The sequence below is a fragment of the Kribbella sp. NPDC031520 genome (assembly GCF_055580825.1).
In genome coordinates, this window is record NZ_JBVIKS010000003.1 from 1062593 (window position 1) to 1112836 (window position 50244).

Sequence of the window (50244 nt, forward strand, 5' to 3'; positions counted from 1 at the left end):
TACAAGCGCGTCACCGGCTGGATCGAGTCGTCCCGCGCCCGAATCCAGACCGATTTCGGTCGCCGCCTCGCCGAAGCAGCTCTTCAAACCTCACCACTCGCCTGGCGAGATCGCTGACGCTCCTCAATTTCTCGGCGCGTAGCCGCAAATCTGACAGCCCACCTCGCTCACCGACCGGCCGTCGAACAGCACCGCGAGTACCGCCCGGTACTTCTGCTCCTGCACGCTCAACTGCTGCTCAGCCACACTCATCTCCCGCATACCGGGAGTGTCAACAATCAGCCGAAGCCACCGTCAAGCATCAGCCGAAAACATGTAAAGCCTCAGCCGAGGACGATCTGTCGTCCATCAACCGAGGCCATACAAAGAAACTTGTAGGCCCCGTGGGACTCGAACCCACAACCCGCGGATTAAAAGTCCGCTGCTCTGCCAGTTGAGCTAGAGGCCCTCAGTTGGTGAGGGGAACAGTGTGTCAGGTTTGGGTGGGGATTGCTTGGTCGGGGGCGGGGGTGAGGGGTTGCAGGCGGTGACCGGTGGTGGTACAGCTCGGAATTCGCCCGGGGATGCCGGGTGCTGACAATCCTGCCGCGGGGGGAACCGACGGCGGGTTGGGGGGATGGATCGTGTTGTTGCTACGTGGTGCGTTGGGGTCGGTGGCGGTGGTCGTGATCGCCGCGGGATGTGGTGCGGGTCAGGGCTCGTCGGCGGGCGGTGAGCCGGCAGGGCCGGTCAGTACGCGGGTCGCCGTCTCGCCGCCGGTCAGCAGCGGGCGGTCGGTGGGTACGCCGACGGTGGTTGTCTCACCGAAGCCGTTCGTGAAGCCGAGGACCACGACGACGGAGGTCGTGGAACTTCGGGTGATTCCGTTCAAGAAGAAGACCGTGACGGACGACTCGTTGCCGAAGGGCGAGAAGAGTGTGCGTACGGCGGGCGTGGACGGGACGCGGCGGTTGACGTACCGGGTGACGTACGTGAACGGCGTACAGACCGCCAAGCGGCTGGTCCGGCAGGAAGTGGCGAAGGAGCCGCGGACGCAGGTAACGGTGGTGGGGACGAAGGTGGATGAGCCGACGCAGTCCAACGACTGCGATCCGAACTACTCCGGCTGCGTCCCGATCGCCAGCGACGTCGACTGCGCAGGGGGTAGCGGAAATGGACCCGAGTACGTACAGGGGCCGATCGACGTCATCGGTACTGACATCTACCGCCTGGACGCCGACCACGACGGGATCGCCTGCGAGTAGCTAGCGGCGGGTGGCGGTCACCTTCAGGTCGACTATGACATCCGGCTGGACGAGGGCCTTGGTGAAGGTGTTCCAGTTGGCGTTCCAGGTGTGGCGGTTGAGGGTGGTGCGGGCGGTGAAGTGGAGGGCGTCGTCTGATTCGGTGAGCGTGAAAGGGATTGTCAGCGGTTGTGTCGTGCCTCGGACGGTCAGGTCGCCGGTGACGTTGTAGAGGGAGTCGGAGACCCGCTCGACGCCGGTCGTCTCGAAGGTCATCGCCGGGTGCTTCTGTGTGTCGAAGAAGTCCTTGCGGAGTTGGGCGTCGCGGCGGGCGTTGCCCGTGTCTATGCTGTTCAGTTCGACAGTCAGCCAGGCGTGGTCCGCGCGGGCGCCGCCCTCGAAGGAGGCGAAGCGGCCGTGGACACGGCCGCCCACCCGGTGGGCGGCGATGAAGCCGATCCGGGTGCGATCCGGGTCGAGGACGTACTCGTCAGCAGCGATCATGCGTGTACGACGGAACAGCCCGGCGAAGTGTCAGCTGATGACTCCGGTGGTGATTCGGCGTGGGGTGATGTCGAACATCGCGTCCTCGGGTGGGTTGGCCAGGTAGGCCTCGCGCTGCTCGGGCTGGAGGTACTTCTCGACCATCGCCTGCAGCAACCCACGGTCGAGCGGCAGCAGCTCGGCAACCCCCTGCATGTTGACGTACGACGCCGTCGGCCCGTCGGCAGTCTGAACGGAGAGCGACAGCTGCCCCGACCCGGACCGGAACAGCCTGGTCTTCTTGGAAGCAGAAGGTGTCATCACCTGGAACCGGTTGCCGTCGGCCAGGTGGTGGAACCAGACCGGTGTCACGTGCGGCGACCATCCCGGATCGTCGATCGCGAACACCGCTACCAGCGGGCGCGCCAGGAACTCGGCCATTTCGTCGTTGTCCATCGTTCGAAAACCCATGCCGACAGGCTCTCACCGGCCACCGACATACTTTATGCATGCTGACGTACGTCCTGAACTCGGAGGACCTGGCCGACGTACGGTTCGCGGTGTCGCCGGTCGCGGAGATGGTCCTGTCGCTGCGGGCGTTGCGCGATCCCGGGCGGTTCCCGTTGCAGCTCGGGTGGGTGCGCGCCGTACAGCCGCGGGTCGCCGGGCTCGACTGGGACGTACTGCGGTGGCTCGTCAACGACACCATGGGCAGCCCGGACTTCCTCACACCCCGGCCGACCTCGCCGCTCACCCAGTTGGCCGACGAGCTCGACCTGATCGCCAACACCAGCCACACCACGTTCAACCGGCAACTCACCGCAGTCAACGGCGAGCTCCCGGACGACCTGACCATCGAAAAGGTCGTCCAAGCGCTCAAGGACTACTGGAACACCATGATGGCGCCGTACTGGAACCGCATGCGCACGCTGCTCTCCGCAGACATCAGCTACCGCGGCCACGTCCTCACCCAGCACGGCACCGGCGCAATGCTCAATGGACTAGGCCCTGCCATCACGTACGCAGACGGCCTCCTCAAGGTGGACCGCGTGGCCGCCGTAAGCCGCAGCGAGGAGATCAACGGCCGCGGACTGGTTCTCCAGCCGACGCTCTTCGGACCACACGCGGTCATCCCGTTCGACCCCGGCGCCGAGCCGATCCTCGGCTACCCACCACGCGGTCAGGCGAACCTGTGGTCCGTGGCCGAGCCCCCGTCCCACCAAGACCTCGCTCAACTGATCGGAACGCCGAGAGCACGCATCCTCGACCTGCTGACACACCCACGCACCACAACGGACCTGGCCGGCGAGCTACAGGTGACCCCGTCCGCCGTGAGCCAGCACCTCCAGCTACTGCGTCGCACTGGCCTCGTAGAGCCGCAACGCACCGGCAAGCAGGTGCTCTACCGCCCAACGGAGCTGGCTGCACTCCTGACCGGCGCCGAGCCGTTGACACCGCTCCAATGACGCGGCGATAGTAGCGAAAGCGATTTCGCATCACCGTCGAGGCAGCCGACGTCCAGCCACTTCACCACGCCCTGAAACAGGAGTCGGCATGCGACGTACCCTTGCGCTCGCTCTTGCGGCGCTACTCATCACCATCGGCACCGTCACCCCGGCCCATGCCGCGACGCTCGCCCTCACCCCGATCACCCTCGGCAACGTGTTCACCGACGGCCAGCCGGTCAAGATCGGTCTGAACACCGACGCCTCGTCCGTCACCTGGTCGGCCGCCGACGTCAACGGAACGGTGGTCGCCACCGGCAGCCAGGCCGCCGCCAGCACGCTACAGGTGTCCGTCACCACCCGCGGCTGGTACCAGCTCACCGTCCAGGCCGGTACGGCGACCGCGCGGACGACGTTCGCCATCCTCAGCCCGCTCAGTACGGCGGCAGTCGCCGGCCTCAGCACCAGCCGCGTCGGCGACTTCGAGAACACCGCCGAAGGCTGGACCTTCTACCCTGGCAGCGAATACCCCGGCGCCACCGGAAGCTTTGCGCTCGACACCACCGACAATCACGAGGGCAGCAGTTCCGGCAAGCTGTCCGGCAACTTCAGCGCGGGCGGTGCGTACGTGAGCGTCAACCGCCCACTCCCCTCGGTCGCCGCGACCAGCGTCAGCTTCTGGGCGAAGACGCCGAACCTGTCGTTCCTCACGTTCCGCATCACCGACTTCACCGGTCAGGTCCACCAGCAACGGCTGACGTTGTCGGGGGCAACTGATTGGCAGCCGTTGAGCGTCACAAAGTTCGACGGCGGCAAGCAGTACGTGCACTTCGGCGGCACGAACGACGGCGTCTGGCACGGGCCGGCGAAGGCGATCGAGATCGTGCTGGACAAGGGCGCGATCAGCGGCGCGACGAGCGGCAGCGTCAACCTCGACGACCTGACGCTCAACACGCTCGCGTCCACGCCGACGACGCCGCTCGGCGACTACGAGAGCGCCGCGGAAGGCTGGTCGTTCTACCCGGGCAGCGAGTTCCCCGGCGCGACCGGCAGCCTTGCTTACGACACCGTTTCCCCGCACGCCGGAGCCCAGTCCGCCAAGCTCAGCGGCGACTTCACCGGCGGCGGAAACTACGTCGCGTTGCAGCGTAATTTCGTACCGATCGACGCCAAATCCCTTGTTCTGTGGGCGAAATCGAGCCAGGTCTCGTCACTCGGACTGCGGGTGACGGATGCGACCGGCCAGGTCCACCAGCAGCGCCTCACCATCTCCGGAACCGCCTGGCAACAGTTCAGCGTCACGAGGTTCGACGCCGGCAGCGGCTACCTGCACTTCGGCGGCGCCGACGACGGCATCTGGCACGGTCCCGCGAAGGCGATCATGCTGACGCTGGACAAGAGCTCGATCATCGGCGGCGGTACGACGGCAGCCGTCAACGTCGACGCGGTCGCCGCCACCACGGCCCCGACGTACCAAGGAGCCGGTACGCACTTCGCGCAGTCGTGGAGCACGGATCTGGTGCCCCTGCTCACACTGTCCGGGGCGCGGACGGGTCGCGACGAGGCGTACTGGAGCGATGCCGAGACCACGCAGGGCACGATCTCCTTCCCGGCGAAGATCACGGCGTACCAGCAGGCGTTCCAGACCAACGGGATCGATCCGCTGATGATCGCCGACCGCGGGAACAGGTTCTACGACAGCGGCAATCCCCCGACCACGGACGCCGGTCGGGCCGGCTTCGCGAACTACGCCGACAAGCTCGTCACGCAGTACCCGCAGGTCAAGAACCTGGCGGTCTGGAACGAGTGGGACATCAACGGCGAGGGGGCGGCGTACCAGACTCCCGAGGCGTACGTCTCGTTGCTGCAGGCAACTTATACGAAACTCAAGGCGAACCACCCCGGTCTGACGATCGTCGGCGGGAGTGACACCGACGTGACGCAGCAGGCGTGGTTCCAGCAGTTCTGCCAGCTCGGCGGGCTGAAGTACCTCGACGTGGTGTCGATCCATCCGTACAACTACCTGCACGCACCCGAGCCCGTCGGCGCCTTCGTCGACCAGGTGCGGGCGACGATCCGGCAGTACAACGGCGGTGTCGACAAACCGATCTGGATCACCGAGGCCGGGTGGTACACCGGCGCCGGGAGTGCCGTACCGGTCGCCGAACCGACCCAGGCGATGTACCTGGCCCGGGAAATGCTCGACGTCCCAGGACACGACGTAGACCGGTTCTACATGTACGACCTCAAGAACGACGGCGTCGACCCGGCCGTCGACCAGCAGAACTACGGCATGGTGCACAACGAGTCCGACGCGCTCGGGCAGTACACCCCGAAGCCGGCGTACGTCGCCTACTCCACCGCGGCCCGGCAACTCCGCGGCGCGACGTTCCTGGGCAAGGAGTTCCCCGGCAACGGCTTGATCGACCAGGTCTACGCGGCCAACGACGGCACACCGTTCCGCTCGATCTGGGCCGCGAGCGGCTCCAACACCACGGTGACGGTGAACGCGACCGGCCCGGTCCAGGTCACCAGCCTGTACGGCCTGACCAGCACCCAGACACCGAACGCGAACGGCCAGATCACCGTCACCGTGGGTGTCTGGCCGACGTACATCTCCGGAGCGACAGTCACCTCGATCACCGCACCGTAGCTGTCCACGCCACCCTCCCGGTCATGAAAAGGCCGGGAGGGTGAGCTAAAGTCGAAGACGTCCGCGGGAGCTTGCAGGGAGTGGGCTGAGAGGGTGGCTGAACCGCCACCGACCGCTGGAGGGCGACTGAGGACCGTGCGCCGTAGCGAGCAGGTGCTCGGCGGAGTGCCTCGGCGCGCTGGAGGGGAGGGGTCGATGTGGTTTCATCGTTCCCTTCCCTCCAGCGCGGCGAGGCGCCCGCCGAGTGCCGCGCAGTAGGCGCACGGTCCTCAGTCGCCCTCCGGACCTGACTCGGGTAATTCCGGCGTAGGGAGGAAGCGATGGAGTCGGTGTGGGTGAACGGTACGGCCGTCGACGTGCCGGCCGGTCAGTCGGTGGCCGAGTTGATCTCGGAGTACTCCGACCGCAGCACCGGAATCGCGGTCGCGGTGAACCAGAGCGTGCTGACCAAGGCCGAGTGGGCGCGGACCACGCTGCGTCCAGGCGACCGGGTCGAGATCGTCAGCGCGACGCAGGGAGGCTGAGATGGACGATCCACTGGAGCTCGGCGGGCGGACGTACACCTCCCGGCTGATCATGGGCACGGGCGGTTCCGCCAACCTGGAAGTGATGGAGGAGGCATTGATTGCCTCCGGCACCCAACTGACCACGGTCGCGATGCGTCGCCTCGGTACCGGACACGAGGGCTCGGTGCTCGACGTACTCAAGAAGCACAACATCGACGTACTGCCGAACACGGCCGGTTGTCACACCGCCGCCGAGGCCGTACTGACCGCGAAGCTGGCCCGCGAGGCGCTGGAGACCGACCTGATCAAGGTCGAGGTGGTCGCCGACGACCACCTGCTGCTGCCCGATCCGATCGAGCTCCTGGACGCCGTGGACGCCTTGGTGGCGGACGGTTTCACCGTTCTCCCGTACACGAACGACGACCCGATCCTGGCCCGCCGTCTGGAGCAGGCGGGCTGCGCGGCGGTGATGCCGTTGGCCGCACCCATCGGTTCGGCACTCGGCATCCGCAACCCGCACAACCTCGCACTGATCGTCGAGGCGGCCGGCGTCCCGGTGATCGTGGACGCGGGTATCGGTACGGCGAGCGACGCCGCGCTGGCGATGGAGCTCGGCTGCGACGCGGTGATGCTCGCGACCCCGGTGACCCGCGCGGAGAAGCCCGCTCTGATGGCCGCCGCGATGCGCGACGCGGTCTCCGCGGGCCGCAACGCCCGGCTCGCCGGCCGCGTCCCGCGCCGCTGGCAGTCCGCGCTCGCGTCGTCCCCTACAACCGGCCTGCCAACGTTTTAGCTTCACCTGCATCCAGTGGGCGATCCAGCAGTACGGCGGTCAACGACAACTCGAGCTCCTGGTTCGGTTGGAGCGCCAACGGTTCGTCCCACGCGAGCGCCGGACACGCACCGACGTACTGCGACGTCCGCAGGAACCACGGCCACACGCGATCGGGCTGCACCAGCAGCAGGCTGACATCGCCCTGTACGAACGCAAGCCACGGGCTCGACGACCCGAACGCCGCCTCGAGACCGTCGCCGTCCGCGCTCAGGACGGTCGTCTCCACGAGCGGCAGCCGCCAGAAGATCCCGCCGTACCCGGCTCCTTCGCGGCCGGTCGTTGCCGGGCTGTCGATGCGGACAGGGCCGTAGCGGGCGGTGAGTACGCTGCGCCAGTCGAGTCGCCAGCCGCCGAAAGCGAGCGCCCCGGTGAGACGACGACGCTCGACGAGCTGGGGCCGGCCCTGCTCGTCGTACCAGGTGACGTCGTCGGTCAGCTCGCGATCGTTGAGCGTCACGCCGCGGCTCCGTTGCTGGCCGTGGTTCGTCAGCAGGGTCGGACCTTGGCCGCGTACGTACGTCCGCCCGCCCCAGTGCGACGTTCCGTTGACCTGCGCGACGGCGAGTGAGACGCCGTAGTGGTGCCGGTGGTCGACGGGGCTGACATCGGTCAATGGGTGCCCGCCGAGCGTCCGCACGGGATGCAGGTACGGCCGCGGCGCGTGTACCTGCGGCATCCGGCGGCCGAACTCGTACCGCGCGAGCAGGCCCGCGGAGCTCCCGAGTTCGAAGATGTCGCCCTGCTGCTGCCAGCCGATCCGATCATCTGACGCCGAAGACCGCGGCGCCTGCGGCACCGGACCCGTACTCGCTCGCACCGCCAGCCGCAGCTCCGGTACGCCGTCGGCCTCGCCCGCACGCCGCAGCTCCGGTACGCCGTTCGCCTCGCCCGTGGGGCCCGCGATCGAGGCGAGCAACCGCTGCCATGCCAGCTCACCGAGATCCTTCTGCGGTACCCGGACGGTGGTCAGCGACGGTACGGCGAACCGCGCCAGCCCGATGTCGTCCATCCCGGTCACGGACAGATCGGCCGGTACGGCGACCCCGACCTCGTTCAGCCGCGCGAGCAGCCCGAACGCGACCAGATCGTTGAACGCGACGACCGCCGTCACCTGCGCGTCGAGCACCCGCTCCACCGCGGCGTACCCGTCCTCGATCGACCAGCCGCACTCCAGCCGGACCAGGTCCAGCCCCGGGATCTCCCGCTCGGCGACCTCGAGCGCCTGCAGCCGCAGCCGGTTCGACGCGCTCGCGGCCGGCCCGGACAGGAACGCGAGCCGCCGATGCCCGAGGCCGACCAGGTGATCCACGACGATCCGGACGGCGCGGCCGTAGTCGACGACCACCGACGACACCTCGGCCGGGCCTTGCCGGTTGACCAGGATCACCGGCTGCACCTGCGGCAGCAGTTCGACCAGGCGCTCCTCGTCCATCCGCGGCGAGACCATGATCAGCGCGTCGCAACGCCTGCGCGCCTCGATCGCGATCGCCGCCTCGGCGTCCGGGTCTTCGTCGGTCTCGGCGACCAGTACCTTGTACCCGGCCGCCGCGGACGCGTTCGTGATCCCGCGCAGGATCTGCTGGAACAGCGGGTTGCCGAGGTCCGGTACGACCAGCGCCACCATGTTCGTACGGCCCAGCGACAGGCTCCGGGCCAGGTCGCTCGGCCGGTAGTTGAGCTGCTCCGCCGCGGCCCGTACCCGGGCGACGATCTCGGGTGCGACACTGAGCCGGCCGTTCATCACCCGGGACACGGTCGCGCGTGACACCTCCGCGACGCGCGCGACGTCGGTGATCGTGATGGTGTCCTTCGGTGTCCGGCCCACCTCCGTATCCTCTCCCAATGGAAACCGGTTTCTCAACCCTGGGTGTGATCGGATAGGGATACCCGCCGAACGGAGGACATGGTGAGTGAACTGGAGTATCCGCAGGTCCAGGGTGTTGCCCCCGGCAACGGTTACAGCCATGTGGTGACCGGAACCGGCCAGTGGGTGGCGGTGTCCGGGCAGCTGGCACTGGACGCGGAGGGCAAGCTGGTCGGCGCCGGTGAGCCGGGCGCGCAGGCCGAGCAGGTGTTCGCGAACCTCGAGCGCTGCCTGGCCGCCGCCGGCGCCACATTCGAGAACGTGGTCAAGCTGACGTTCTTCCTGACCGACGTCGGCCAGCTGCCCGCGATCCGCGTCGTCCGCGACAAGTACATCCCCGGCACGAAACCCGCGAGCACGGCGGTGCAGGTCGCGGCCCTCGCCGTCCCCGGCGCCCTGCTCGAGGTCGAGGCCTACGCGATCATCTGACCGCTCGACAGGACGTATACGTCCAGCACACGTCTCCCGCACACTGGGGCGACGGCTGGATCAGGCGCAGTGGGCGTATACGTCCTGTCGAGCTGCAGGTCGTCAGCGGAGGAGGTCGACGGCGAGGCGGGCGGCTTCGCCGATGGCGGCGTCCACTCGAGGTTGGCGGAAGTCGCCGCGGGCGGCCAGGGTGAAGACGGCGATGGCGAACGCGGCGCCGTCGGGCAGTGTGACGACCCCGACCTCGTGGCGGAGTGCCCCGAAGGTGCCGGTTTTCCCGGCGACCCGGACTTCGTCGTGCGGGAAACCCGAGGCGAGCCGGTGCAGGAAGATCTGCCGGTGCATCGTCGCCTTCATGAACTCGGTCTGCTCCGGGGACAGCAGTTCGCCCGCCCACAACCGGCGCAGCAGCAACGTCAGATCGCGTGCCGTACTCGCCGAAGCGTTCGCGGCCTCGTACACGCCGGACGGGTCGGTACGGTCGTTGTCCGCGAGTACGGCGAGAGCCGCGTCCGGGTCGTCGGTACCGGTACGGCGTTGCAGGTCGCGCAGGTTGCCCGCAGTACCTCGGCGTACCCAGGTTCTGTGCAGGCCGAACTCCGTGAGCATCGCGGCCAGGCGTTGCAGACCGACGAGGTCCAGCAAGGCGTCCGCGGACGCGTTGTCGGAGACCGTCATCATCGAGAGGGCGAGGTCGCGCAGCGATGCCGTGACCGGGTCGGCGAACACCGACAGCCCGGTCGGCCCGCTGGTCTTCGTCGACGGGTCGACGGTGAGTTGTTGCCGCGGATCGAGTTCGCCGCGGTCCACCAGGCGGCAGAAGCCCGCGAGCAACGGCAGCTTGTAGACCGAAGCGAGCGGCACGATCCCGTCCGCGTCGACCTCGACGGTCGCGTCGGGATCGTCCAGCGCGACCGCGTGCAGCCAGCCGCGTACGCCGGCGTCCTCGAAGACCCCGCGGATCCGGGCGTTCACGAGGTGAGCGCTTCGGTGAGTTGGGCCATCACGTCGTTCGGACGGAGGAACGGCGTACGTGTCCTCGACCAGACGAGCCGCAACCGCAACGGCAGCGGATCCCCCGTCAACCGGTAGCGCCGGACGCCGGGCGCGGTCAGCGACGGGTCGGCCGTCACCACGATCGCCTGCCCGGCCGCCACCATCGCCAGCCCGGCGCGCTCGTCCGTCACCACCACGGTCCCGCCGTCCGGCCGATGCAACGCCAACGTATCCAGAAACAAATCCCGAGCCGCCGGCGCCTCACCCCGAGGCCGCACCGCAACCGGCAACCCCTTCAACTCCCGCAACGCCACCACCCCCTCGCCCCCACCCCACCCAGCAACCGCACGCCCGTCCCCCACATACCCGCCACCGGCATACCCCTCGCCAGCCCTGCCGCTCGCCGCACGCCCGTCGCCCGTACGCCTGTCCACCGCGGGACCGTCCTCGGCACGCACGACGATGCCGCGCCCGTCCACCCCGCGCCCGTCGAGCGTGCGCCCAGTGCGGGCGCGGCCCGTCTGCTCGCGGTCGGCCGGGCCGCGCCTGGGTGTCGTCGGGTGCGGCACCAGGGCCCAGGTTGGGAGGAGCGTCACCGGGCCCGCCTCCAGGCCGTCGAGTACTGCGGGGTGTTGTACGGCGGCCAGGGTCAGGCGGCCTGTGCTGACCTGGTTCACCAGCGAGGTGGTCGGTGCGCTGACCACCGTGACCCCGCTGCCCGGGATCACCGCGGCGCAAGCGGCGGCGAGCTTCCCGCCGGCCGACGGTGGGACCTCCGGTGCGAGGCCGAGCCGGATCTCGGGGCCCTCCGGATCGCGGGCGACGGCGGCCTGGTGGAAGTCCTCCATCGACGAGAGTGCGCGGCGCGCGTACGGGAGGAGGGCGACGCCGGCCGGGGTGAGCTCGACGCGGCCGGCTCCGCGTTCGAAGAGCTTGGCGCCGATCAGCGCTTCCAGACGGCGCAGGCCCTGGGATAGGGGCGGCTGGGTGATGCCGACGACGCGTGCGGCGTCGCCGAAATGCTGCTCCTCGGCTAGCGCGACGAAGATCTGCAGATGCCGTTCAGTCAGCATCAGGACCCCGATGACCTACGGTGATATCTCCAGCCAATCGGCGCATGCGCAAGGGCATATTCGACAGGAGCTGTCGGCCTCGCCTTGACTGCAGGTCCAGGGACGGCGAGAGGAGACAGCGTGAAGGTGAGTCGCAGAGGCATGCTGGCCGGCGCGGCAGCAGCCGGGGCCGCGGGCGTCGCGGGGGCGATCGGCCTCGAGAACCGGAGCCAGGCGGCAACGGCCGGGCGCAAAGCCGGCGCGGCAACGAGCGGGGGCGGAGGTGGCGCGGCAACGAGCGGGGGCGGAGGTGGCGCGGCGACGGCCGGCGGCAAAGGCCAGTCGACTCCCGGGCGCGAAGGCGGGGGGACAACAGCCGGGCGCGAAGCCGGGACGGCGACGGCCGGGGGCGAAGGCCAGGCGACGGTCGGCGGCACAGGCGGGGGGACGGCTGACGGCGCGGCTGACGGAGCCGCATGGGCCGGAGGGGGTCGGGTTGGGCGGGAACCGGTTGAGTTGACCTGGTTTGGGACGCATGCGTGGCAGGTCCGGTGTGGGAAGAGTGTTGTGCTGACTGATCCGTGGCTGACGCGGTTCAAGACCGGGACGTTCACCCCGGAGGGCGCCGATCCTAAGACCAAGCTGGTGATCGAGCCGGAGGTCATCGACAAGCACTTGAGCACCGCGGATGCGATCCTGGTGCACCACGGGCACTACGACCACATGGCCGACGTGCCGTACGTCGCTCAGAAGACCCAGGCGACCGTGCTCTGCACCGAGACGCACGCGAACCTCCTGCGCGCGATGAAGACGCCGAACGACCCGCTCTCACCGGTCCGCGGCGGCGAGTACCTCCCGTTCGAGGGCTTCGCGATCGAGGTGTTCCCGTCGCTGCACTCCTGCGGCGGCAAGCGGCATACGTACGCGTACCCGGGCTACCGGTACGACGTCCCGCCGCGCCCGCGGGTGATCGAGGACCTGGTCGAAGGCGGCACGCTCGCGTACGTGATCACGATCGGCGGCCTGCGGATCCTCAGCCTGAGTACGGCGAACTTCGACCCGAACGCGCTTCGCGACCTCCAGGTGGACGTCGTACTCGCGGCGCCGGGCGGCGAACCCGGCATCACCGACCGCCTGCTGCGGACGATCAAGCCGGTCCACAAGGTGATCGCGACCCACTGGGACGACTTCGACAAGCCTCTCGACGAACCCGGCGTCCCGTGGACCGACCTGACTCCCCTGCGCACCTCGGTTCAGAAAACGGGTGCCGAGTTCGTCGTCCTCGACCACCTGCAGAAGGTCACGCTCTAGGCAGGAACTCGTCCAGCACAGCCGCGATCAGTTCGGGACGCTCCAGCGTCTGCATATGCGGTACGCCGGGCAGTTCGCGGAACGTCGCACCGGCGATCCCGTCCGCGAGCTCTCGCAGTACGGCGGTCGGGCCGGATACGTCCGCTCCGCCGGCCACCACGAGGGCCGGCGCGGCGAAGTCCCGGAGCTTGCCCTGGGCATCGAGTTCCTTCATCGAACGCCACGCCGCGGCCCAGTCCGCGGGCTGCATCGCGACCAGGCAGTCCCGTGCGTACCGCACCCCCGCGGTCTCGGCAGCGAGGGCGGCCGGAGTGAACCACCGGCTCAGCGTCTCGTCCACCTGCGCCGCCATCCCGTCCGTCTCCGCGCCGGCCGCCCGCCGCTCGAATACCTCGGGGAACGCCCGGTCGGTCGTCGCCAGCAGTGCCAGGGAGGCGATCCGGCCGGGCGATTCGATCGCCGCGATCTGCGCGATCGCGCCGCCGTACGACAGCCCGACGACGTGTGCGGTGTCCAGGGCGAGCTCGTCGAGTACGGCGATCAGGTCCGCGGCCGAGTCGCGCAGTGTGAACGGACGCGGCGACCCAGCCGCTGTACCGTGACCGCGAAGGTCGTACGCGAACACCCGACGCCCGACGGCGAGCTGGTCGGCGATCGGGTCCCACATGCGCTTGTCGAGGCCGAGCGAGTGCAGAAGGACGACGGGCGGACCGCCGGTGCCGTGACGCAAGAGACCTGTTCGGTGATCGGCGAGAGTCAGCACAGCCCCATTCTCTTCGACAACAGGGTCTACTCAGGCAGCGGTACGGACGCGGTAGTGGTAGCGCGAGACGGTCCGGAAGCCGAGGCGGTCGTAGAGGGCGCGGGCCGGTGCGTTGCTCTCGACCACCTGGAGCCAGACCCAGTCGGCACCCAGGGTCGTTGCCTGGTGCAACAGGCCGTGGATGACTGCCTGAGCGAGACCCTGGCGGCGGTGGTCCGGATCGACGGCGAGGCAGTAGAGGCCGGCCCAGTCGTCGACCAGGGCGAGCCGGCCGATCGCCTTGACCGGTCGGCCGGACGGGATCACGGCGTACAAAGCCCGGGCCCGGTTCAGGATCTGCCGGGCGGCGGCCTGCGCGGCGGATCCGCCGCGGCCGTCGACGGCCCACCAGAAATCCATCCAGGCGTCGTCGGGTGCGGCGGAAATATTCACCGGTACCGACGGCTCGCCGAGGTTCGCGAGGACGTCGGAGACCTCGGCGCACATCACCAGCGTCGGGTTGCGGAGCTCGTAACCGCGGGCCGCGAGCCGGTCGTCGAGGTCACCGGGCTGAGCCGCCGGGCCGACCTGGAAGGACGGCGCGATGTCGTGCGCGGCGTACAGGTTCTCCACGTAATCCAAGGCTTTGCCGAGGTCGAACGGGGTGCTCTTGGGCAGCACCGAGTTGGCTCGCAGGGTGACTCCGGCGTTGCGTCGGACGACCCAGCCGTCCAGCTCGGTGCTGTGCGCGGCGGGCCAGCCTTGGTTCATCAGAGAGTCGATGCGAGCTGCGGCGATCACTCGGTCAAGAGTAGAACCAGTCGGATCGATTTGCAACGAATTGGATAATTATTCACTAGGGGCCGAGCGGGTGTCCGCGACTGCCTCAGCCAGCAGGTCGATGCCCTCGACAACATCTTTGCGGCTCAGCGATCCGTACCCGAACACCAGCCCGGCCGGACCGTCGCCGCCCACCCAGTACGGCTGCAGTCCGTACACCCCGAGCCCGCGCGCCAACGCCGCCTCCCGCAACGCCTCTTCGGACAGGTCCGGCGGCAGCCACGTCATCACGTGCAACCCCGCCGACACCCCGACCGGCTCCAGCTCCGGCAGCCGCGCCGCCAGCCGCTCGACCAGCGTGTCCCGCAGCTCCCGGTACCGCGGCCGCATCCGCCGCAGGTGCCGGTCGAATTCGCCCCGCGCGACGAAGTCCGCGAACGCCAATTGGTCGAACACCGGCGACCCGCGATCGTCCATCAGCTTCGCCTGTGACATAGGCTCGACCAGCCATGACGGCAGGATCAGCCACCCCAGCCGCAGACCGGGCGCCAACGTCTTCGAAGCGGTCCCGGCGTACGCGACCCGGTCCGGCGCCAACCCCTGCATCGCGCCCACCGGCTCCCGGTCGTACCGGTACTCCGCGTCGTAGTCGTCCTCGATCACCAACCGGTCACCACGACCCGCCCACGCGACGAGCGCCGCCCGAGTCTCGGCCGACGTCACCGCGCCGGTCGGGAACTGATGTGCCGCGGTCACCAGCACCACATCCGCTCCGGATCGCTCCAGCGCGTTCACATCGATCCCGGACGTCAGCACCGGTATGCCGACCGTCTCCAGGCCGGCTGTCGCAGCAACCTCCCGCAGGTCGTTGTCGGACGGATCCTCGACCGCCAGCCGCCGGCGCCCCGACGCGGCCAGCACCTGCAGCAACAGGCGCGACCCCTGCGCGAACCCGTTGCAGATCAGCATGTTCTCCGGACGTGCCGCCGTACCGCGAACCCGGTTCAGGTAGTCGGACAGCGCCGTACGCAGCTCGACCGTCCCGCGCCCGTCGAGGTAGGCCAGGCTGCGGTACGGCGTCTCGTTCAGCACCCGGCGTACCGATCGGAGCCACGCGGCGCGCGGGAACTGCGACACGTCCGGACGGCTGTACCGGAAGTCGATCCGCGGCGGGCCGGCCGCGGGCTTTGCCGCGACGGCCGGCGAGATCACGGCGATGTCCGCGACCTGGGTGTAGCCGCCGCCCCGGCTGATCAGGTACCCCTCGGCGACGAGCTGCTGGTACGCCTCGACGACCACGCCGCGGGACAGGCCGAGGTCCTGCGCGAGCGCCCGCGTCGACGGCATCACGGTCTCGGCACGCAGCAGGCCGGCCCGGATCCGGGTCCGGATCGCGCTCTCGAGCTGCTGGTGCAACGGCACGCCGTTGTCCCGCCGGAGCTCGACCAGCAGTTCGCCCGCTCCGGAACTGGTCCTCATTCGGCTCACAGAACTGGACCTTATCGGCGGACCGCCGCGCTGTCAGGGTTGTGGACAGTACCGATTCACAGAGGAGCTGAGAGCGATGACCGAAATGCTGCGGAGCGGGGACACCGGGTACGACGAGGCGCGGACCGTCTGGAACGCGATGGTCGACCGGCGGCCGGCTGTTGTCGCGCGCTGCTCATCCACCGCAGAGGTTGCTGAGGCGGTTCGGTACGGCCGGGCGCACGGCCTGGAGATCGCGGTCCGCTGCGGCGGGCACAACATCGCCGGCCTCGCCGTACCCGACGGCGGGCTGATGATCAACCTGACCCCGATGAACGCGGTTCACGTCGACGCTGAGCAGAAGCGCGCCTGGGTCCAGGGCGGGGCGCTGCTGGGCGAGCTGGACAAGGCGGCGCAGGAGTACGGGCTGGCGACGACGGCGGGCAACGTCTCGCACACCGGGGTCGGCGGGCTGACGCTCGGCGGCGGGATGGGATGGCTGGCGCGGCAGTTCGGGCTCGCCTGCGACAACGTCGTCTCGTACGAGGTCGTCACCGCGGACGGCTTCGTCGTGACCGCGAGCGCGGACGAGAACGCCGAGCTGTTCTGGGGCCTGCGGGGTGGCGGCGGAAACTTCGGGATCGTCACGTCGTTCGAGTTCCGGCTGCACGAGATCGGGACGCGGGCGCTGATCGTTGAGCTCACGTACCCGGCGTCGGCCGGGTTCGAAGCACTGCGTGGCTGGCGGGAGCTGAACGCCCAGGCGCCGCGGGAGGCGACGTTCACGGCGAGCATCGCCGGCGATTCGGTGACGCTGGGGTACGTGTGGGTCGGCTCCGGAGGCGAGGAGCTGCTGCCGGCGTTCCGCGCGCTCGGGCCGGTGACCGACGAGCTCGTCGAGGAGACGACGTACCTGAAGCTGCAGACGCGGGACGACAGCGTCCAGGGCCACCGGTACCGGCGGTACTGGAAGGGGCACTACTTCAAGTCGCTGCCCGACGAGGCGTTGCGCGCGCTGCTGGACAACCCCGGCGTCGGCGCGAGCCTGCAGGCGTACGGCGGCGCGATCGCCGACGTACCGGATGCCGACGCCGCGTTCAGCCACCGCGACACGCTGTTCGAGTTCGTCACCGCCACCCGCTGGGAGGACCCGGCCGAGGACGAGACCCGGATCGGCATGCTGCGCTCGTACGCCGCGACGCTGGCGCCGTACGCGAACGGCGCGTACGTGAACACCCTCAACGAGGACCCGATCCAGCGCGCGTTCCCACCGGCGAAGCTCGAGCGCCTGGTCGCCCTGAAGACGGCGTACGACCCAGAAAACGTGTTCCACCTGAACCAGAACATCAGGCCGGCAGAGCAGGACGACGAAGCCGGCGCGGCATGATGGTGGTGTGACTACTGAGTTGACGCCGGAGCTGGCCGCGACGATCGAGGAAGCGTTCTCGCGGCGGGATCGGGCGAACATGGGGCCGACGATCGCGTTCTTCGAGAAGCTGCTGGCCGAGCACCCGGACAACCCGTACGTGCTGTACGAGGTCGGTGGGTCGTACGACACCGCCGGGCAGGAGGAGACCGCCGTCGGGTACTACGAGCGCGCCCTGCCCGGGCTGACCGGGGAGACGCGGCGGAGGTGCCTCCTGCAGTACGGGAGCACGCTGCGGAACCTCGACCGCTTCGACGAGTCGCTGGCGATCTTCAAGCAGGCGTGCGCGGAGTACCCGGAATCGGACTCGCTCCGCGTGTTCAAAGCCCTCACGCTGCACGCGGCCGGTCACCAGGACAAGGCGCTCGCCACGCTGCTGCTGGTGATCGCGGACAAGGTCGACACCGCGGACATCAAACGCTACGAGGCCGCGATCCGCGGGAACGCGGAGTACCTCTCGGGACTTTAGCCCTTGCGCGCGACGCCGCCGTAGATGGCGTCGCGGACGCCGGGCTCCGGCTCCTCCTCGACCCGCCCGCCCGGCACGTGCCAGTCGACCAGCCGGACCACGCCCGGTTCGAGGATCTCCAGCTCGCCGAACAGCGACGAGATCTGCTCGACCGACCGGAACGCCAGCGTCGGGAACGCGTGCTTGACCTTCTCCATCAGCTCGGTCACCAGTACGTCGACCGCACCGCCGTCGCCCGGGTTGCACGCGTGTGTGATCGCCAGGTACGACCCCGGCGGCAGCGCGTCGATGTACTGCTCCGCGACCCGCAGCGTCTCGTCGTAGTCCGCGATGTGGTGCAGCATCAGCGCCATCACCAGCGCGACCGGCTCACCCGGCGCCAGCAGACCGGCGATCGCCTCGTCCGCCAGCACCTCGTCCGGCTTCGTCAGGTCCGCCGCGACGAACTGCGTCCGGTCGTTGTCGAGCAGCAGCGCCCGCCCGTGGGCGACCACGGACGGGTCGTTGTCGACGTACACCACCGAGCACCGCGGGTTCGCCCGCTGGGCGATCTGGTGGGTGTTCTCCGCGGTCGGCAGGCCGGAGCCGGCGTCGATGAAGCGCCGCACGCCGCGCTCCTCGGCCAGCCAGGTGACGACCTCCTTGAGCCAGCGCCGGTTCGCCCGCGCCCACTCCGGCGCCTCCGGCGCCACCTTCATGATCTGCCGGTACAGCTCACGGTCGGACTCGTAGTTGTCCTTGCCGCCGAGGAAGTAGTCGTACACCCGCGCGACACTCGGCCGGGTGGTGTCGATCCCGTGCGCCATCAGCCCACCCTCGTACATCGGCTGATCGGTCACACTGTCTCCTCGCGTCGGGGCTACTACGAGCCTAACGCACAGAGAGTCAGCGTTTCACCACGGCGTGTTCAATGCATGTAAAACCTCAACGTGCACAGGAGTTTCAGCACGCACACGCGATGCCGCGCGGTGCGGTGAGCGGGTCGGACTCGCGGCGTTCGATCCCGTCCGCGGTCTCGATCGGACCACCTTCGCGCACCCAGTACTCGTACCCGCCGATCATCTCCTTCACCGGGTACCCGAGCTTCGCGAACTCCAGCGCCGCCCGCGTCGCCCCGTTGCAGCCGGGTCCCCAGCAGTACGTCACGACCGCGACGCCCTCCGGTACGACGGCCGCGGCCCGGGCCGCGATCTCCCGCGTCGGCAGATGAACGGCACCCGGTACGTGCCCCTGGTCCCAGCTCTCCTGGCTCCGGCTGTCGATCAGCACCCAGCCGGTGACACCGGCGCCGATGTCCGCGGCGACATCGGACGCGTCCGTTTCGTAGGCCAGCCGTCCGGCGAAGTGCGCGACGGCGGCCTCATCGATCTGCTTGGTCATGACGCCAAGCCTCGGCGATCCCGCCGGACGCCAACAGTGGCAGAAATGCCCTAGTACATCAAGATTCAGCCACGGTTGATCTTGGCCCGCGCCCGGGCGACCTTGATCGCCTGCTTCAGCGTCTCGACGTCGTACGCCCCGTAGTGCCGCTGCCCGTTGACGAAGAACGTCGGCGTACCGGACACGCCGCTGGTGTCCGCGGACTCGACGTCCTGCGCGACCCGCGCCGCCGCCACATGCCGCTTCACGTCGTCGTGCAACCGGTCGGCGTCCAGACCGAGCTGTTCGGCGTACCCGATCAGGTCCTTCGGCTGCAGGTTCTCCTGGTTCGCGAGCAGCAGGTCGTGCATCTCCCAGAACGCGCCCTGTGCGGCCGCGGCCTCCGCCACCTCCGCCGCGATCTGCGCCCTCGGGTGTACGTCGGACAGCGGCAGGTGGCGCCAGACGAAGCGCAGGTCGTCGTCCTGCAGGACGTCGCGGACGATCGGCTCCGCGCGGCCGCAGTACGGGCACTCGAAGTCGCCGTACTCGACCAGCGTCACGGACGCGTTCTCGGGCCCGCGGATGTGATCCCGCTCCGGGTCGACCGGGTCCGTCAGGTCCTGCAGCTGCTCCGCGTTGCCGAGCAGCGCGAGCGCCTTCTTCGGCGGGGACAGCAGTTTGGCGGCCCGGAACACCGCCCAGGTGAGCCCGGACGCCACCACCACCGCGGACAGCAGCCCGACCTTCGCCTCGGCCAGCCGCGGCCCGTCGAACGCGATGGTTGCGATCAGCAACGAGACGGTGAAGCCGATGCCGGCGATCGTGCCGCTGCCGAGGACGGCCGCCCAGCCGACGCCCGGGCGGATCCGGCCGCCGCTGACCCGTTCGAGCAGCCAGGACACCGTGGTCACCGCGACCGGTTTGCCGACGACGTACCCGAGCAGGATGCCGAGCGTGATCGGCGACGTGAACGCGCGGCCGAGGAACGCCATGTCGATCGTGACGCCAGCGTTCGCGAGCCCGAACAGCGGGACGATCAGGTAGCTGGTCCACGGGTGGTACAGGTACTGCAGGCGCTCGTTCGGCGAGATCGTGGTCGTCAGGCCGACGGTCGCGGAGCGTGCCAGCTCCGGCGTCGGCTGCTCGCGGAACAGCCGGAAAAGGCCTGTCGCCTCCTCGAGTTCCTCACGTCCGGGCGAGTACGCCGGCGCGGTCAGGCCGATCGCCAGCCCGGCGACCACCGGGTCGACGCCGCTCTTCAGGAGGGCGGCCCACATGAGTACGCCGAGTAGGCCGTACATCCAGGGCTTGCGTACCTTGAACACCGCCAGCGCGAGCACGATCGCGAACGCGACCACCGCCAGTACGAGCGGCATCAGCTTGACGTCTTCGCTGTACATGACCGCGATCACGACGAGCGCGAGCAGGTCGTCGACGACGAACACGGTCAGCAGGAACACCCGCACCCGATCCGGTACGCCCCGCCCGACCAGCGCGAGCAGACCCAGCGCGAGCGCGGTGTCGGTGGACATCGCCACACCCCAGCCGTGCGCCCCGTCGCCGCCCGCGTTGAACGCCAGGTAGATCAGAACCGGGGCCACCATCCCCGCGATCCCCGCCAGCATCGGCAACACGAACCGCGACCGGTCCCGCAGATCGCCCAGGTCGAACTCCCGCCGCGCCTCCAGCCCCACCACGAGAAAGAACAGCGTCATCAACCCGCTGTTGATCCAGTCCCGCAGATCCAGCCCGAGCTCGCGATGGCCCACCCCGATCGACAACTCGGTCCGCCAGAACTCGTCGTACGTCCCCGGCGCCACGTTGGCCCACACCAACGCCACCACGATCGCCGCCGCGAGAACCCCCGAACTCCCCGCCTCGGTCCGCAGGAACGCCCGCAACGGCGCGGCGACCTCCCGCCGCCAGTCGGTCCGCCCGCCCAACAGACCAGCCACGTCCGCCATACGCACACTGTAAGGGGAGAGACCTGATTCGCGGGCCGGCTAACACTCTGGAGGAGTTGGGCTGCATCATGTCGTTGCCCGATGTGCAGTCCATGCCCTGGAGATTCCAGTGACCGAGCCCGATCTCCCCAACTCCGCGGACACGTTCGCCCGGTTGGCGGTCGAGCTGCACGAGGCGCCCGGGGTGGAGGAGACGATCGAGGCGGTGGTGCAGTTCGCGCAGCAGGCGTTGAACTGTACGTACGCCGGCGTCGCGCTCTACACCCGTGGTTCGCGGGCGGAGATCGCCGCGGTGACCGACCCGGTCGTGACGCAGTACTACGAACTACAGCTCGCCACCGAGAGTGGTCCGCTCATCACCGCACTCCGGGACCGCAGCACCGTCCTGATCCGCGACACCAGCACCGACGAGCGCTGGCCGGACGTCGGTGCCCCCGGCATCCGGAGCGTTCTCGACGTACCGCTGGCCACCGGTGACGAGGCCCGCCGTACGGTCGGCGTCCTCGGGCTGTACAGCGATCAGCCCGACGCGTTCACCGCCGACGACGACGCGATCGCGCACATCCTGGCGCAGCACGCGTCCGTGGCGGTGGCGTCGGCGCGGCACGAGGCGGCGATGGCGCAGGCGGTCGACGCGCGGAAGCTGGTCGGGCAGGCGATGGGGATCCTGATGGAACGGTTCGACGTGGACGGCGACCGGGCGTTCGCGATCCTCAAGCGGTACTCGCAGGACACCAACACCAAACTGCGCGACGTCGCGCAGCAACTCATCGATACGCGCAGACTCCCGCACTGAGCCCGATCTGACACCGTTGTCCGCGCTCCGGCCGGCGCAAACCGTTGCATACTGCGAGGTGAGCCTGACGCCGGGACTTGTGCGGCCAGTACCGCGGACCGGGTCACGTCCCGGCGTCTGAAGCCCGGGCGGTGCTAGGTCCTGTCTGGTAATCCAGCGCCGTAGCGAGGAGGTGCTCGGTGCGGCGAGGTGCCGTGCCGAGTGCCCCGCAGTAGGCGATGGATTGCCAGACAGGGCCTAGTCTGGCGGGATGGGTGAGTGGCGGCCGTTGGCGGGACCGTCGCGGCAGGTGGCGCTGGAGATCCTGCTGGACGGGCCGTTGTCGCGCGCCGAGCTGTCCCGTCGCGTCGGCCTGTCCCCGGGCAGCCTGACCCGGCTGACGAAGCCGATGGTCGAGTCCGGCCTGCTCGTCGAGGTCGAGACCGGTCCCACCGACGCCCGCGTCGGCCGCCCGTCGCAGCCGCTGGACCTGGACGCGAACGCGCACCACTTCGTCGGAGTCAAGCTCACCGGCGACTCCGCGATCGGCGTACTGACGACGCTGCGTGCGGACGTCCTGGCCACCGTCGAGCGGCCGATCACCGACGCGACACCGTCGGCGGTCGCCGAGCTGGTCCTCGAGATCATGGACGAGCTGCAGGTCCAGGTGCCGGGCGGCCGGTCGCTCACCGGACTCGGCGTCACGATCGGCGGCCGGGTCGCGAACCGGTCCGAGGTCCGCTGGGGCCCGTACCTGAACTGGGTCGACGTACCGTTCGGCGAGATCCTCGCCGCGCACACCAGGGTCCCGATCGTGCTCGCGAACGACCTGACCTCGCTGACCGAGGCCACGCACTGGTTCGGCGCCGGGCGGAACTCGGACCGCTTCGTGCTGATCACGATCGGCGCCGGCGTCGGGTACGGGCTGGTCGTCCACAACAAGGTCGTCGATAGCCCCGACGTCACCATCGGCCTGATCGGCCACCACCCGCTGCTCCCCGACGGCCCACTGTGCGACCGCGGCCACCGCGGCTGCGCCCTCAGCCTGCTGACGGTGAGCGCCGTCACCAGCCAGTTGGGTACGGCGCTGGGCCGGCCGGTCGGCTACGAAGAAGCGCTCGATCTCGCGGCGAAGGGTGATCCCGCCGCGCGCGAGATCGTCGGCCGGGCCGGCCGTGCCCTGGGCAAGCTGATCGCCGCCGCGGCGAACTTCACCATGCCGGAGCTGGTCGTCCTCGGCGGCGAGGGCGTCCGGCTCGCGGAGGTCGCTCGCGAGGAGCTGCTCGCCGCGCTGCACGCCGACCGGCATCCGTCGGCCGCCGAGCTGCCGATGGTGATGCAGCCCGCGGACTTCAGCGAGTGGGCCCGTGGCGCGGCCGTCGTCGCGATCCAGACGTTCGTCCTCGGCACCGAGTAACTGCCTGTCGCGTGACCGGCCGCACACCGGCCGCCGGGCGGGGCCGGGTCGACAACCGGAAGCTGGTTGGAGAGGGTTGGGGTGTGGAGGACAGGCCCGGGGTGACGCGCGCGCACCGGCATCGCGACGCGGTCGAGTGGGACGTGGCTCGACGGCTGGCGCATGCGGTGGCGCGACCGGGCCAGGTCGTCTCCAAACCCCTCGAGGACGCGGACGGGTGTGTGCTGGGTACGCCGCTCGTCGCGCCGGTCGCCGTACCGCCCGTGGACCGGTCGGCGATGGACGGGTACGCCGTCCGCGGGAACGGGCCGTGGCGGATCATCGGCCACGTCGAGGCAGGCGCCGCGGACCCCGGAACACTGGACGAGGGCGAGGCGACGGGGATCGTCACCGGTGCGACAGTTCCCGCCGGCGCGACGTCGGTCGTACGGTCCGAGGACGCGATCGTCACCGGCGACCGCCTGGAGGGACCGGCCAAGGAAGGCCGTCACATTCGCCGCGCCGGCGAGGAATGCCGTCCCGGCGACCAGCTCCTCCCCGCCGGCATCGTCGTCGACCCGGCCGTCCTCGGGCTGGCCGCGACCGTCGGCCTCAACCGGCTCACCGTCATCCCGAAACCGGTCGTCGCCGCGGTGATCACCGGCGACGAGCTCGTCCACCGCGGCCCCTCCGCCCCCGGCCGGGTCCGCGACGCGATCGGCCCGATGCTGCCCGGCCTGATCACCCGTGCCGGAGCGCTGAACGGCGGACTCACGCACCTCCGCGACGACCCGGACGAACTGGTGAAGGCGATCGAGGAAAGCTCGGCCAGCGTTGTCCTTGTTTCCGGATCGTCGGCTTCAGGACCTGCCGACCACCTGCGCGCGGTCCTCGGCGACCTGGAAGCAGAGCTGATCGTCGACGGCGTCGCCTGCCGCCCGGGTCACCCGCAGGCGCTTGCCCAACTCCCCGACGGCCGCCTCGTTCTCGGACTCCCCGGCAACCCGCACGCCGCGCTCGTCGCCTTCCTGACGCTCGGCGTCGCGGCCATCACCCGCCTGCGCGGCCTCCCGCTCCCTCAGCTCGCGAACGTCGCCGTACCGGGCGGCATCACCTGCCACCCCACGAACACCCGCCTGGTACCGGTCCGGCTGACCCCGCAGGGCGCCGTACCGGTCGGCCACGGTGGCGCCGCCATGCTCCGCGGCCCCGCGATCGCCGACGCCCTCGCCGTCGTCGCCCCCGGCCCGTCCGAGGCGATCGCCGCCCGCCTGCTCCCGATCGACCCCGGCGCCCGACCCTGGATCTAGATCGAAATGTCGAGGTGATCAGGTTGCCTACGATGTCCCGGGTATGAACGACAACGGAGTGACCGGTGCGACCACCGGCGTCGAGGTCCTGATGAGCCTGCCGATCCACGAGCTGTGGTCCGGCATCACCGCGATCGAGCGGTACGGCGAGTGGAGCCCCGAGTGCTACTACGGCGCCTGGCTCGAGCCGCAGACCCGCTTCGAGGCGCGCAACCGGTTCGCGGACGGGTTCGAGACGTACGTGACCTGCACGGTCACCGTTTTCGAGGAGCCGAAGCGGTTCGGCTGGGACGTGTACGGCGACGAGGACGTCCCGCTGGCGCACTGGGAGTACGAGCTGACGGACCGGGGCGCGCAGACGCTCGTCCAGCAGACGTTCACGCACGGTCCGGGAGTCAGCGGGCTGCGGCTGGGCGTCGAGGAGCACCCGGAGCGCGCCGCCGAGATCATCCGGGGACGCCTCGACGAGCTTGCGGCGAACATGCGCAGCACGCTCGCCGCGATGGAGACCGCGCTCAGCTGATCAGGACGCCTCGCTGGCTGCCTGCTCCGACGGAGCCGTCCAGAGGCAGTCGGCGGTGCCGGCGTCGACGTGCTGCTGGTAGATGTCGACCTTCCAGGTGATCACGTTCAGGCACTCGTTCAGCGCTGCGATCTGCTCGGCCACGTAGTCCTGGTGGCTCTTCAGCAGCGCCAGCCGGTCCGCCTCGTTCCCGGGACCCTGCCGGACCAGGTCCGTGTACTTGCGGATCGTGTCCAGCGGCATGCCGGACGAGCGGAACTTGATGCACATGTTCAGCCAGTCGACATCCTCCTCGGTGTAGACACGCCGCCCGTTCGACTCCCGCCGTACGGCGTCCGCCAGCAGCCCCTCGCGCTCGTAGAACCGCAGCGCGTGCACACTCAACCCGGTCCGCTCCGCCACCTGCCCGATACTCAAGCCAGCCATATCGGCAGCTTAGAGGGTGTCTGAGAATCCTGCGCCGTCGCGAGCAGGTGCTCGGTGCGGTGCATCGGCGTGCGGGGGCGAAGGACTCGATGCGGAGCATCGTGGCCTTTGCACCCGTGCGGCGAGGTGCCGTGCCGAGTGCCGCGCAGTAGGCGCAGGATTCTCAGACACCCTCTAAAGCAAGGGCTTCAGGGCTGAGAGGGCTTGATGTACGTCGGCCTGCGTCGTGTAGATGTGGAACGACGCGCGGAGCTTGCCGTCGCGGACCGCCGCGCGGATGCCGGCTTCGGCGAACGCCTCCTGTGCGCCGGGGAGGTTCGTGCTGACGATCGCGCTGTTGGACGGTTCGAGGCCGAGGCCCGCGCGGAACTCGTTGGCGAGTTCCAGGTTGTGCCGGTTGATGGTTTCGACGCCGAGCTGCTCGACCAGTTCGAGCGCCGGCGCCGCGCCGACGAAGCTGAACCACGCCGGCGACTGGTCGAACCTTCGCGCTCCCGGATCGAGCTCCATCGCCGGGCCGTAGTACGAGCCGTGCACGTCGCGGGCGGCGTACCAACCGGCGGCCGACGGGCGGCACCGCTCCTGCAACCGCGGCGACAGGTACCCGAACGTCGCGCCGCGTGGCGACATCAACCACTTGTAGCTGTGCGCGATCAGCGCGTCGACCCCGTCGACCATGATCGGATGCCAGCCGACCGCCTGGGTCGCGTCGAGGACCACGAGCGCGTCGATCTGCTTGCTCGCGGCAACTACCGCGGGCAGGTCGAGGACGGCGCCGGTCGACGACTGTACCGAGCTCACCGCGACCACGTCGATGCCCGGCGTGATGGACGCGACCAGCTCGTCCGACGGTACGGCGACCACCTGGACGCCGCGGTCCGCGTGCACCTGCCACGGGAAGACGTTCGACGTGAACTCCACGTCGTCGGTCAGCACCTTCGCGCCGTCCGGCAACGCGTTCGCGATCGGAGCCACCGCCGCGGACACCGTGCTCCCGACGAACACGTCGACGGCGTCCGCGCCGATCAGCCGGGCGAACGACTCCCGCGACCGCGTCGTCGACTCGTCCCACGGCTCCCAGCTGGTCGCACCGACCCGCCAGTCCGCCAGCGCCGCCTGCAACGCCTCCCAGGCGGGCCGCGGCGGCAGCCCGTACGACGCGGTGTTCAACCAGCCCGGCTCCGGATCCCACAGACCTGCAATGTCCATGCTCGCCACTGTAGGCACGACTTGACCTAGACAGCGCTCTAGCTCTTAGCGTTCGGGACACCGACACGAAGGAGCTGGGAAGATGCGCTATCGCACCTTGGGTGGGACCGGGATCGAGGTCAGTGAGTACTGTCTCGGAGCGATGATGTTCGGTGCCGCCGGGAACCCGGACCACGAGGACTGCATCCGGATCGTCAACACCGCGCTGGACCGGGGGATCAACTTCGTCGACACCGCGGACATGTACTCCGCGGGCGAGTCCGAGGAGATCGTCGGCAAGGCGATCAAGTCGCGCCGCGACGACGTCGTACTCGCGAGCAAGGTGCACTTCCCGCTCGGCGAGGGCCGGAACCGGAGCGGCAACTCGCGGCGCTGGATCACCCGGGCGATCGACGACAGCCTGCGCCGGCTCGGCACCGACTGGATCGACCTGTACCAGATCCACCGGCCGGATCACACCACGGACATCGAGGAAACCCTGTGGGTGTTGAGTGATCTCGTCACTGCCGGGAAGATCCGCGCGTTCGGCTGCTCGGCGTTCCCGGCCGAGGAGATCATGGACGCGTACCACGTCGCCGGGCAGCGCGGGTACGGACGGTTCCGGACGAACCAGCCGGTGTACTCGTTGCTTGCCCGCGGCATCGAGCGCTCGATCCTGCCGATGTGCCGGCGGCTGGGGATGGGCGTACTGACCTACAGTCCGCTCGCCTTCGGCTTCCTGTCCGGGAAGATCCGCAAGAACCAGCCCATCGACCTCACGTCCGGCCGCGCGGCGATGGCACCCCAGCGCTTCGATCCGGCGCTGCCCGCCAACGCGGCGAAGTACGACGCCCTCGAGCAGCTGATAGAAGTTGCCGACAGCATCGGCATGACACTGCCCGAGCTGGCGATGGCCTTCGTCACCACCCACCCGGCCGTCACGTCGGTGATCTCGGGTCCCCGCACGATGGATCAACTCGAAGGCCTGCTCAAGGCGTCCGACCTGACGCTGGACGAGAAGACCCTCGACCGCATCGACGAGATCGTCCCACCGGGGACAGACCTCTACGTCGTCGACGGCGCCTGGCAACCCGAGTCCCTCACCGATCCGACCCAACGCCGCCGTACCCTCGCCGGCCGCTGAATTGCCGGTGCGCGACGACGTGGACCCGATCGGCGGATAGCTTGGCGCCCATGTTGATGGCTCGATCGGCGCAAGAGGCTTGGTTGTACATGGACCTGCGAGTCTGCGACTGCGGAGCGAAGGAGTTCGAGCGGGCGCATCGGCTCGAGGGGCGAGCGGGCGCGCTGGTGTCGGTGTACGAGGGCACGTGTGGCAGCTGTGGACGCGAACGCGCGTACAAGTTCGAGATGACTGACGAACTGCCGCCGGCGCCGCCCGCCTTCGGTGGCGACGAGCCGTCGGAAATCATCGATCCAGGGGAGTTCCTCTGGGTCAGCGACACGGTCGGCGAGGACACCGGGCTGCGGTTGCTGAACGCGCCGCCGGCCGAACAGCGCCAGTGCCGTGCGGCGTGGGAGTACTCGCTGGCGGCACTGCAGGAGGTCTTCAAGTTCCTCCCGGCCACCGCGGACCAGGTGCCTGCGGAACGGTTCACGTCCGAGCGCGGCCGGGAGCTCTACCGCACGAGTCCGGACCGCTTCGAGCGCCGGTGGCTGATCGACGACTTGGCCCGGAAGCGCCGTATCCTCGCCGGCATCGACACGTTCAGCCCGCCCCTCGCCTGAACCCACGTCGTGGCCGGCAGGTCGTATCGTGGTGTCACAGCCATCAGGGAGGGTGTCATGAGCTTCGACAGGCCCGGTCTGCCACACCCCGGTCACGAAATGGATCCCGCGGTCGACGAGACACTCCGCGAGGAAGGTGTCGAGCTGACCGACGACGACGAGCCGGACATCCCGGAGCACCCGGGTGGCCGGTCCGCCGGTCCGCAGCCGAACCCGCCCCGCCGTCCACCGCACGACACTCCCGAGGACACCGAGGGCGCCGCCGGCACCGAGGACTGACCCACGCGATCGGTCGTGCACTACGGTGGCGTCCCATGACGGGGAATCAGCCATGGCGGTGACGATGCGCGATGTCGCGCGCGAGGCCGGTGTGTCCCCGAAGACCGTCTCGAACGTGATGAACGGGTATCCGTACATCCGCGACGAGACCCGGACCAAGGTGCTCGCCGCGATCGACGCGCTCGGCTACCGGATGAACCTCTCCGCCCGGAACCTGAAGTCCGGGCGGACCGGCGTGATCGGCCTAGCCGTGCCCGAGCTGAGCCTGCCGTACTTCGGTGAGCTGGCCGACCAGGTGATCGTGGCCGCCGACGAACACGGCCTGACCGTGATGATCGAACAGACCGGCGCGGATCGCGAGCGGGAACTGACCGTCCTGAGCCGGCCCCGGGGCCACCTGGTCGACGGCCTGCTCTACAGCCCGCTCGGCCTCGGCCAGGAGGACATCGACCAGCTGAAGCCGAACACGCCGATGGTGCTGCTCGGCGAGCGGATCTTCCACAGCCCGGTCGACCACGTGATGATCGACAACGTCCCGGCCACGAAGGCCGCGGTCGAACACCTGCTGGCCATCGGCCGCCGGCGGATCGCGGTCCTCGGCGTGCACCCCGGCGAGAAGGTCGGCACGGCCGCCCTCCGGTACGGCGCGTACGCCGAAACCCTGGCCGAACACGGCCTGGAGGTACCGGCCGAGCTCGCCTTCCCGGCCGGTCGCTGGCACCGCTCGACCGGTGCCGAGGCGACCGAGCGGCTGCTCGCGTCCGGCCTCGAGTTCGACGCGATCCTCGGGTTGAACGACACCCTCGCGCTGGGCGCGCTGCGGGTCCTCAGCCGGCACGGCATCCGGGTCCCCGACGACGTCGCGCTGGCCGGGTTCGACAACATCGACGAGGCCAGCTACAGCACCCCCAGCCTGACCACAGTCGATCCGGGCCGTGCGGAGATCGCGCGTACGGCGGTCGACCTGCTGGTCCGGCGGATGGCCGGCGACGACTCCGAACACCAGGAGATCGCCGTCCGGCACGAGCTGCACATCCGCGAATCCACGCTCGGTACCTACTGACGTCTTGACGCCCCCGAAGGGTCCGTGCCATCTTTCTACACCGATGTACTACATCGGTGTAGAAGCGTGCTCCACTCCGCCTGGAGGACAGATGCCCCCTTACTCTCCTGGGCGTCGAGCAGCACTTGGTGGCCTGCTCGGCGCACTCACTCTCACCGGCTGCGGCAGCCTCAGCTCCAAACCCAAGGTCCGGGAATGGAACCTGTTCGGCGGCGGGGACGGCGCCCGCCTGCTGCAGATCCATCAGCAGTACGTCGCCGAACACCCGAACGTCGCATTCCAGGCGCACACGCTGGCCTGGGGACCGCCGTTCTACACCAAGCTGGCGATGTCAGCGGCCGGCGGCCGCGCCCCGGAAGTCGCGACGATGCACATGTCCCGGCTGAAGGGATTCAGTCCGGCGACGATGCTCGACCCGATCCCGGTCGACCTGCTGAACGCCGCGGGTGTGCAGCAGTCCGACTTCCTGCCCGCCACCTGGGACCGCTGTGTGATCGACGGCAAGTTGTACGCCGTACCGCTCGACCAGCACCCGTTCGTGCTCTACTACAACACCGAGATCTGCAAGAAGGCCGGGCTGCTCGGCCCGGACGGCAAGATCAAGCCGGTCAAGGGCGTGACCGCGTTCCTCGACATGCTCCGGGCGGTCAAGTCCGTCACCGGCAAGTACGCCGTCTCCGTCGACACCACCAGCCCGTGGCGGCTGTGGTACACGCTGTACGGCCAGCTCGAAGGCAAGTTCTTCAACGAGGACGGCACCCAGCTGGTGCTCGACGACGCCAAGGCGCTCGAAGCCCTGGACCTGATCGCGAAGCTCGCCAGTGAGGGGCTCACGCCGCGATCGGCGAACTACGCGGCCCTGGTCGCCATGTTCAGCAACGGCGACGCGGGCATGAGCTTCAACGGCGAGTGGGAGGTCACCACGTACCAAACCGCGAAGCTGCCGTTCAGCATGGCGCCGTTCCCGGTCGTGTACGACGTGCCGAAGTTCCAGGGCGACTCGCACACCTTCGTGCTGCCACACCAGGCGCACCGCAACGCCGACGACACCAAGGCGACGATCGGGTACATCGCCTGGATGCTGAAGCACAGCGCCGAATGGGCGGCCGGCGGTCACATCCCGGCGTACCAGCCGGTGGTGAAGAGCCCGGAGTACCTGAACCTCAAGCCGCAGGCGGAGTACCGCAGCGTGGCCCCGAACGTGCTGTACGACCCGGACGCGTGGTTCAGCGGCTCGGGCGCCCAGCTGGAGAACGAGTCGGCGGCCGCCTTCGGCGGGATCGCGAGCGGACAGGTCACTCCGAAGGCCGCGCTCGCCCAGTTCAAGGCCGCTACCCAGAAGCTTCTCGACACCCCGTCCCCGGTCTGACAGGAGGACCCCCTGATGGAAAGAGCGGACTGGAAACAGCGCTGGGGCGGGCTGTTCTTCGTCGCACCGTTCCTGCTGCTGTTCGTTGTCTTCATGCTGTGGCCGATCGTGTCCGGCTTCTGGAACAGCTTCTTCAACACCAGCCTGGCCGGCGTCAAGCACGAGTTCCTCGGCCTGCAGAACTGGCGGGACCTGTTCGGTGACCCGGCCGTCTGGTCGTCGCTGAAGAACACGCTCGTCTTCACCGCGATGAGTACGCCGCCGCTGGTGATCGTCGCACTCGTGATGGCGCTGCTCGCCAACCGCAAGGGCCTGCTCGGCTGGCTGCTGCGGTTCTCGTACTTCGCACCGTTCGTGCTGCCGGCCACCGTCGTGACGCTGATCTGGGTGTGGATCTACCAGCCCGGGTTCGGCCTGGTGAACGGGCTGCTGACGGCCGGCGGCTTCGCCGAGATCGACTGGCTGAACACCGACAACCGCGCAATGCTCGCCGTCGTGATCACGACCGTCTGGTGGACGGTCGGGTTCAACTTCCTGCTCTATCTGGCTGCCCTGCAAGGGATTCCGGAGCAGGTGTACGAGGCGGCCGCGATCGACGGCGCGAACGGGCGGCAGCAGCTGTTCCGGATCACGCTGCCGTTGCTGAGCCGGACGACCGGGCTGATCGCGGTCCTGCAGCTGGTGGCGTCGCTCAAGATCTTCGACCAGATCTACCTGATGACCAACGGCGGGCCGAACTACGCGACCCGGCCGATCATCCAGTACATCTACGAGTCCGGCTTCACCAGCTACCGGATCGGCTACGCGTCGGCGATCTCGTACCTGTTCTTCGCGATCATCGTGATCGTCGCGGTGGCGCAGTTCAAACTGTTCTCCGGGCGAGGGGAGTCGGCATGACGGCGTTGATGGAGTCCGCGAAGTCAGCCGCCCCGACGATCTCGCCCACGCGGAGCGGACCGGTCCGACCGCGCTGGACCTTTGCCGGGACCGCAACCACCGTCGGCGCGGTGATCCTCGCCCTCGTCTGGCTGGTGCCGTTGCTCTGGGCCCTCGACACCTCGCTCAAGCCGGAACCGGAGACGACCCGCGCGCCGATCACCTGGTTCCCGCAGTCGCCGACCACCGGGGCGTACCGCAGCGTCATCGACCAGGGCGACCTGATCCGCTGGTTCCTGAACAGCACGGTCGTCTCGATCCTGGTGACGTCGCTGACCCTGGTCGTGTCGGTGCTCGCTGCGTACGGCTTCTCCCGGACCACGTTCCCCGGGCGGCGCGTGCTGTTCGGGATCATCATCGCCGGCATCCTGGTACCGCCGCAGGTGCTGATCGTGCCCTTGTTCCAGGAGATGACCCGGCTCGGCATGGTCGACACGTACTGGGGCATCGTGCTGCCGCAGGTGGTGGCACCGGTGATGGTGTTCGTGCTGAAGAAGTTCTTCGACGGCATCTCCCGCGACTACGAGGACGCCGCCCGGGTCGACGGCGCGTCCCGGTGGCGGATCGTCTGGAGCGTGATGGTGCCGATGTCGCGGCCGATCCTGGTTGCCGTCGGCATCTTCACCTTCATCGGGGCCTGGAACAACTTCCTCTGGCCCTTCATCGTGACCACCGACCCGTCGATGATGACGATCCCGGTCGGCCTCGCCAACGTGCAGGGCTCGTACGGCCTGCGCTACGCCCAGATCATGGCCTCGGCCGTGCTGGGCGGACTGCCCTTGCTGATCGTCTACGCCTTGTTCCAGCGCAACGTCGTCCGCGGTGTCGGCGACGCGGGGATCAAGGGATAGACAGTGCGACCCAACACGACAGGAGCAACCCTGGTGCCCACTGCCAAGCTGACCATCGACCCCGCGTTCACGATCGCGCCCGTGAACCGGCGGACCTTCGGTACGTTCGTCGAGCACATGGGCCGGTGCGTCTACACCGGCATCTACGAGCCCGGCCACGCGACCGCCGACGAGGACGGTTTCCGGAAGGACGTCCTGGAACTGACCCGCGAGCTCGGTGTTTCAGTGGTCCGGTATCCCGGCGGGAACTTCGTTTCCGGCTATCGCTGGGAGGACGGCGTCGGGCCGCGGGACCAGCGGCCGCGGCGGCTCGACCTCGCCTGGCACAGCATCGAGACCAACGAGTTCGGGCTGGACGAGTTCAGCCGGTGGTGCGCCAAGGCTGGCGTCGAGCCGATGATGGCGATCAACCTCGGTACCCGCGGTGTGCAGGAGGCGCTCGATCTACTCGAGTACACCAACCACCCCGGCGGTACGGCCCTTTCGGATCTACGCGTGTCACACGGCGCCGCGCCGTACGGGGTCAAGCTCTGGTGCCTCGGCAACGAGATGGACGGGCCGTGGCAGGTCGGGCACAAGACGCCGACCGAGTACGGGCGGCTCGCGGCCGAGACCGCACGGGCGATGCGGATGATCCAGCCGGACCTGCAACTGGTCGCGTGCGGGTCGTCCTCGTCGAAGATGCCGCTGTTCGGCACCTGGGAGCGGGACGTACTGCGGGAGACGTACGAGTTCGTCGACTACATCTCGTGCCACGCGTACTACGGCAACGACGACGGCGACACCGCTTCGTTCCTGGCGTCCGCGGTGGACATGGACCACTTCGTCGACTCGGTCGTCGCCACCGCGGACCACGTCGGCGCGGAGCTCAAGAGCAGCAAGAAGATCGGCATCTCCTTCGACGAGTGGAACGTCTGGTACGGCGACCGCTCCCGCCGCACCGACGGCCCGGGCGATCAGTGGGAGGTGGCGCCGCGGCGGATCGAGGACGAGTACAACGTCACCGACGCGGTGGTCGTCGGCAACCTGCTGATCTCGTTGCTGCGGCACAGCGACCGGGTCGGCGTCGCCTGCCTGGCGCAGCTCGCCAACGTGATCGCGCCGATCATGACCGAGCCCGGCGGCGCGGCCTGGCGGCAGCCGACGTTCCACCCGTTCGCGATCACCTCCCGGCTCGCGGCCGGCCAGGTGCTGCGGATCGAGACCGACTCGCCCACGGTGCACACCGCCCGGTACGGCGACGTGTCCGCGGTGGACGCGGTGGCGACGTACGACGAGGGCAAGGTCGCGGTGTTCGCGGTGAACCGCTCGACCGACGGGCCGATCGAGGTGACGATCGACGTCAGCCGGACCGGCGTGACGTCGATCGACGAGGCAGTGATCGTGCACGACGCCGACCCGCTGGCGACGAACTCGGCGGCGCACCCCGACCGGGTCACGGCGCAGATCTTCGAGTCGGCCCGGCTCGCGGATGGAAAGCTGACGATTACGCTACCGGCGATCAGCTGGACAGCGTTTTCTCTGGCCTGACTGGTTCAGACTTGGTGCCCGTGAGCACCCAGCCCGACCAGCCCGGCCAGTCCGACGTTGCCAACCCGTCCGATCTCGCCGACCAGTCAGATCTTGCCGAGACCAATCGGCTCGAAGCCTTCAGTGACGGCGTCTTCGCGATCGCGATCACCCTCCTCGTGCTCGAACTGCACGCCCCCGAGCTCGAGGAGGGTCAGCGGTTGTGGCCCGCGCTGCTGGACGAGTGGCCGCAGTTCGCGGCGTACCTGGTCAGCTTCGCGATCCTCGGCATCATGTGGGTCAACCACCACTCGATGTTCCGGCAGATCCAGCGCGCCGACCGCGGGCTGATGTTCCTCAACCTGTTGCTGCTGCTGTGGGTGACGCTGCTGCCGTTCCCGACCAGTCTGTTCGCGGAACACCTCGAGGACCGCGACGGGCACGTCGCGGGCGCCGTCTACAGCGCGACGCTGACACTGTCCGCGATCGCGTTCAGCCTGATCTGGTGGTACGTGCTGCGCCACCACCTGGTCGACCACAACATGTCCAAGGCGGAGATCCGCAACTCACTGATCCGCTACTCGGTCGGCACCGTGATCTACGGCGCGACGATCGGCATCTCGTTCGTCTCCGCCCAGCTCACCTTGGCGATCGTGTTCCTACTGGCCCTGTACTACGGCTTCGAGCAAGTCAGGACCCGCGGCGGAAGTTCGTGATGTAGATGCCCGGGGCAACTTCGACGTCACGGATCTGCTCGTACCCGCGGGACAGGTACAGGTTGACCGCCGGGGTGTTGGCCGAGCCGGTGGAGACCTCGCTGACCGGTCGCGGCTCGACCTCGTCCAGGTGGTCGAGCAGCGCCCGTCCGTGACCGCGCCGTGCGTGCTTAGGATCCACGACCAGCCGGGAGATCTCGACGGTGCGCTCGTCGGGCAGTTCGTAAGCGACCGCGGCGACGAGCTGCGTCCCGTCGTACCGCCCGAGCCAGTACTCGGTCGAGGCCATCAACTCGTGTAGACCCTCCTGCAGCGGCGGGATTCCGTCGAACCCGATCAGTTCGGCCTCCACGGCGTACGCCGCATGCTGGATCTCGAGCAGCCGCTCGGCGAGTTGGCGGTCGGTGAGGTCGAGCGGGGTGATCACGTACGTCAGGGTACGCAGCGTTCCAGTAGCCGAGGGACTTCACTCGGTGTCTCGGTGGACCACCGGCGAGAATTGCAGTTGGCTTTGTCGAAAGCTGCCACGTAAGTTAGCCGAGCCTAACCTCAATGATGTGGGGGATGTTTGTGAATGCCAGGGTGTTCCGGGACACGTACGGCGTGCCGCACCTGCAGGCCGGTGATCCGCTCGCGCTGGTGTATCTGCAGGGTGTGAATGCCGCTCGCGACCGCGCTTGGCAGCTCGAGCTGGAGCGTCGGCGATGCCTCGGGACGACCGCCGCGTTCCTCGGGCCGGAGGCGGTCCCGTGGGACGTGTTCGCGCGACAGGCCCGGCTCGCGGACACAGCGCAGCGATGCTTCGAGTCGCTCGACGCGGAGACGCGGGAGTGGGTCGCGGCGTACGTCGACGGGGTGAACCACGCGCTGCCGGGCGGGGCGCTGCGAGCGCCGGAGTTCGCCGAGACCGGGCTGACGTTGCAGAAGTGGGAGCCGTGGACACCGCTCGGGATCTGGCTCGCGGTGCACATTCTCTTCGCCGGTTTTCCGTCCAAGCTCTGGCGGACGCACGTCGCTTCGCTGCTGGGGGACGAGGCCCTCGAGTTGTTCTCGTCGGAGGGTCCCCACGGCGCCGGGAGCAACGGTTGGTTGATCCCTGGTACGCACACCGCTTCGGGCTCGGCGGTCGTCGCGGGTGATCCGCACCGGTACATCGAGAGCCCGGGCGTCTACCAGCAGCTCCGGTTGGCGTGCCCGGAGTACGACGTCCTCGGGCTGGCGGTTCCGGGGATCCCGGGGCTGGCGCATTTCGGTCATACCGGCACGGTCGCGTGGTCGATCACGAACGCGATGGCCGATTACCAGGACCTGTACGCCGAGCGCCTTCGTCGTACGGCTACTCGTGTAGAAGCGTTCGGTCCGGACGGGTGGCAGCCGGCTGCAGCGCACACCGAGGTGGTGGAGGTCGCCGGGGCGGATCCGGTCGAGGTCGAGGTGATCGAGACGGATCGCGGGCCGGTGATCATCAGCGGTGCCGCCGCGGGAGACGCGATCTCGCTGCGGTACCCACCTCGGGTGACCGGGCGGCTCGGGTTCGAGGCGATGGCTCAGTTGCTGCGGGCAACTACCGTCGCCGACGTGGACGCCGCGTTCGACGAGTGGGTCGAGCCGGTCAACGTCGTACTCGCCGCGGACACCGCGGGCGGACTGCTGCACCGGACCGCGGGGGTCGTGGCGCGGCGAGAGCGGTCGAACATGTTGCGCGTCGTACCGGCCTGGGAACCCGGCCACGAGTGGGACGGCTGGCTGGAGCTGCCGCGGGCGGACGTGGACGGGCCGGCCGTGATGGCCAACGCGCGCGAACTGGCGGCACCGCTGGGAGTCGAGTTCGCGGCACCGCATCGCGCGGACCGGATCCGCGAACTGGTGAACGCACGAGACGACTGGTCGGTCGACGACATGCCGGACATCCACCGCGACACCTACCTCGGCTCGGCCGGCTCGGTACTCGACCTGCTCACCGGTCTCGTCGACCTGTCACCGCAGGCAGTTGCCCTTCGCGACGAGCTGTTCGGGTGGGACCGGCGGATGGACGCGGACAATACGACCGCCTCGTCGTACGCCGCGCTCCGCAAGGCGCTCGTGTCGCGGCTCACCGACCACTTCGCGGTGCTGGAGAACGCCCAGGTGCCGGACATCTTCGCGCCGTGGATGGATCCGCTGACCCACGTCTCGTACGCGCTCGAGAACCTGCTCGCGACGGACCTCGTCCCGCAGATCAACCTCCGCTGGCTCGCCCGCGAGGCGCTGGAGGAGGTCGCCGCGAACAGCCCGCGGCCGCCGTGGGGCGAGACCCACCAGCTTTCGCCGCTGCATGCGTTGCGCGGGCCGGTGTTCGCGCCGTACGAGGAGCCGATCGACCTCGGCCTGTCCGGCGACCACCACTGCGTACTGTCGACGTCGAGCCTTCCCGGGTTGACGGACGTGTGCATTCGCGCGTCGGCGGCCCGGTACGCGTGGGATCTCGCGGATCGTTCGGCCAGTCGATGGATCGTCCCGCTCGGCGCCTCCGGCGTACTCGGGGATCCGCACCACCACGACCAGCTTCCACTCTGGTTGAACGGATCGCTCGCGCCTGCTCTTGGGCCCGCGGCGCGGGAGCAGTCGGGCTTCTCGGTCGACGTCGACGGTTTCGGTACGGTGCGGCTCGAGGAGGCCGATCCAGCGCGGGACCTGGACCTGATCCACGAATGGGTCACGGCGGAGCGGGCGGTCTTCTGGGGAATGCGGTCGCTGTCGCGGGAGGAGATCGCCGCGACGTACGAGTTCCTGGACTCGGTGCCGACGCATCACGTGTACGTCGTACGGCTGGACGAGGAGCCGGTCGCGCTGCTGCAGACGTACGACCCGCAGGCGGATCCGGCCGGGGCGGCGTACGACCTCGAGCCGGGCGATCTCGGCGTACACCTGCTGATCGCGCCCGGGGAACCACGCCGCGGCTTCACCGGCCACCTGATCGACGCGATCACCACGTTCGTGTTCGACCACCTCGGCAACCCACGCATTGTCGTCGAACCGGACGCCCGCAACACGGCCGCCATCGCCCGCTTCCACCGCAGCGGCTTCACCCCCGGCCCCGAGTCGAAGATCAACTACCCGGACGGCAGCACGAAGACCGCACAGTTCGCTTTCTTGAGGAGGACCGTCAGTCCTTGACGGCGAGCACCGCGGCGATCAGGCGCTGGTAGTCGGTCAGGTCGTCGGGTTCGTCGTCGTTGCGCCACTCGACGGCGGGAACCAGTCCGGGCTCCAGGACGGTGAAGCCTTCGCCGTAGAGGGCGAGGATCTCTTCGTCGGTGCGCCAGCGGCCGCGGCCCAGGGAGCCCTGGAGGACCTGCTCCAGCTCCTGGCTACGGGGGTCGTTCTCGCTGCGGAAGTGGCTGATGAAGACGTGGCTGCCGGAGGGGATCCGGTCGCGCCAGGCGGCGACGATGGCGGCCGGGTCCTCGTCGTCGTTGACATGGTGGAGGACGGCGCTGAAGATGACGCCCACCGGCTTGCTGAAGTCGATCAGGCGGAGCGTGTCCTCGTTCTCGAAGATGCTCTTCGGGTCGCGCAGGTCGGCCTGGATGACCGTGGTGTTGTCGTTCTCGGCGAGCAGCGCACGGCCGTGGGCGAGCACGATCGGGTCGTTGTCGACGTACACGATCCTGGTCTCGGGCGCGTACCGCTGGGCGACCTGGTGGACGTTGTCCGCGGTCGGGAGCCCGCTGCCGAGGTCGACGAACTGGCGGATCGTCGTCGTCCGGACGATCTGGTCGACCGCGCGGACCAGCGCACCGCGGTTGTCGTACGCGATCACCCGCGAGCCCGGGAGCTCGTTGATGAACCGGTCGCCGAAGGCGCGGTCGATCGCGAAGTTGTCCTTGCCGCCAAGCAGGTAGTCGTACGTCCGGGCGATGCTCGGCTTGGTCGTGTCGAAGCCGGGAAACGGCGGCTTCTCGTCTGCGTCGGACATCGCGCGGGGTCCTTCCTTGTCGTGACAGGTGTCACTCTATGCGACCCCGAAACTACCTCGCTCCCGGCCCCGGCCTGTCCCGTACCACGGCCGCCGCGGGCGCGCGTTGCCGGCACACAGACCTCTGGCCGACGACGTGACGACCGTCGTCGGCTGAGGGGCGCGCAGTGTCAGTTCAGCGTCAGTTCAGTGCGTGTTTCGGTACCACCTGGTGGCCGGACGGTCGGCGCTCGTGGGTGGTGGTCGTGGTGTCGTGCACCGCGTGGTCCGGAGTGCGGGGCGCCGGGCAGACAGGGCCGTGGTGGATCGGACCACCGCCCAGCTTCCGGCTCTTCCACTGCTTCTCTTCGTAGTCGTAGTAAGTGTCGACGCCTCCGACAGTCATCTGGTCCTCCCGTCAAACCCCCCCGGTCCCCTGCTGGCAATCCACAGTCGGTCACGGAAGCGGCCGTAGACAAGCGATTCCGGAAATCATCACGGATCAACACGCTCGAACGCCGGGTTCTGTTGGAATGACCCACAAACGTGCAGATTGTTCGGTAAGTCTCAGACGGCGACGATCGCCACGCCGTGACCCGGCAACCGAATGCCGCTGCCGGCGACCTCCGCCGCGCCGAACGACATCACCAGGTATTCGGGCTCCTGGTCCATCGGAACCGTCGCCTCGGCCGGGCTCAGGTTCGCCACCACCCGGAGGCTTCCGCGCTTCACCACCAGGTAGTGGTCCGCGAACTCGCAGGCGACCGAGGTGAGCGAGTCGTCGCGAAGCTCCGGCATCCGGGACCGGAACTTGAGCAGGTGCCGGTACCACTCGAGCACCTCGCGGTGCGGCTGCTCGTCCGGCTCCGACCAGTCCAGCACCGAACTCCGCCGGGTCTGCGGGTCCTGCGGGTCCGGAATCTCCTCCGCGTCCCACCCGAACTCCGCGAACTCGCGCCGCCGCCCATTCCGCACCGCGTCGGCGAGCGCCGGCTCCTGGAAGTCTGTGAAGAACCTCCACGGCGTGGACGCTCCCCACTCCTCACCCATGAAGAGCATCGGCGTGTACGGCGACGTGAGGACGAGCGCGGCACCGATCGCGAGCTGCCCAGGAGTCAGCGCGGGCCGGTCCCCGAGCGCGCGGTTCCCGATCTGGTCGTGCGTCGCGGTGTACGCGAGGAACTGCCCGCCGCGATGCGTCCGCGGATCGACCGGTCGTCCCCACTGCTGGTGCCGGAACGTCGAGTAGATCCCGTCGTGCAGGAACACCTTGGTCAACGTCTTCGCGAACACCGCAGGGTCCCCGAAGTCCACGTAGTACCCGAACCGCTCACCGGTCAGCAGCGCATGCAGGGCGTGGTGGAAGTCGTCGTTCCACTGCGCGGTCATCCCCTTGCCGCCCTGGGACACCGGGTCGACTGTGCGCGCGTCGTTGAGGTCGGACTCGGCTACCAGGCCCAGTGGGCGTCCTAGCTGCGTCGACAGTGCTGCTGTTTCAGTAGACAGCTGCTGGAGGAGGTGGACCGGGCTGTCGTCAACGAGCGCGTGTACGGCGTCCAGCCGAAGCGCGTCGAGGTGGAAGTCGCGAAACCAGCGCAGGGCGTTGTCGCAGATCCACCGACGTACCTCCGTGCTCCCTGTGTCGTCCAGGTTGACCGCAGGACCCCACGGGGTGTCGTGCTTCGTGGTGAAGTACGGCCCGAAGCCGGCCAGGTAGTTCCCGCTCGGACCGAGGTGGTTGTAGACGACGTCCAGACAGACAGCGAGTCCTGCGTCGTGGCAGCGGTCTACGAAACGCTGCAGCGCCTCAGGTCCGCCGTACGGTGCGTGTACGGCGTACAGGTCGACGCCGTCGTACCCCCAGCCGTGAGCGCCGGGGAACGCGGCCACCGGCATCAGCGAGACCACCTCCACGCCCAGCACGGCCAGGTAGTCCAGGTGCTCGGCCGCTGCATCCAGCGTGCCTTCCAGTGTGAACGTACCGATGTGGAGCTCGTAGAAGACAGCGCCTCGTACGTCACGGCCGGTCCAGCTGTCGTCGCTCCAGCCGAAGCGGTCCGCATCGAAGGTGCGGCTGAACCCGTGGACGCCGTCGGGCTGCCACGGGCTGCGTGGATCGGGGAGCGGGTCGCTGCCGTCGACGGAGTAGGCGTAGTCGGTGCCGTGGTGGGCCTCGGCGACGTGGCGTTCCCACCAGCCGTCGTCGACCGAACGCATCGGCAGCACGCCGTCCCGCAGGACCAGGTCGACATTGGTTGCTTCAGGCACCCAGACGCGGAACGTGTGCATGTCAGCTCCTGACCAGCAAGGCGACCGGGAGATCGGTCAACAGGTCGGCGATGCCGGTCGCACCTGCGACTTCCCGGCCGGTCAGCACGTTCTTCCATTGCCCGCCGGGCAGTACGACCGTGCTGTCACCCCAGCCGCCCAGCCGCTGCAGTGCTGCCGGCAGCCGGGTCGCCACGGTGATGACCGCGTCTCCACGTGCGAACGCGACCGCATGTCCGTTCGACGTCGGTAATGGCGTGTAACTCCCTGCGAACGCGTCCGGATACTGCCGGCGGATGCGGAGCGCCCTGGACGTGACGAGCAGCTTCTCGTCCGAGAGGTCCTCAGGCTTGCCTCCGGCGTCCAGGTGTTGCAGCCGCTCGATGCGGCGCTCGTAGTCGACCGGGCGGCGGTTGTCGGGATCTACCAGTGACAGGTCGACCAGCTCGGTCCCTTGGTACACGTCGGGTACGCCGGGCATCGTCAGCTGCACCAGCTTCTGCCCGAGCGTGGCTGCTCGTACGTAATCGGTCTGGTCGTCCGCAAAGCGCCGCACCGCGTCAAGAACGGTCTGGTCGTGGAGGACCGCCGTTGCGAAGGCTGCGACGGTCTGCTCGTACTCCTCGTCCGGAGAGGTCCACGACGTGAGTCGCTTGGCCTCTCGGATCGCCTTGAGCAAGTAGGCCTGCATGCGGTCCTCAGCGAGCGGACCGTCATCCCAGGTGCCGAAGAGCGTCTGCCAGAAGAGGTACTCCGTGCTGCCGTCCAGCAGCGGGCTTCGATGGTCCTCGGACAGGCGGCGCCACTCGCGGACCGCCTCGGACCATGCGGCAGGCTGTTCGGACAGGACGCCCAGCCGAGCGCGTACGTCCTCAGAACGCTTGGTGTCGTGGGTGGACAGCGTGGTCATCGTCTTCGGCCAGTGCTTGTTCAGCCGGGACGCGTACGCATGGAACTCCTCCGGCGAGACACCGAAGTGCTCCGGGTCCCCACCGACCTCGTTGAGCGACGTGAGCCGCAGCCAGCGGTAGAACGCGGTGTCCTCGACACCCTTCGCCATCACCGGACCACACGTCTGCTGGAACCGTACGATCAGCTCGGCCCGCGCCTGCTCGTCGATCGTGCTCGTCTCCCGCCCGAGCAGCAGGTGCAGTACGACGTCCAGCGTGGCCTGACGGTCCTCGTCGAGATTCGCCCGTGCCTTCTCGGCCGCCCGCTCCATCGCAGCGACCGCTGCGGCGGGCGCCGGCTCACCAGGGACGACGTACGCACGGTAGACATCGAAGTGGACGAGCAGCTCGGCCACGACCTGGTGGAACGCCCGCCTGGTGTGGTCACGCAGCCGTACGTCGTCCTGACAAATGCGGGCGAGTAGCTCGACCAGGCGATGCACCTCGGCGTACTGACCGTGCTGGACGATCTCCCGCTTCGCCTCCTCCACCACCGGCCCGAAGTCGGCCGGTGCACCTGTGAGCTCGGAGTGCAGTGCCGCCAGCGGCGCAGCGCCCGCCGGGTCGATGAACAGACCACCGACGCGGAGCAGAGCGTCGTACCCCGTCGTGCCGGCGCAGGGCCAGTCTCTTGGGAGCTCCTCGTCACCCTCGAGGATCTTCTCCACCACGACCCAAGCACCACCAGTGCGCTCGGCCAGGCGGCGCAGGTACCCACGCGGGTCAGCCAGACCGTCCGGGTGGTCGATGCGGTAGCCGTTGAGCTTCCCCTCGTGCAGCAGCGCCAGCAGCAGCTGGTGCGTCGCGTCGAAGACCTCTTGCGTCTCCTGCCGTACGGCGGCCAGCGTGTCCACGTCGAAGAAGCGTCGGTAGTTCAGCTCCTCGTCCGCGACCCGCCAGTGCGCCAGCCGGTACCACTGCTCGGTGACGAGCTCCTCGATCGGCAGACCCTCAGTACCCGGGCGCAGCGGGTACTCGTGGTCGTAGTACCGCAGTACGTCGCCATCGACCGCGAGCTCGTTGTCCGCCAGCACCTTGCCGATCCGCTGACCCAGCACGGCCATCAGCAACGGCTGGTTCCCGGAGCCCCAGTCCACGTCGAACCAGTCCGCGTACTGCGAACCCGGCCCGAGCCGCAGTACCGACCACAGCGCCTTGTTCAGACTCTCCGGCGTGGGTACGGCGACGTGGTTCGGTACGACGTCCGCGACCGCTCCGAGCCGGTACTGCGCCAGCCGCTCCGAGAGCCGGTCGAACGCCGGCCGGCCGCCCATCGGCTCGGACAGCCGGCTGTGGTCGACCACGTCGTACCCGTGGCTGGAACCGGGGGCCGCCTGCAGGATCGGCGACAGGTAGGCGTGGGAGATCCCGAGGCTCGCCAGGTACGGGACCAGCGCCGCGGCGTCGTCGAAGCCGAACTCGGCGCGGAGCTGGAACCGGTAGGTGGCCTGCGGGACCTGGTTCATCCGGCCGCCTGCCTGGTTCGCGTCAGGACCAGCGTGCTGCGGGCCTCCAGCTGGACCGTCGTACCGGCGGCGTGCGCCTCGGTGTCCCCGAGGCCGGTCGGGGTCGTCGTGTCCACCGCGACCGTCCAGTTCTCGCCGTACTCCTCGGGCGGGAGGAGGAAGTCGACCGCCTCGAAGTCGCCGTTCAGCAGGATCAGGAACGAGTCGTCGACCACCGGCTCACCGCGTGGATCGGGCTCCGAGATCGCGTCGCCGTTCAGGAACACCGCGATCGCGCGGGCGTCGTCGCGCTGCCAGTCGCCGTTCTGCATCTCGGTGCCGTTCGGCGTGAACCAGACCAGGTCGCCGAGACCGTCGATCCCGGTGTCGCCGTGGAAGAACCGGCGGCGCCGCAGCACCGGGTGGTTGTTGCGCAGCTTCACCAGCGACCGGGTGAACTCCAGCAGATGCTTCTGAGGCTCGGTCAGCTCCCAATCGATCCAGGAGATCTCGTTGTCCTGGCAGTAGACGTTGTTGTTGCCACCCTGGGTCCGCCCGAGCTCGTCGCCGTGGGCGATCATCGGTACGCCCTGCGAGATCAGCAGCGTGGTCAGGAAGTTGCGCTCCTGCTTGGCGCGCAACCGCAGTACCTCGGGGTCGTCGGTGGCGCCTTCCGCGCCACAGTTCCACGAGCGGTTGAAGCTCTCGCCGTCCTTGCCGCCCTCGCCGTTCGCCTCGTTGTGCTTCTCGTTGTACGAGACCAGGTCGCGCATCGTGAAGCCGTCGTGGGCGGTGATGAAGTTGATGCTCGCGAGCGGGCGGCGGCTGTCGTCCTGGTACAGGTCGGACGAGCCGGTCAGCCGGGACGCGAACTCGGCCAGTGTGTACTTCTCGCCCCGCCAGTAGTCGCGGACGGTGTCGCGGTACTTGCCGTTCCACTCGGTCCACAGCGGCGGGAAGTTGCCCACCTGGTAGCCACCGTCGCCGACGTCCCACGGCTCCGCGATCAGCTTCACCTGGCTCACCACGGGATCCTGCTGTACCAAGTCGAAGAAGGCCGACAGCCGGTCGACCTCGTGGAACTGCCGGGCCAGTGTGGCGGCCAGGTCGAAGCGGAAGCCGTCGACGTGCATCTCGGTGACCCAGTAGCGCAGCGAGTCCATGATCAGCTGCAGTACGTGCGGGTGCCGCATGAGCAGGCTGTTGCCGGTGCCGGTGGTGTCGTAGTAGTGCGACTTGTCCTGGTCGACGAGCCGGTAGTACGCCGTGTTGTCGATGCCCTTGAAGGACAGCGTCGGGCCGAACTCGTTCCCCTCGGCGGTGTGGTTGTAGACGACGTCGAGGATCACCTCGATGTCGGCCTCGTGCAGCGCCTTCACCATCGCCTTGAACTCGGTCACCTGCTGACCGCGGGTGCCGGTGGACGCGTAGGCGTTGTGCGGCGCGAAGAAGCCGATGGTGTTGTAGCCCCAGTAGTTCGACAGGCCGATCTCCTGCAGGTGCCCGTCCTGCGCGAACTGGTGCACCGGCATCAGCTCGATCGCGGACACCCCGAGCTCCTTCAGGTGCTCGATGATCGCCGGGTGCCCGATGCCGGCGTACGTACCGCGGATGTTCTCCGGCAGCCCCGGATGGGTCTTGGTCATCCCCTTGACGTGCGCCTCGTAGATGACCGTCTCGTGGTACGCGTGGCCCGGCGGGCGGTCGTTGCCCCAGTCGAAGAACGGGTTGGTGACGACCGACAGCATCGTGTGCTCGCGGTTGTCCATCGTGTTCGGTTCGTCCGGCTTGGCGAACCGGTAGCTGAACAGCGACTCGTCGCCGTCGATCTGCCCGTCGACCGCCTTCGCGTACGGGTCCAGGAGCAGCTTGGACGGGTTGCAGCGGTGCCCCTCGGCCGGGTTGTACGGGCCGTGCACGCGGAAGCCGTACCGCTGGCCCGGCTGCACGCCCGGCAGGTACCCGTGGTGCACGAAACCGTCCACCTCGGTCAGCGGGACCAGCTGCTCGGTTCCGTCGTCGCCGAGCAGCGACAGGTCAACTCGTTCGGCAACCTCCGAGAACACCGCGAAGTTCGTCCCGGCGCCGTCGTACGTGGCACCGAGAGGGTAAGGACGACCAGGCCATTTCTGCACCTGACGACAGTAGCCACCCCGGCCCCGGGTGGCCGCATAGCGTCGGGTTTCAATCCTGAGAATTCATCAGGCAAGGGCTTGCACGAAGCTGCAAGACTCGCAATGTCCCAATCTCTTCTCGGTTCGGCTAAGCTCCCAGGCTTGTGAAACCGCCTTCCCCTCGGCGGCCCGTGTTCATGGATGCGACCGGGCGTCGTCGTCGCGCCATCCGAAGGACCGGGGCTTTCCTGGCCGTACCTACTGTCGGTTACCTGATCCTCATGGTCAGTAGCCTGCTCGGCGGGCCGCGCCTGGACACACCGCTGATTCCCGCACCGGCCGCCGTCGGTCACCGGCCGGCCAAGGCACCGGTGGAGGCCGCGGCGGAAACGCCCTCCCCGACCCCGGGCCACGCACCGTCCGAGCGGTCGAGTACGCCGTCCGACGGTTCGTCGACACCGTCTCCGCCGACGAGCCCGACCTCGGGTCCGCCCACCATCGTGCCGACCGGTACACCGGTACCGCCGCCGTCCATCGCACCCACGGCGGTGCCGACCAGCACGACGACCGCGCCGGGCCGGACCAACTCGCCGACGACGGCGCCGACCACCGCGGCACCGACACCGACCCCGACGCACGGCAACAAGCCGACCGCCCCACCGGGTAAGACCAAGACGCCGACCCCGTGAGCCGCCGGGCCGCGCGCCGGGCGAAGCAGGTACCGCTGCGGACGCACTGGATCGTCCTGACCATGTTGCTGGTCTGCCTGTCGAGCATGCTGCTGCTGAACGGCTACACGCACCACATGTTCGGCGCGGCACCCGACGGCGCTGTCCGGTCGACCGGTGGGAACGCGACGGTGCCGCGGCAGATCGTCAACGGCGGCCCCGTCATCGACGCCACCTCCGGCAGCCCCCGGTCGGTGTCTCCGAAGGCCCGTACCTTCGCGATCACGTTCGACGACGGGCCGGATCCGGTGTGGACGCCCAGGATCCTCGACGTGCTGCGCGCACAGCACGTACATGCGACGTTCTTCGTGGTCGGCACCGAGGTCGCGGCGCATCCCGAGCTGGCCCGCCGAATAGTTGCCGAAGGTCACCAGATCGCGGTGCACACCTTCACTCATGCGAACCTGTCGAACGCCTCGTCGTGGCGACGCTCGCTGGAGCTCAGCCAGAGCCAGCTGATCCTCGCCGGCGCGACAGGCGTGAGTACGACGCTACTCAGGCCGCCGTACTCCTCCGAGCCGAACGCGCTGACCGACCGTGACTGGGCAGCGCTCGAGCAGAGTCGGAAGGCCGGGTACCTCGCGGTACTGACCAGCCAGGACAGCGAGGACTGGCGGCGTCCTGGCGTGAACCAGGTGATCGCCAACTCGATGCCGCGCAGTACTGCCGGACAGGTGCTGCTGATGCACGACGCCGGTGGCGACCGCAGCGAGACCGTAGCGGCTCTGAGCAAGCTGCTTCCCCGGCTGAAGGCCCGTGGCTTCCGCTTCGCCACCGTGAGCGAAGCGGTCGGTCTACCGGACCCGACGCGCAAGGCCGGCCTGCTGGACCGAGGCCGTGGTCTGGTGGTCATCTGGGTGATGCGGATCAGCGATTGGGTCCTGAGCGTCATCGGCTGGCTCTTGTACGCCGCGGGCGCGCTGAGCGTCCTAAGGGCCATCGCCACGGTCGTAGCCGCTCGCCGGCACGCGCGCATGCGTGGCTGGGTCTACGGGCCGCCTGTGACGGAGCCGGTCAGCGTGATCGTTCCCGCGTACAACGAGAGCGCAGGGATCGAGGCAGCGATCCGCTCGCTGGTGGCGTCCGACCATCCGCTGGAGGTGATCGTCGTCGACGACGGCTCCACGGACGGTACGGCGGACCTCGTCGAGTCGCTGCGGATACCTGGGGTCCGGGTGATCCGCCAGGCGAATGCCGGTAAGCCGGTGGCGCTGAACACCGGGCTGAAAGCGGCTCGGTTCGAGCTGATCGTCATGGTGGACGGGGACACCGTGTTCGAGCCGGACGCGGTCCGCAAGCTCGTCCAGCCGTTCGGGCACCCGTCCGTCGGTGCGGTGTCCGGCAACGCCAAGGTGGGCAACCGCGGCGGTCTGATCGGCCGCTGGCAGCACATCGAGTACGTGATCGGCTTCAACCTCGACCGCCGGCTGTTCGACCTCGCCGAGTGCATGCCGACCGTGCCGGGGGCTGTTGGCGCGTTCCGCCGTACCGCGCTGGAGCGGATCGGCGGGCTGAGCGACGTGACGCTGGCCGAGGACACCGACCTGACGATGGCGCTGTGCCGCGACGGGTGGCGGGTGGTCTACGAGGAGAGCGCGGTGGCGTGGACCGAGGCACCGGCGTCCATGGGTGCGCTGTGGCGGCAGCGGTACCGCTGGTGCTACGGGACGCTGCAGGCGATGTGGAAGCACCGTGGGGCAATGGTGCAGCGCGGACCGGCAGGGAAGTTCGGGCGGCGCGGTCTTACGTACCTGATGCTGTTCCAGGTGCTGCTGCCGTTGCTGGCCCCGGCGGTGGATGTGTTCGCGATCTACGGGCTGATCTTCCTCAACCCGGTGCGTGTGCTGTCTGTGTGGGCCGGCTTCGTGTTGCTGCAGGTGGCGATGGGCTTCTACGCGTTCCGGTTGGACGGGGAACGCCCTGGTCCGCTCTGGACGTTGCCGCTGCAGCAGTTCGTCTACCGGCAGCTCATGTACCTCGTGGTCATCCAGTCGGTCTTCACTGCGCTGGCGGGTACGAGGCTGCGTTGGCAGCGCATGGAGAGGTACGGAAGTCTGCAGGCTCCAGTGGTTCGCTAACCTAAAGCGATGAGATTCTCACGGGGAGTACTTGTAGTCGCCGGCCTGCTGACCCTCACGGCCGGAGCCAAGCCGTGCATCGTCGGTGGCACGGTCACCAGCGTGAGCGAGGCCCCGTGGGCGATCGCTCTGAACACGACGCAGTCCACCTCCTCCAGCGGGCGGTACTGCGGCGCTGCGCTCATCAAGCCCGACAAGATCGTCACCGCAGCGCACTGCATGGACGAGGCGACCTCGACGTACTACGCAGTGCAGGGCCGGGCCGACCTCGGTGACGACACGGCGGGCCGCGTGTCGGCGATCAGCAAGGTGTGGATCCACCCCGGCTACAACACGAAGAACAACCGGTACGACGTCGCCGTACTGACGCTGGCCAAGCCCTTCACCGGCGTACCGGTGCTGCCACTCGAGACCCGCGCGAGGGCGGACGCGGCAGGCGCAGTACCCACCGTTTACGGCTGGGGCGACACGCAGGACACCGGGCCGGACGAAACGCTGCAGAAGGCCGCCGTACCGGACCTCGGCGACAAGACCTGTCTGGCGAACAAGAGCTACGTTGCGAACGGGTACGCCGCTGCGACCAACGTGTGCGCCGGCTACCTGCAGGGCGGTACCGACGCGTGCCAGGGCGACTCTGGCGGCCCGCTTGTCCTCAACGGCCGTCTGCTCGGCGTTGTGTCCTGGGGACAGGGCTGCGCCCAACCAGGCAGCCCCGGCGTCTACGCCGAGATCGCACCCGTCGCCAAATCACTCGAGGCGCAGCTCCGGTAGGTTCGGTGAGCCCGAGTCAGAGCACCGCGCCTCGCGGCGCGAGCTCCAACCCGGCAACTCCCCGTGCGAACAGCACGAGAAGCCGGTCACCATGTCTGCACCGGAGTATGCCGGCATCGCTCGCGAGCGCTGCGACGGCGCGCTCGACCACCTCGTCGTCCGCCACATCGGCCTCCTCGTAGGTGACATCAAGGTGGTCACCGCTGACGAGCCGAACCCGCAACACGATCCTTGCCATCTCAGCAGCCTAGGCCCTGTCCACACCTAAGGGCCTTCTCGCCGGAGCGTGGCGGCGGCAGACTGACGGTATGGCTGAATCTGTTCGTGTGATCAAGGCCGGTGACCTGGTCGCCGCCGACCCGACATCCGGCATGCTCCGGATGCGGGCCTTCGAACTGCCGATCCTGTGGGCCGGTCAGGTCGTCACCGAACCCGGCGCGATCTCCGGCTGGCACCACCACGACAAGAACGAGAGCAGCCTGTACATCGTGTCCGGCGTACTACGCCTCGAGTTCGAGGGCTCCGACGACTACCTGGACGCAGTAGCCGGCGACTTCGTCCACGTACCCGCCTTCACCATCCACCGAGAAAGCAACCCCAGCCACACCCCGTCCCTGGCCGTCATAGCCCGAGCAGGCGGCGGAATCCCAACCGTAAACGTAGCCGCACCGCACTAAACCACGCCCCACGAACAGCTCACGCCTCGGTACCCCAGCCAAAAGGCGCACCCCACACCGCACCCACACCGCACCCACACCACCCGCACCGCACCCCACACCCGCACCCACACCCGCACCCCACACCCGCACCCCACACCCGCGCCGCACCGACGACCGCGCCCAACTCCCCCACATCC

General features: G+C 68.8%; 49 protein-coding genes and 1 tRNA gene (1 of these 50 running past the window's edge). 27 read left to right on the forward strand and 23 right to left on the reverse strand.

What is annotated here, in order from left to right; all coding sequences use genetic code 11:
• Nucleotides 1–117, forward strand: partial view of an HD domain-containing protein gene (locus ACZ5BU_RS20440; RefSeq protein WP_465700966.1) — the final stretch only. It extends 459 nt beyond the left edge of the window; 117 of the gene's 576 nt are visible here — the last part of the coding sequence; the start codon falls outside the window, past its left edge; it ends in the stop codon at nucleotides 115–117.
• A 6-nt stretch (nucleotides 118–123) separates the two neighbouring features.
• On the opposite strand, the gene ACZ5BU_RS20445 is transcribed toward ACZ5BU_RS20440, so the two are convergent.
• A complete protein-coding gene (locus tag ACZ5BU_RS20445) occupies nucleotides 124–261 on the reverse strand; it encodes a hypothetical protein (RefSeq protein ID WP_465700967.1) in 138 nt (45 codons plus the stop codon).
• A gap of 114 nt (nucleotides 262–375) precedes the next feature.
• Nucleotides 376–448, reverse strand: a tRNA-Lys gene (locus tag ACZ5BU_RS20450).
• A gap of 175 nt (nucleotides 449–623) precedes the next feature.
• On the opposite strand from ACZ5BU_RS20450, the gene ACZ5BU_RS20455 reads away from it, so the two are divergent.
• Nucleotides 624–1244 (forward strand): G5 domain-containing protein, encoded by a 621-nt coding sequence (locus tag ACZ5BU_RS20455; protein ID WP_465700968.1) that lies wholly within the window; start codon nucleotides 624–626, stop codon nucleotides 1242–1244.
• On the opposite strand, the gene ACZ5BU_RS20460 is transcribed toward ACZ5BU_RS20455, so the two are convergent.
• Both ACZ5BU_RS20460 and ACZ5BU_RS20465 read right to left on the reverse strand, forming a co-directional pair.
• Nucleotides 1245–1727, reverse strand: a complete 483-nt coding sequence (locus ACZ5BU_RS20460; protein ID WP_465700970.1) for a YceI family protein — start codon at nucleotides 1725–1727, stop codon at nucleotides 1245–1247.
• Between the two features lie 30 nt (nucleotides 1728–1757).
• Nucleotides 1758–2177, reverse strand: coding sequence for a pyridoxamine 5'-phosphate oxidase family protein (locus ACZ5BU_RS20465; RefSeq protein WP_465700971.1), 420 nt, complete (start codon nucleotides 2175–2177; stop codon nucleotides 1758–1760).
• A 38-nt stretch (nucleotides 2178–2215) separates the two neighbouring features.
• Here ACZ5BU_RS20465 and ACZ5BU_RS20470 point away from each other — a divergent pair, with 38 nt between their 5' ends.
• The 4 genes from ACZ5BU_RS20470 (at nucleotide 2216) to ACZ5BU_RS20485 (ending at nucleotide 7103) form a co-directional block, all read left to right on the forward strand.
• Nucleotides 2216–3172, forward strand: a complete 957-nt coding sequence (locus tag ACZ5BU_RS20470; RefSeq protein WP_465700973.1) for an ArsR/SmtB family transcription factor — start codon at nucleotides 2216–2218, stop codon at nucleotides 3170–3172.
• Between the two features lie 88 nt (nucleotides 3173–3260).
• Nucleotides 3261–5804: a glycosyl hydrolase gene (locus ACZ5BU_RS20475; RefSeq protein ID WP_465700974.1), complete on the forward strand. Its 2544-nt coding sequence runs from the start codon at nucleotides 3261–3263 to the stop codon at nucleotides 5802–5804.
• Between the two features lie 320 nt (nucleotides 5805–6124).
• Nucleotides 6125–6328, forward strand: coding sequence for a sulfur carrier protein ThiS (thiS, locus tag ACZ5BU_RS20480; RefSeq protein WP_465700976.1), 204 nt, complete (start codon nucleotides 6125–6127; stop codon nucleotides 6326–6328).
• A gap of 1 nt (nucleotide 6329) precedes the next feature.
• The gene (locus ACZ5BU_RS20485; RefSeq protein WP_465700978.1) at nucleotides 6330–7103 is read left to right on the forward strand and encodes a thiazole synthase; all 774 of its coding nucleotides are present in this window, start codon (nucleotides 6330–6332) and stop codon (nucleotides 7101–7103) included.
• Here the strand turns inward: ACZ5BU_RS20485 and ACZ5BU_RS20490 are convergent.
• Entirely contained in the window at nucleotides 7078–8970 is a 1893-nt protein-coding gene (locus tag ACZ5BU_RS20490) for a DUF6807 family protein (protein ID WP_465700979.1), read from the reverse strand. The genes ACZ5BU_RS20485 and ACZ5BU_RS20490 overlap by 26 nt on opposite strands.
• An 81-nt stretch (nucleotides 8971–9051) precedes the next feature.
• Between ACZ5BU_RS20490 and ACZ5BU_RS20495 the strand changes: the two genes are divergently transcribed.
• Nucleotides 9052–9438 carry a RidA family protein gene (locus ACZ5BU_RS20495; protein WP_465700981.1) on the forward strand — a complete coding sequence of 129 codons (387 nt, stop codon included), beginning with the start codon at nucleotides 9052–9054 and terminating at the stop codon, nucleotides 9436–9438.
• Between the two features lie 102 nt (nucleotides 9439–9540).
• On the opposite strand, the gene ACZ5BU_RS20500 is transcribed toward ACZ5BU_RS20495, so the two are convergent.
• Nucleotides 9541–10413 (reverse strand): serine hydrolase, encoded by an 873-nt coding sequence (locus ACZ5BU_RS20500; RefSeq protein WP_465700982.1) that lies wholly within the window; start codon nucleotides 10411–10413, stop codon nucleotides 9541–9543.
• Nucleotides 10410–11507 carry a LysR family transcriptional regulator gene (locus tag ACZ5BU_RS20505; RefSeq protein WP_465700984.1) on the reverse strand — a complete coding sequence of 366 codons (1098 nt, stop codon included), beginning with the start codon at nucleotides 11505–11507 and terminating at the stop codon, nucleotides 10410–10412. The genes ACZ5BU_RS20500 and ACZ5BU_RS20505 overlap by 4 nt, the downstream gene beginning before the upstream one ends.
• Before the next feature lie 141 nt (nucleotides 11508–11648).
• Here ACZ5BU_RS20505 and ACZ5BU_RS20510 point away from each other — a divergent pair, with 141 nt between their 5' ends.
• Nucleotides 11649–12797, forward strand: a complete 1149-nt coding sequence (locus ACZ5BU_RS20510) for an MBL fold metallo-hydrolase (RefSeq protein WP_465701087.1) — start codon at nucleotides 11649–11651, stop codon at nucleotides 12795–12797.
• Here ACZ5BU_RS20510 and ACZ5BU_RS20515 read toward each other — a convergent pair.
• From ACZ5BU_RS20515 to pdxR, 3 genes are read right to left on the reverse strand one after another with little or no spacing between them, the layout of a single operon-like run.
• Nucleotides 12787–13560 carry an alpha/beta fold hydrolase gene (locus ACZ5BU_RS20515; protein ID WP_465700986.1) on the reverse strand — a complete coding sequence of 258 codons (774 nt, stop codon included), beginning with the start codon at nucleotides 13558–13560 and terminating at the stop codon, nucleotides 12787–12789. The two genes, ACZ5BU_RS20510 and ACZ5BU_RS20515, sit on opposite strands and share 11 nt — an antisense overlap.
• Nucleotides 13561–13590: 30 nt before the next feature.
• Nucleotides 13591–14340 (reverse strand): GNAT family N-acetyltransferase, encoded by a 750-nt coding sequence (locus ACZ5BU_RS20520; protein WP_465700988.1) that lies wholly within the window; start codon nucleotides 14338–14340, stop codon nucleotides 13591–13593.
• Nucleotides 14341–14388: 48 nt separating this feature from the next.
• The gene (pdxR, locus tag ACZ5BU_RS20525; RefSeq protein ID WP_465700990.1) at nucleotides 14389–15798 is read right to left on the reverse strand and encodes a MocR-like pyridoxine biosynthesis transcription factor PdxR; all 1410 of its coding nucleotides are present in this window, start codon (nucleotides 15796–15798) and stop codon (nucleotides 14389–14391) included.
• Nucleotides 15799–15883: 85 nt separating this feature from the next.
• Here pdxR and ACZ5BU_RS20530 point away from each other — a divergent pair, with 85 nt between their 5' ends.
• Together ACZ5BU_RS20530 and ACZ5BU_RS20535 are read left to right on the forward strand one after the other, a co-directional pair.
• Entirely contained in the window at nucleotides 15884–17173 is a 1290-nt protein-coding gene (locus ACZ5BU_RS20530; protein WP_465700991.1) for an FAD-binding oxidoreductase, read from the forward strand.
• Nucleotides 17174–17180: 7 nt separating this feature from the next.
• Nucleotides 17181–17681, forward strand: a complete 501-nt coding sequence (locus tag ACZ5BU_RS20535) for a tetratricopeptide repeat protein (protein WP_465700993.1) — start codon at nucleotides 17181–17183, stop codon at nucleotides 17679–17681.
• On the opposite strand, the gene ACZ5BU_RS20540 is transcribed toward ACZ5BU_RS20535, so the two are convergent.
• From ACZ5BU_RS20540 to nhaA, 3 genes are all read right to left on the reverse strand, one after another.
• Nucleotides 17678–18520: an SAM-dependent methyltransferase gene (locus ACZ5BU_RS20540; protein ID WP_465700995.1), complete on the reverse strand. Its 843-nt coding sequence runs from the start codon at nucleotides 18518–18520 to the stop codon at nucleotides 17678–17680. The two genes, ACZ5BU_RS20535 and ACZ5BU_RS20540, sit on opposite strands and share 4 nt — an antisense overlap.
• A 103-nt stretch (nucleotides 18521–18623) precedes the next feature.
• Nucleotides 18624–19061, reverse strand: coding sequence for a rhodanese-like domain-containing protein (locus ACZ5BU_RS20545; protein WP_465700997.1), 438 nt, complete (start codon nucleotides 19059–19061; stop codon nucleotides 18624–18626).
• Nucleotides 19062–19126: 65 nt separating this feature from the next.
• Nucleotides 19127–21007 carry a Na+/H+ antiporter NhaA gene (gene nhaA, locus ACZ5BU_RS20550; protein ID WP_465700999.1) on the reverse strand — a complete coding sequence of 627 codons (1881 nt, stop codon included), beginning with the start codon at nucleotides 21005–21007 and terminating at the stop codon, nucleotides 19127–19129.
• Between the two features lie 109 nt (nucleotides 21008–21116).
• Here nhaA and ACZ5BU_RS20555 point away from each other — a divergent pair, with 109 nt between their 5' ends.
• From ACZ5BU_RS20555 to ACZ5BU_RS20570, 4 genes are all read left to right on the forward strand, one after another.
• Complete coding sequence (locus ACZ5BU_RS20555) at nucleotides 21117–21803, forward strand: GAF and ANTAR domain-containing protein (RefSeq protein ID WP_465701001.1); 687 nt, start codon at nucleotides 21117–21119, stop codon at nucleotides 21801–21803.
• Between the two features lie 250 nt (nucleotides 21804–22053).
• Complete coding sequence (locus ACZ5BU_RS20560) at nucleotides 22054–23199, forward strand: ROK family transcriptional regulator (protein ID WP_465701003.1); 1146 nt, start codon at nucleotides 22054–22056, stop codon at nucleotides 23197–23199.
• Nucleotides 23200–23282: 83 nt separating this feature from the next.
• Nucleotides 23283–24488, forward strand: coding sequence for a molybdopterin molybdotransferase MoeA (locus tag ACZ5BU_RS20565; RefSeq protein ID WP_465701005.1), 1206 nt, complete (start codon nucleotides 23283–23285; stop codon nucleotides 24486–24488).
• A gap of 43 nt (nucleotides 24489–24531) precedes the next feature.
• A complete protein-coding gene (locus ACZ5BU_RS20570) occupies nucleotides 24532–25011 on the forward strand; it encodes an SRPBCC family protein (RefSeq protein ID WP_465701006.1) in 480 nt (159 codons plus the stop codon).
• Here ACZ5BU_RS20570 and ACZ5BU_RS20575 read toward each other — a convergent pair whose 3' ends face one another.
• The gene (locus ACZ5BU_RS20575; protein WP_465701008.1) at nucleotides 25012–25437 is read right to left on the reverse strand and encodes a MerR family transcriptional regulator; all 426 of its coding nucleotides are present in this window, start codon (nucleotides 25435–25437) and stop codon (nucleotides 25012–25014) included.
• A gap of 174 nt (nucleotides 25438–25611) precedes the next feature.
• Complete coding sequence (locus ACZ5BU_RS20580; RefSeq protein WP_465701010.1) at nucleotides 25612–26646, reverse strand: aminotransferase class V-fold PLP-dependent enzyme; 1035 nt, start codon at nucleotides 26644–26646, stop codon at nucleotides 25612–25614.
• An 82-nt stretch (nucleotides 26647–26728) separates the two neighbouring features.
• On the opposite strand from ACZ5BU_RS20580, the gene ACZ5BU_RS20585 reads away from it, so the two are divergent.
• The 9 genes from ACZ5BU_RS20585 to ACZ5BU_RS20625 all read left to right on the forward strand — a co-directional run bounded on the left by ACZ5BU_RS20585 (nucleotide 26729) and on the right by ACZ5BU_RS20625 (nucleotide 35097).
• Nucleotides 26729–27769, forward strand: a complete 1041-nt coding sequence (locus ACZ5BU_RS20585) for an aldo/keto reductase (RefSeq protein WP_465701012.1) — start codon at nucleotides 26729–26731, stop codon at nucleotides 27767–27769.
• Between the two features lie 50 nt (nucleotides 27770–27819).
• Nucleotides 27820–28374: a hypothetical protein gene (locus ACZ5BU_RS20590; RefSeq protein ID WP_465701014.1), complete on the forward strand. Its 555-nt coding sequence runs from the start codon at nucleotides 27820–27822 to the stop codon at nucleotides 28372–28374.
• A 57-nt stretch (nucleotides 28375–28431) separates the two neighbouring features.
• Nucleotides 28432–28653 (forward strand): hypothetical protein, encoded by a 222-nt coding sequence (locus ACZ5BU_RS20595; RefSeq protein ID WP_465701016.1) that lies wholly within the window; start codon nucleotides 28432–28434, stop codon nucleotides 28651–28653.
• A 52-nt stretch (nucleotides 28654–28705) separates the two neighbouring features.
• Nucleotides 28706–29716 carry a LacI family DNA-binding transcriptional regulator gene (locus ACZ5BU_RS20600; RefSeq protein WP_465701018.1) on the forward strand — a complete coding sequence of 337 codons (1011 nt, stop codon included), beginning with the start codon at nucleotides 28706–28708 and terminating at the stop codon, nucleotides 29714–29716.
• Nucleotides 29717–29807: 91 nt separating this feature from the next.
• Nucleotides 29808–31085 carry an extracellular solute-binding protein gene (locus ACZ5BU_RS20605; protein WP_465701020.1) on the forward strand — a complete coding sequence of 426 codons (1278 nt, stop codon included), beginning with the start codon at nucleotides 29808–29810 and terminating at the stop codon, nucleotides 31083–31085.
• Nucleotides 31086–31100: 15 nt separating this feature from the next.
• Nucleotides 31101–31982 carry a carbohydrate ABC transporter permease gene (locus ACZ5BU_RS20610; protein ID WP_387657727.1) on the forward strand — a complete coding sequence of 294 codons (882 nt, stop codon included), beginning with the start codon at nucleotides 31101–31103 and terminating at the stop codon, nucleotides 31980–31982.
• Entirely contained in the window at nucleotides 31979–32872 is an 894-nt protein-coding gene (locus ACZ5BU_RS20615; RefSeq protein WP_465701022.1) for a carbohydrate ABC transporter permease, read from the forward strand. The genes ACZ5BU_RS20610 and ACZ5BU_RS20615 overlap by 4 nt, the downstream gene beginning before the upstream one ends.
• Nucleotides 32873–32905: 33 nt before the next feature.
• A complete protein-coding gene (gene arfA / locus ACZ5BU_RS20620; protein WP_465701024.1) occupies nucleotides 32906–34402 on the forward strand; it encodes an arabinosylfuranosidase ArfA in 1497 nt (498 codons plus the stop codon).
• A 20-nt stretch (nucleotides 34403–34422) separates the two neighbouring features.
• Complete coding sequence (locus tag ACZ5BU_RS20625) at nucleotides 34423–35097, forward strand: TMEM175 family protein (protein WP_465701026.1); 675 nt, start codon at nucleotides 34423–34425, stop codon at nucleotides 35095–35097.
• Here ACZ5BU_RS20625 and ACZ5BU_RS20630 read toward each other — a convergent pair.
• Nucleotides 35072–35524, reverse strand: a complete 453-nt coding sequence (locus ACZ5BU_RS20630) for a GNAT family N-acetyltransferase (protein WP_465701028.1) — start codon at nucleotides 35522–35524, stop codon at nucleotides 35072–35074. The two genes, ACZ5BU_RS20625 and ACZ5BU_RS20630, sit on opposite strands and share 26 nt — an antisense overlap.
• Before the next feature lie 137 nt (nucleotides 35525–35661).
• Between ACZ5BU_RS20630 and ACZ5BU_RS20635 the strand changes: the two genes are divergently transcribed.
• Complete coding sequence (locus tag ACZ5BU_RS20635) at nucleotides 35662–38253, forward strand: GNAT family N-acetyltransferase (protein ID WP_465701030.1); 2592 nt, start codon at nucleotides 35662–35664, stop codon at nucleotides 38251–38253.
• Here the strand turns inward: ACZ5BU_RS20635 and ACZ5BU_RS20640 are convergent.
• From ACZ5BU_RS20640 to ACZ5BU_RS20665, 6 genes are all read right to left on the reverse strand, one after another.
• Nucleotides 38243–39055 carry an SAM-dependent methyltransferase gene (locus tag ACZ5BU_RS20640; protein ID WP_465701032.1) on the reverse strand — a complete coding sequence of 271 codons (813 nt, stop codon included), beginning with the start codon at nucleotides 39053–39055 and terminating at the stop codon, nucleotides 38243–38245. The genes ACZ5BU_RS20635 and ACZ5BU_RS20640 overlap by 11 nt on opposite strands.
• A gap of 181 nt (nucleotides 39056–39236) precedes the next feature.
• Nucleotides 39237–39440: a hypothetical protein gene (locus ACZ5BU_RS20645; RefSeq protein WP_465701034.1), complete on the reverse strand. Its 204-nt coding sequence runs from the start codon at nucleotides 39438–39440 to the stop codon at nucleotides 39237–39239.
• Nucleotides 39441–39601: 161 nt separating this feature from the next.
• On the reverse strand, nucleotides 39602–41323 hold the full coding sequence (gene treZ / locus ACZ5BU_RS20650; protein WP_465701036.1) for a malto-oligosyltrehalose trehalohydrolase: 1722 nt from the start codon (nucleotides 41321–41323) through the stop codon (nucleotides 39602–39604).
• Nucleotide 41324: 1 nt separating this feature from the next.
• Nucleotides 41325–43718 carry a malto-oligosyltrehalose synthase gene (treY, locus tag ACZ5BU_RS20655; RefSeq protein ID WP_465701038.1) on the reverse strand — a complete coding sequence of 798 codons (2394 nt, stop codon included), beginning with the start codon at nucleotides 43716–43718 and terminating at the stop codon, nucleotides 41325–41327.
• Nucleotides 43715–45832, reverse strand: coding sequence for a glycogen debranching protein GlgX (glgX, locus tag ACZ5BU_RS20660; protein ID WP_465701040.1), 2118 nt, complete (start codon nucleotides 45830–45832; stop codon nucleotides 43715–43717). The genes treY and glgX overlap by 4 nt, the downstream gene beginning before the upstream one ends.
• A 328-nt stretch (nucleotides 45833–46160) precedes the next feature.
• Nucleotides 46161–46484 (reverse strand): hypothetical protein, encoded by a 324-nt coding sequence (locus ACZ5BU_RS20665; protein ID WP_465701042.1) that lies wholly within the window; start codon nucleotides 46482–46484, stop codon nucleotides 46161–46163.
• A 12-nt stretch (nucleotides 46485–46496) separates the two neighbouring features.
• Here ACZ5BU_RS20665 and ACZ5BU_RS20670 point away from each other — a divergent pair, with 12 nt between their 5' ends.
• The gene (locus tag ACZ5BU_RS20670) at nucleotides 46497–48617 is read left to right on the forward strand and encodes a bifunctional polysaccharide deacetylase/glycosyltransferase family 2 protein (protein WP_465701044.1); all 2121 of its coding nucleotides are present in this window, start codon (nucleotides 46497–46499) and stop codon (nucleotides 48615–48617) included.
• Nucleotides 48618–48626: 9 nt separating this feature from the next.
• Entirely contained in the window at nucleotides 48627–49388 is a 762-nt protein-coding gene (locus ACZ5BU_RS20675) for a S1 family peptidase (RefSeq protein ID WP_465701046.1), read from the forward strand.
• 16 nt (nucleotides 49389–49404) lie between these two features.
• On the opposite strand, the gene ACZ5BU_RS20680 is transcribed toward ACZ5BU_RS20675, so the two are convergent.
• The gene (locus ACZ5BU_RS20680; protein ID WP_465701048.1) at nucleotides 49405–49626 is read right to left on the reverse strand and encodes a hypothetical protein; all 222 of its coding nucleotides are present in this window, start codon (nucleotides 49624–49626) and stop codon (nucleotides 49405–49407) included.
• 70 nt (nucleotides 49627–49696) lie between these two features.
• Between ACZ5BU_RS20680 and ACZ5BU_RS20685 the strand changes: the two genes are divergently transcribed.
• On the forward strand, nucleotides 49697–50065 hold the full coding sequence (locus ACZ5BU_RS20685) for a cupin domain-containing protein (protein WP_465701050.1): 369 nt from the start codon (nucleotides 49697–49699) through the stop codon (nucleotides 50063–50065).
• The last annotated feature ends 179 nt before the right edge of the window (nucleotides 50066–50244 follow it).

What these genes read in the sequence shown, in the direction of transcription:
- ACZ5BU_RS20445 (WP_465700967.1), bottom strand. Translation starts at nt 261, where the DNA reads ATGCGGGAGATGAGTGTGGCTGAGCAGCAGTTGAGCGTGCAGGAGCAG.
- ACZ5BU_RS20460 (WP_465700970.1), bottom strand. Translation starts at nt 1,727, where the DNA reads ATGATCGCTGCTGACGAGTACGTCCTCGACCCGGATCGCACCCGGATC.
- ACZ5BU_RS20465 (WP_465700971.1), bottom strand. Translation starts at nt 2,177, where the DNA reads ATGGGTTTTCGAACGATGGACAACGACGAAATGGCCGAGTTCCTGGCG.
- ACZ5BU_RS20470 (WP_465700973.1), top strand. Translation starts at nt 2,216, where the DNA reads ATGCTGACGTACGTCCTGAACTCGGAGGACCTGGCCGACGTACGGTTC.
- ACZ5BU_RS20475 (WP_465700974.1), top strand. Translation starts at nt 3,261, where the DNA reads ATGCGACGTACCCTTGCGCTCGCTCTTGCGGCGCTACTCATCACCATC.
- thiS (WP_465700976.1), top strand. Translation starts at nt 6,125, where the DNA reads ATGGAGTCGGTGTGGGTGAACGGTACGGCCGTCGACGTGCCGGCCGGT.
- ACZ5BU_RS20485 (WP_465700978.1), top strand. Translation starts at nt 6,330, where the DNA reads ATGGACGATCCACTGGAGCTCGGCGGGCGGACGTACACCTCCCGGCTG.
- ACZ5BU_RS20505 (WP_465700984.1), bottom strand. Translation starts at nt 11,507, where the DNA reads ATGCTGACTGAACGGCATCTGCAGATCTTCGTCGCGCTAGCCGAGGAG.
- ACZ5BU_RS20510 (WP_465701087.1), top strand. Translation starts at nt 11,649, where the DNA reads ATGCTGGCCGGCGCGGCAGCAGCCGGGGCCGCGGGCGTCGCGGGGGCG.
- pdxR (WP_465700990.1), bottom strand. Translation starts at nt 15,798, where the DNA reads ATGAGGACCAGTTCCGGAGCGGGCGAACTGCTGGTCGAGCTCCGGCGG.
- ACZ5BU_RS20530 (WP_465700991.1), top strand. Translation starts at nt 15,884, where the DNA reads ATGACCGAAATGCTGCGGAGCGGGGACACCGGGTACGACGAGGCGCGG.
- ACZ5BU_RS20545 (WP_465700997.1), bottom strand. Translation starts at nt 19,061, where the DNA reads ATGACCAAGCAGATCGATGAGGCCGCCGTCGCGCACTTCGCCGGACGG.
- nhaA (WP_465700999.1), bottom strand. Translation starts at nt 21,007, where the DNA reads ATGGCGGACGTGGCTGGTCTGTTGGGCGGGCGGACCGACTGGCGGCGG.
- ACZ5BU_RS20560 (WP_465701003.1), top strand. Translation starts at nt 22,054, where the DNA reads ATGGGTGAGTGGCGGCCGTTGGCGGGACCGTCGCGGCAGGTGGCGCTG.
- ACZ5BU_RS20570 (WP_465701006.1), top strand. Translation starts at nt 24,532, where the DNA reads ATGAACGACAACGGAGTGACCGGTGCGACCACCGGCGTCGAGGTCCTG.
- ACZ5BU_RS20575 (WP_465701008.1), bottom strand. Translation starts at nt 25,437, where the DNA reads ATGGCTGGCTTGAGTATCGGGCAGGTGGCGGAGCGGACCGGGTTGAGT.
- ACZ5BU_RS20580 (WP_465701010.1), bottom strand. Translation starts at nt 26,646, where the DNA reads ATGGACATTGCAGGTCTGTGGGATCCGGAGCCGGGCTGGTTGAACACC.
- ACZ5BU_RS20585 (WP_465701012.1), top strand. Translation starts at nt 26,729, where the DNA reads ATGCGCTATCGCACCTTGGGTGGGACCGGGATCGAGGTCAGTGAGTAC.
- ACZ5BU_RS20590 (WP_465701014.1), top strand. Translation starts at nt 27,820, where the DNA reads ATGTTGATGGCTCGATCGGCGCAAGAGGCTTGGTTGTACATGGACCTG.
- ACZ5BU_RS20595 (WP_465701016.1), top strand. Translation starts at nt 28,432, where the DNA reads ATGAGCTTCGACAGGCCCGGTCTGCCACACCCCGGTCACGAAATGGAT.
- ACZ5BU_RS20600 (WP_465701018.1), top strand. Translation starts at nt 28,706, where the DNA reads ATGGCGGTGACGATGCGCGATGTCGCGCGCGAGGCCGGTGTGTCCCCG.
- ACZ5BU_RS20605 (WP_465701020.1), top strand. Translation starts at nt 29,808, where the DNA reads ATGCCCCCTTACTCTCCTGGGCGTCGAGCAGCACTTGGTGGCCTGCTC.
- ACZ5BU_RS20610 (WP_387657727.1), top strand. Translation starts at nt 31,101, where the DNA reads ATGGAAAGAGCGGACTGGAAACAGCGCTGGGGCGGGCTGTTCTTCGTC.
- ACZ5BU_RS20615 (WP_465701022.1), top strand. Translation starts at nt 31,979, where the DNA reads ATGACGGCGTTGATGGAGTCCGCGAAGTCAGCCGCCCCGACGATCTCG.
- ACZ5BU_RS20635 (WP_465701030.1), top strand. Translation starts at nt 35,662, where the DNA reads ATGTTTGTGAATGCCAGGGTGTTCCGGGACACGTACGGCGTGCCGCAC.
- ACZ5BU_RS20640 (WP_465701032.1), bottom strand. Translation starts at nt 39,055, where the DNA reads ATGTCCGACGCAGACGAGAAGCCGCCGTTTCCCGGCTTCGACACGACC.
- ACZ5BU_RS20645 (WP_465701034.1), bottom strand. Translation starts at nt 39,440, where the DNA reads ATGACTGTCGGAGGCGTCGACACTTACTACGACTACGAAGAGAAGCAG.
- treZ (WP_465701036.1), bottom strand. Translation starts at nt 41,323, where the DNA reads ATGCACACGTTCCGCGTCTGGGTGCCTGAAGCAACCAATGTCGACCTG.
- treY (WP_465701038.1), bottom strand. Translation starts at nt 43,718, where the DNA reads ATGAACCAGGTCCCGCAGGCCACCTACCGGTTCCAGCTCCGCGCCGAG.
- ACZ5BU_RS20675 (WP_465701046.1), top strand. Translation starts at nt 48,627, where the DNA reads ATGAGATTCTCACGGGGAGTACTTGTAGTCGCCGGCCTGCTGACCCTC.
- ACZ5BU_RS20680 (WP_465701048.1), bottom strand. Translation starts at nt 49,626, where the DNA reads ATGGCAAGGATCGTGTTGCGGGTTCGGCTCGTCAGCGGTGACCACCTT.
- ACZ5BU_RS20685 (WP_465701050.1), top strand. Translation starts at nt 49,697, where the DNA reads ATGGCTGAATCTGTTCGTGTGATCAAGGCCGGTGACCTGGTCGCCGCC.